The organism is Candidatus Scalindua japonica (genome assembly GCF_002443295.1).
Classification (GTDB): Bacteria; Planctomycetota; Brocadiia; order Brocadiales; family Scalinduaceae; genus Scalindua; species Scalindua japonica.
In genome coordinates, this window is the sequence record NZ_BAOS01000047.1 from 1 (window position 1) to 57,671 (window position 57,671).

Sequence of the window (57,671 nt, forward strand, 5' to 3'; positions counted from 1 at the left end):
CACCTTTTCAGTCTTTGAGGCTTCTTCTTTCTTTTTCTCAAGTTTTTCAGTTTTATGTACCGCTTTGAGAACTTCCTTTTCCGCCTTCTGCTCAAGTTTCTCTACCTTATGAGCAGCCTTGAGACCAGCCTCTTCTTTCTTTTGTTCGATCTTCTGAGTCACCTTTTCAGTCTTTGAGGCTTCTTCTTTCTTTTTCTCAAGTTTTTCAATTTTATGTACCGCTTTGAGAACTTCCTTTTCCGCCTTCTGCTCAAGTTTCTCTACCTTATGAACAGCCTTGAGACCAGCCTCTTCACTCTTTTGTTCGATCTTCTGAGTCACCTTTTCAGTCTTTGAGGCTTCTTCTTTCTTTTTCTCAAGTTTTTCAGTTTTATGTACCGCTTTGAGAACTTCCTCTTTCTGTTCCTTATGTTGTTTTTCAGCTACTTCTGGCTTTCCTGGTTGATCTGCGGCTGCAAAATTTGCAATTGGCAAAAAACTAAAAAAACATATCAGTACTATTATTGACATTTTCTTTATCATCATATTTCTGCTCCTTAAAAGAATATTGTGGTTGGAATCTACTCCAACAAGAATAACTTTGTTAAATTAAAAAATGATATAAAGGATTATTACATACCTTTGAATGTTCAATCGATACCAGTCATTTCACAAAAGTACGTTAACTAATCTTTCATTGATTGTCAATAAGTTAAGAAAATAGTACATTGAAATGAATAGCAGATAGACACATTGGATGGCATTTGTTATTATGAGTATGCGGCAATATCTTTCCTTAATTTTTTAATATTTCAAGAGGAGTGTTAAATGCCAACCCGTGAAAACCTGCTCATTGTCATGAAAAAATTTGTTGAGAATGACTATCGTACTGCGGCACGAATTTTGGGTGAAGTCGAAGAATCGCAGGCGGTTGATGTATTAACGACGCTTCCACCTAAACTTTCCATAAAAGTAATCTCTGGTTTGCAGCCGAATTATCTGGCCTCACTGTTAACAAAGCTTCCTGCTGATCATTTTGATGAAATTATCAGTAATCTTGATCCTCAGAAAATCAGTGATATCATCCTGGGCCTTCCAGAAGAAATTAGAAAAAATTTTCTAGACAAAACTCCTGAAAAAAGCAAGCGGCACATCCTGGAGCTTTTAACCTTTCCGGAGGATAGTGCCGGGCGTCTCATGTCAAAGGAATATATCGCCTTTCACTTTCATATGAAGGTTAAAGACGCTATCAACAAGATAAGGGCGATGACAGGAAGGAGTGTTTCTTCTTACACCTATGTAGTGGATGATGAGCATAAATTAGTAGGGGTACTGAGCATGTATAGTCTTATCCAGGCTCCCAGAGAGAACAGTTTAGAGTCAATCATGAAAAGGAATATTTATACAGTGGATTGTTTTACCGAGCGTGAAAAGATAGTTGACGAGCTGAAACAGCACAGATATTCTAACGCCCCGGTTGTTGACAGCCAGAACCGTATGCTGGGAATTATAAGGGCTGAAAGGCTGATCGGTCAGGGTCAGGAGAATGTCGCAGGAGATATACAAAAAATGGTTGGTGTAAGCGCTGATGAGCGAACATTTTCATCGATGTGGTTTTCTCTTCGTAAACGGTTACCATGGCTTCATGTAAATCTGGTTACCGCGTTTGCGGCTGCTGGAGTTGTGGCTTTATTTGAAAATACTATTCACCAGATTACTGCGCTGGCGATCTTTCTCCCCGTTGTGGCTGGCCAGGGTGGCAACGCGGGGGCGCAGACCCTCGCGGTGGTAATGAGAGGTCTGGTAATGCGGGAAATTCCTAAAGGAAGATTTAAAAAACTGATCATCAAGGAAGGTGTGGTGGGATCTATTAATGGTATCGTCACAGGAATCGTTACGGGATTGATAGCATGGCTCTGGCGGGGTAATCCCTATCTTGGCATTGTTATCGGCATGGGAATGATCGTAAATCTGATTGCAGCCGGTTTGTCAGGAGCAGCCATTCCCATTGCCATGAAAAAGCTTGGCGCTGACCCTGCTCAATCCTCAAGCATTATTTTAACAACAGTTACTGATGTAGTTGGCTTTTTCGCGTTTTTAAGCTTTGCCGTGTTGTTTCAAAAGTTTTTGATTTAATTTACTTTAAAGAGATGAATCTTATGGAGTCTCCAAAAGGCATTTTACCATGGTTATCTCCAATACCGTTAATTCAATGCTAGGCATTAGAGGACTTTTTCAATCTGTGAATAATGTAATATATTGCCGTATGAAGAATTTCAATCTTGTAGGGGCAATTCATGAATTGCCCCTACAGAATAATCGAAAGTTTTGCCGAAGGTCTGACTTCAAGCATTTAACTCTTGAGGGTTTTCTCCCTCATCGTTTGAATCAGCGCCTTGAAAGGTGACTTTAACAGGATACTGTTAAATTGACTTCGGTAATTGTTTACGAGACTGACTCCTTCAATATTAACATCATAAATCTGCAATTTTCCGTTGTTGTTTATCAGGCTGAAGTCAACGGCGATCTCTTTTGCTGTGCTTGTAATAAATCTGGTCTGAACTTTGTAGTATTCTTCGTCATGGCTCTCTTTTAAAAGTACTACCTTTTCTCCGGAATACGTATCTGTATTCTTTAAATACGTGTTTTTAACAAGCACAGTAAATAATTCCACATACTCCTTTCTTTCTTCAGGGGTACGCTCTTTCCAGTACTGGCCGAGAGCTCTTTTCGCCATCTCTTCCATATAAAAGATAGACCCGATCTCCTCCCATAATCTTTTCCTGCGTTCCAGAGTCTTATCCTTTCCCGTAAGCGCGGGGTCTTTCAGAGTTCTTAAGCCGTTGTCAATAGTCGTCATAACGAGATCTCCCGCTTCTCCGGCCCATAAGCAGGTTGAAGTGACAGACAGCATGATGAATACTGCGACAGTAATAGTAAATATTTTTTTCTTGTTCTTCATGTTTTTAATTCCTTTTTTTTAAATTATTTGAATTTTCATGATTCCTCGTTCCACGTCCATTTCCAATCTCGGATTTCCGGCATATCTATACCATATTTCGCAATGTATTGTTTATGCTCGATTATTTTATCCCGGATCAGCTGTTTTGTGTATGCTGCGATATATCCAAGTTTCGGGACTCGATCGATCACGTCCGCCACAAGGTGGAAACGATCAAGGTCATTGCGAACAACCATGTCAAACGGAGTTGAAGTTGTGCCTTCCTCCTTATACCCTCTGACATGGAGGTTCTTGTGATTTGTCCGCCGGTAAGTTAATCGGTGAATGAGCCATGGGTATCCGTGATATGCAAAGATAATAGGTTTATCCGTGGTAAATAGTACATCAAAATTCTTGTCTGATAGTCCATGGGGATGTTCTTCTTTCGGTTGAAGAGTCATGAGGTCTACAACATTAATTACCCGTATTTTCAAGTCAGGCACTTGCTGACGGAGCAGATCAACGGCAGCAAGAGTTTCCAGAGTAGGTATGTCACCGGCACATGCCATTACCACATCCGGCTCACTTCCCCTGTCATTGCTCGCCCATTCCCAGATACCGATTCCATAAGTACAATGTTTGATCGCGGCATCCATCTCAAGCCACTGCTGCTGCGGTTGTTTTCCCGCTACAATCACGTTGATAAAATCACGGCTACGCAGGCATTTGTCTGTTATATATAATAAGGTATTTGCATCAGGAGGAAGGTATACGCGAATGGTATCCGCTTTCTTGTTACAGACATGATCGATAAAGCCAGGGTCTTGATGGCTGAATCCATTATGGTCCTGACGCCAGACATGTGAAGTTAAAAGATAATTGAGTGACGCGATCGGGCGCCGCCAGGGGATCTCTTTTGAAGTTACTTTAAGCCACTTGGCATGCTGGTTAAACATGGAGTCTACAATGTGGATAAATGCTTCGTAGCAGGAGAACAGGCCATGACGTCCGGTAAGCAGATAACCTTCAAGCCAGCCCTGGCAAGTATGTTCACTGAGTATTTCCATAACCCGGCCGTCAGGAGCAAGGTGGTCATCTTCCGGTATGGTCCTTTCCATCCATGTACGGTCTGTTACATCAAAAACATCTCCAAGCCGGTTAGATGCCGTCTCATCCGGGCCGAAGATCCTGAAATTCCTGTCCTGCATGTTGCGTTTCATAATGTCCCTTAAAAAGCGGCCCATGATCCGTGTGGCCTCCGCCATAACCTGGCCCGGCTCAGGCACTTCCACAGCATGGTCCCTGAAGTCAGGCATTTTCAGGCTTTTGAGTAGAAGCCCTCCGTTGGCATGAGGATTAGCGCCCATGCGTCTTTCGCCACGGGGAGCCAGCTCTGCAAGTTCTGGTCTGAGTTGTCCGTTTTCGTCAAAGAGTTCTTCAGGTCTATAACTATTCATCCACTCTTCAAGGAGTTTTACATGATCCGGCCTGTTGATCATTTCAGAAAAAGGGACCTGATGTGATCTCCAGAAATCCTCTGTCTTTTTTCCGTCCACTTCTTTTGGCCCTGTCCAGCCTTTGGGTGATCGCAGTATGATCATCGGCCAATGGGGCCTTTTCATGACACCATTTGAACGGGCATGGGCCTGGATCGACTTTATATCATCAATAATATTATCCATGGTTGAAGCCATCAACTCATGCATCGCCTCCGGTTCGGAACCTTCGACAAAGTATGGTTTATACCCGTATCCGATAAACAGGTTTTCAAGCTCTTCCTTTCCGATCCTCGCAAGGATCGTCGGATTCGCTATTTTATAACCGTTCAAGTGCAGAATAGGCAGTACAGCACCGTCCTGAGCGGGGTTGAGGAACTTGTTTGAATGCCAGGCAGTGGCGAGAGGACCGGTCTCCGCTTCACCGTCACCGACAACACATGCAACGATCAGGCCTGGGTTATCAAAAGCTGCTCCGAATGCATGGGAAAGGGCATAACCAAGTTCTCCCCCTTCATGAATAGAACCGGGCGTTTCCGGCGCCACGTGACTGGAAATTCCACCCGGGAAGGAAAACTGTTTAAAGAGTTTCTTCATACCATCCTCATCCTGTGAAATGTTGGGATAGTTTTCGCTGTACGTGCCTTCAAGATAGGTATTTGCAACCATAGCGGGGCCGCCGTGACCTGGCCCCGCAATATAGATCATACTCAAATCCTGTTCCCTGATTATACGGTTCAGATGGACATAGATAAAATTAAGTCCTGGAGTTGTGCCCCAGTGTCCCAGAAGTCTGGGTTTGACATGTTCCTGTTTAAGAGGTTCTTTTAACAAAGGGTTGTCATAAAGATAGATTTGGCCAACGGAAAGATAATTCGCCGCACGCCAGTATGCATGGATAAGATTTAACTGATCATGAGAAAGTGGTTCCTTCATGGGACACTCCTTTTTAAAATTTAGATTCTATTCCATTCCAGCCATTAGTTGGGAGGGAGTAGTGCTTTCTCTCTGGATGACTATGAAGTAACTCTCATTTTAACAATTGTTCAGGTATCTTCTTTTTGCGTCGTTCCCTTTTCTGCAATATGAGTTTTTCAATCTCTACCAGCACGAATACAGAAAAGGTAATTATTGTTATGTAAATCCACTCAACCGGCTTGAGGCCTTTCACTCCGAAGAGATGTTGCATAAATGGTGTATAGGTAAAAAAGAGTTGTGCGATAATTACCGCGCCAATAGCGATATAAATATAACGATTTCCTGTGAATCCTTTTCTGGTGAAAACACTGGTTCTTAAAAACCGTGTATTCAGCAGATAAAATATTTCAAACATTACCAGGGTATTTACCGATACCGTACGGGCGTATTCTATAGACACGTTATGAAGCCTGTCCCATAAAAAAAGGCCAAAGGTGCCCATAACCATTATTGCTGATACAAAAAGAATTCTCCAGATTAAAAACGGAGAGAGGATTGGTTCTTTAGGATTTCGAGGCGATTGCTGCATTATCTTCGCCTCAGGAGGCTCAAATGCAAGTGACAACGCCAGGGTAACTGCAGTAATCATGTTTACCCAGAGTATTTGAACAGGCGTAATCGGGAGAAGACGGCCTGTCAAAACAGCTGCTATGATAATCCCCGCCTCACCTCCATTGGTCGGAAGGATAAAGGTAATAGACTTCTTGATATTGCTATACACCGTGCGCCCTTGTTCGACAGCATTAGTAATAGATGCGAAATTGTCGTCAGTCAGTACCATCTCAGCCGACTCCTTCGCAACATCGGTACCTTTAATACCCATGGCAATCCCTACATCGGCTCGCTTGAGAGCAGGTGCGTCATTTACCCCATCACCAGTCATTGCAACGACTTCTCCATTTGCCTGTAGTGATTGTACAAGCTTTAATTTGTGTTCAGGACTTACCCGTGCGAATATATCTGCTTTCTGAACAGCGAGACGGAACTGGTTGTCATCCATCACATCCAGCTCGGTTCCTGATATTGCCGTCTTTCCATCTCCGATTCCAATTTTTGCACCAATAGAGCGTGCTGTAGATATATGGTCTCCCGTAATCATCTTTACCCTGATTCCCGCTGATTTACAGAGCTGTACAGCTTTGATTGCTTCGGTTCTTGGAGGGTCAATTATACCAATAAAACCAAGAATACTAAGACCTCCATTCACATCAGAAAACTGAAGAGTTCGGTGATTAACATCAGTCGGCATGGAAGCTATTGCGAGAACCCGCTGTCCTCTGCCTGCTATTTCTTCGATATGGTTGTTCCAATATTTGATATTAATCGGCTCATTAACTCCTGAAGAGCGTTGTTTGTCGCACATCATGAGAACTTTTTCCGGCGCTCCCTTAACATAAATAAACCCATGTCCGGAATGGTCATGATGCAGAGTCGCCATGAAACGGTGTTCCGATTCAAAAGGAATCACATCTGTTCTCGGATACATTTCTTTCAGGTTTGCATGTTCCATTCCAGCCTTTATTCCCATAGACACAAGCGCTCCCTCAGTAGGATCACCATGCATCTGCCATTGATTTTCAACGGCATGGAGTTCCGCATCATTGCAGAGCAACGCGGCCTGTGCCAACTCTCTCAGTGTTGGATGCTCTGTTAATGTAATGTTTTTGCCATCAAGGGAAAATTCACCGTGTGGTTCATAGCCCACTCCGCTCACGTCGAAAAGATGACTCACAGTGGCTATAGTCTGAACAGTCATCTCGTTGCGCGTAAGAGTGCCTGTTTTATCAGAACATATTACCGTCACAGATCCGAGAGTTTCAACTGCAGGAAGACGGCGAATGATGGCATTTCGAGTTGCCATGCCCTTGACCCCGATTGCCAGAGTAATCGTAATTATTGCAGGCAGACCTTCAGGTATTGCCGCCACTGCCATACCGACAGCCGCAAGAAACATCTCTCCAAACTTGTATTGCCGTACCATAATACCAAAAACAAAAGTAAATATTGCCATTGCTCCGATTGCCATGGTCAGCAGATAGCCGAATTCCGCAATCTGCCTGAGCAACCGTGTGGTAAGCGGCTTAACGTTGGACAGCATCATATTGATACGTCCAATCTCTGTATCATCACCTGTGGATACCACAACGCCTGTTCCCTGGCCATATGTTACAAACGTTGCGGAAAAAGCCATACATTTCCTGTCTCCTATTACGGCAGTTTCTATCACCGGTACCACTGTTTTATCTACCGGCATTGATTCTCCTGTAAGCGCTGCTTCATCAATGCGCAACTCTTTGGTCTTAATCAAACGAATGTCTGCGGGAACCTTATCTCCGGATTGTAAAAAAACGATATCACCAGGAACAACACCGTCTGCAGGAATCATGACTTTTTTACCATCGCGAAGAACAAATGCCTGCTGGGAAAGTATGGATCGTATCGCATCCAATGCTTTTTCTGCTTTACCTTCCTGTATAAAACCAATAAGCGCATTTACAATTATTACGCCGAAAATCACACCCGCATCTACCCAGTGGCTGAGGAGTGCTGTTATTATGCCGGCGGCAAGCAGAACATAAATGAGTACATTATGGAACTGTAATAGAAATCGAATGACAGGACTCTGTTTTTTGGGCGGACGTAACTTGTTTTTACCATATCGGGACAGCCGCTTTTCTGCCTCTTCAATCGTTAGCCCCTCGGGCTCACTTTCAATCTGTTCTAAAACATCAGTTATTTCCGATGCATGCCAGGATGTATTAAAAGGTACTTTATTCATAGTATTTAAAATCGTAAGTCAGATAATTAAACGTATAGAAATTTCAAAATTAAAATTTACACCAGAGACAAATCTACCTCTGGCAATACACTCAGAATGACATCCAGAACTGTCATTCTGAATGTAGTGATGCGGAATGAAGAATCTAACACGAATGAGTAATTTATTCTAAGTAAGTCTCTGAAAACACACTCTGATGAAAACTCAAATGTCCAGAATAAAAAATTTGAAATATGCGTTAAAGTTACCAGAAAAAACATTAAGATAAAAGTAAAAAAGTTTTTTCTTTTGATGGTATTGGACAAATGGTATCATTTCTCAATAAAGCGTTTTTCGCAATCTATACAACAATCAGTGTTATTATTGATTATCCAGATAAATTGAGGATTAAATTATGAAAATTACCTTTGTTGGTGCAACAAGAATCGTTACCGGTTCATGTTTCCATATCCAGACAAAAAAAACACATCTCCTTATTGATTGTGGGCTGTTCCAGGGAACCAGGGAGCATGAACAGAAGAATGCGGAGCCATTCCCGTTCAAACCATCTGAAGTAGACTATCTCTTGTTGACCCATGCCCACCTGGATCATACAGGACTAATTCCAAAGCTGGTAAAGGAAGGTTTTCAGGGGAAAATACTCACGACAAAAGCAACTGTTGAACTGTGCAATGTCATGCTCCTCGATTCAGCGCACATACATGAGCGTGAGGCGGAATGGGAAAACAAAAAACGGATGAGGGCGGGGAAGCATCTCCTGCAACCATTATATACGACGGATGATGCCACTTACAGCCTTCAATTTTTTCAAGGGGTTGATTACAATGAAATAGTGGATTTAGAGAATAGTGTTAAAGTAAGATTTCAGGATGCCGGTCATATTCTGGGATCTGCGAGTCTTGAATTATGGATAAAGGAAGAGAATGAAGAAAAAAAACTCGTTTTCTCCGGAGACATCGGACAGAAGGATCTTCCGATTGTCAAAGACCCTACACCCATAGAGGAAGCAGATTATGTATTTACTGAATCTACATATGGGAACAGAAAGCACAAAAGTATTGATGAAACAGAAGAAGAGTTCAGAATCGCAGTGTCAGAAGCATTAAAACGAGGGGGGAATGTGATCATCCCAGCCTTTGCGGTTGGAAGAACTCAGAATATTCTCTATATACTGAAACAATTAACGAAAGAAGGAAAACTCAACAATCTCAAAGTCTTTGTTGATAGTCCTATGGCAATTCAGGCGACCAACATAACCTTAAATCATCCGGAATGCTTTGATGAAGAAACCCTGGAACTTGTCAGGGAGGGAAAACTTTCCGGAAGAGGACTTTTCTTAGTGTTTACTGAGACTGCGGATGAATCAAGGCAAATCAATAAAACAAAGTCAGGGGCAATTATTATTTCTGCGAGTGGTATGTGTAACGCCGGAAGGATACGTCATCATTTAAAGCATAATTTGTGGCGTCCGGAATGCAGCGTCATATTCGTGGGGTATCAGGCTCAGGGTACTTTAGGAAGAAGGATAATAGAGGGGGCAGAAGAAGTGAAAATTTTTGGAGAGGAGATTTCGGTAAAGGCGAAAATTTATACCATTGGTGGTTTTTCTGCCCACGCAGACCAGGAAGGACTTATCGACTGGCTCAGTAATTTTAAAAAGAAGCCTGAGCGTATCTTTGTAATGCATGGTGAAGAGGAAACAGCAGTTGGTTTTGCCGAAACGATTAAAAAACAGTTGCATGTTGACGCCTACGCGCCATTTTGTATGGAGGAGATGACGGTATAACCTTGTTTTAAATTAACATTTGTCACATATAAGTTATAATTTTATCTAAAGAAACGGAGGAATATTAACATGATTGCATTACCCGAATTACCATTTGCTAAAGACGCATTAGAACCGCATATCAGTTCAAAGACGCTGGATTTCCATTATGGAAAACATCATAACGCATATGTTGTAAATACCAATAAATTGCTGGAGAATCATGCGTTAAAAGACAAGACTCTGGAAGAGATCATAAAGGGTACTGCAGGTGATCCTGCACAGGTGGGGCTGTTCAACAATGCTGCACAGGTCTGGAACCATACTTTTTACTGGAACAGTATTAAGCCGGAAGCGGGCGGAAAACCATCAGGTAAAATAGCTGAAAGGATAAATGACGACCTGGGCGGATACGATAAATTTGTTGAAACTCTTCAAACTGCTGCAGTGGGTCAGTTTGGAAGCGGCTGGGCATGGCTGATTGAGAACAAAAACGGAAAACTTGAAGTAATGAAAACTTTCAATGCCGATACTCCTCTGGCACACGGATTGAAACCTGTGCTTAACCTGGATGTATGGGAACACGCGTACTATCTGGATTATCAGAACCGGAGGCCTGATTATGTTACAAGTATTATAGAAAATCTCTTAAATTGGGATTTTGCCAATTCAAATATTTAATCATTGCTGTTTTATAAGGTCATGAAAGGGAATTATTTTACTACTTCGACGGTATCAGATAAATGTGCATCCTGATATTTGATGACGATATACGCACTGTTCTCATAATGAGAATAGTGCGAGCAGAGATGGAGAAGCCATCCTGGTCATTATCAGTCAAATATAACGTGGCGTATTGCATGATCTGATAAAGCAGTTGTGTATAGATTATTATTTTTGAAACAGAATAACAGAGAAAAAACTATGTCGGTAAAAAAACAGAAGAACATTAAAATGAGCACAAATGAAATCTCAATTACTCCTGGACAGAGAATCACGAAGGTGATTGATGACAAAGATGAAAAGATATCATCCTGGCGGGTTTTTAAGATTATGGGTGAATTTGTCAGTGGTTATGATTTTTTGAACAATTATGATTTAGCGGTAAGCATTTTTGGCAGTGCCCGCCGTGGATTCAAAGATGAAATTTACAAAGAAGCACAAACACTTGGATACAAACTGGCCAAATTGGGTTTCGCAGTTATTACGGGGGGCGGGCCGGGAATTATGGAGGCTGCCAATAGAGGGGCGCACAAAGCCGGAGGAAAGTCTGTTGGAATCAATATACAATTGCCTGCCGAACAACAGGTAAATCCTTATGTCCGGGAAACCATTGGCTTTAGTTACTTCTTTGTCCGTAAGCTGATGTTATCGTTTGCTTCCGAAGTATATATTTTTTTCCCTGGCGGCTTTGGAACTCTCGATGAACTTTTTGAATTGTTAACACTGATTCAGACAAAAAAGAGTAAACGGATCCCAATTATTCTGGTAAACAGGGAGTATTGGACACCACTTTTAAACTGGATAAAGAATCAGGTATTTAAAAAGAATAATGCTATAAACAAAGAAGATATGGATATTTATAGTTTGGTGGATACAGCGGATGAGGCGTTTCTTTTGATTAAGAAATTGGCTGATAATAAGTAAAAACATGATCTTTCTGTGTAATTCGCTGATAATCAAAATTACGAATATTTCTGACCTTCTGGAAGGATGTCATTTCTGCCTGCCCGCCCCGGCAATCCAGACGGAAGGGTACCTGTTCGGGCAGGCATTCTTTTAGCGGGAATCCAGGATGAACTTACCTTTAGATACCCGATAAAGGCGTTCGGGTATCTAAAGCAGTATGCGCAAAAACTGATTCGTCCTACTGAGCTATTCTGAGAGTTTTGCCACTTCTGTAAAATATATAGTCTATTTTCTCTTTCCGACAGGAACATAGTTTCTTGGTTTATGACCTGTATACAGTTGACGTGGACGTCCAATTTTTTGTTTTGGATCTTCAATCATTTCTTTCCATTGGGCAACCCACCCGGCTGTTCTTGCAATTGCAAAGAGAACCGTATACAGATTTGAAGGTATACCCATTGCCTTGTATATTATACCTGAATAAAAGTCCACATTCGGATACAGTTTGCGTTTAATAAAGTATTTATCGGTCAATGCGATATCTTCCAATTTCATAGCAATTTTCAGTAATGAATTATTCTGCATGTCAAGCTCGGTGAGAACCTCATGACAGGTATCCTTCAGCACAGAGGCTCTTGGATCATAATTCTTATATACCCTGTGACCAAACCCCATAAGCCGAAAAGGATCATCCTTGTCCTTAGCCCTTTTAATAAATTTTGGAATATTTTTTATATCACCAATTTCCTCCAGCATATGGATTACGGCTTCATTCGCGCCACCATGAGCAGGTCCCCAAAGTGAAGCAATGCCTGCACTGATACAGGCAAACGGGTTTGCTCCGGAAGAGCCTGCGAGTCTTACCGTAGAGGTAGAAGCATTTTGTTCATGATCAGCGTGTAAAATAAAAATCGTATCCATTGCCTTTGCAAGAACTTTATTAACCTTATACTCTTCAGATGGTACCGCAAACAACATATGTAAAAAGTTAGCGGTATAATCAAGTTCGTTTTTTGGATATATAAATGGCTTTCCTCGCGAGTATTTATAGGCCATCGCTGCAAGTGTGGGAGTTTTTGCAATCATCCTTAGTGCCGCTATCCTTCTCTGTTCTTCATCATTAATATTCAAGGAGTCATGATAAAACGCTGAAAGAGAAGCAAATGCTCCACACATTATTGCCATAGGGTGTGAAAACCGTGGAAAACCTCTGTATAAAAACTGCAGCTGTTCATGAACAAGAGAGCGGTTCTTTATTTCTGAAACAAAAAGGTTAAATTCTTTTTTAGCCGGCAATTCCCCATGTAATAATAAGTAGCAAACTTCCATAAAGTTACTTTTCCTGGCAAGTTGTGCAATATCATAACCTCTATATCTCAGAACACCTTTTTCACCATCAACATATGTTATACTTGATTCACAGGATGCAGTTGACATGAAACCGGGATCATAGGTAAAAAAACCGGACTCTTTATACAATGATGTTATGTCGATTACCTCAGGGCCTTCAGAACCTTTATAAACAGGAAACTCTAAATTTTTCTTACTTTTTCCAACAGTTAGTGACGCATTTTTAGTATTCATTCTTATACCTTTTTTTTAATTTTATGAAAGAGACATTTACCAGGTTGTTTTCTTAAATGGATTACTGTTCATGCTAAAGGTTCCATTACCAGATCATTCCCATGCCTCGTATTTTTTGATCAAGTAAGGCTTGGTGTCTTCAAAAACCTGTGCCTGCTTTTCTACGACCTGTTCTGCCTGTTCAGAGTCTAATTCTGCAACCTCTTGACAATATGCTGCCGTCCTGCCGAAATATAGGGGAACCATAATACCGATAAGTCTTTTTCTATTGCGGTTCCATGACTGATAAGTAAAGGCAAAATCGTATAATATCTTCGCCCACAAATCGGCTGGAAAGATTAATTTCCCCGTTTTTTTCAATTTACGAACATTTTTAGCAAGTTGTTCGTAACTTTCCGGTTCGATAATCTGTTTGTAGAGTGGATCAAAGTGAGAGAAACCTTCTAATAATTCGATTTCAAGCTTATTAAAATTTACCGAGACGGGTTCTATCTTTGCGATTTTCTCTGGTTCACCCATCGTTTCAACCGGAGTGCTGCCTTTTACGTTTCTCCAGTTTATTTCGTATTTTCCCATAAGGTACATTAACGTGCTGACAACTTGTCTGAACATCGGACCTAAGTGCTCCGCCGGGTCTTTCGCGTCATGCACCTTTGTACCAAGTTGTGCCTGCACTATCTTAAGGCCAGTATTTATTGCTGTAGTACTCATCCATATGTCTATACCGAATCTGGCGACGTCGGTATCCCAGACATCCTCTTTGGTATAGAGTACTGCTAATTCACCGCTGAAACCAAAGTCGCCGCCTATTGGCTGCCTGATTCTCTGTCCATAGAGAGCCCTGGTAATCGGATAAATAATATTGTTGGTAATCGTGCCGTCATTTTTATGCCTGATATAAGACGGCGCCACAAATCCCGCATGTTTATTAAGAACCGGTTCGGCAAGTAATTTAATCCATTCGGGAGTAATACTTCTTAAATCCGAATCAACCACTACACAACAATCAGCTTTCAGGTGCATAGCCAGTTCGAATACAGCCCTGAATGAAGTACCCTTTCCCGGTGAGCCACGGTATATAGCAACCCTTCTCTGGAACTCTTCGGGTACCGGAGCCGCATATGCAACTTCTCGTGTGTCATCTGTAGAACCGCCATCAGAAACGAAGAGTGCGTACTTCTTATCGGGAAAATATTTTTTTAATCCTTCCGCCGCAGTTGATATTACATGAGATATAGTATCCTCATTGTTATAACAGGGAATACCAACGAGGATGTTTACATCCTTGACCTTTTTCGTCCATTCATACACATTATCTCGGACGGCGCTTGGATATTTTTTTGTTGTTTCCATTTTTTCACCTATCTCTACAAAATGTCGATAATATAAGTATCGTAAAAAAAAAATAGTATATTGATGTAGCAACACAGAATTCTTTACTAACGAATTATTTTAATCTGTGTAAGATGCCTTTATCATTGAATCTCAATATTTTTTGGGAAGTTGAGTAGATGATTAAGAATATTGATACAAATAATTGTACATTGTAAGATAAAAAATGTACAATTTCAATAACTTTTGCATGACTTTTGTATGATAAAGATCGGAAGAATTATAGTAAGTTTTATACTTCGAGTAATATATATTAAGTGAAATCGAAAAAAGTTACATCTTAAGGTTTCTTATATTATAATATTCATACGGGAACAAAAGCGGTTTTTATTGCCTAAGATCAGGTTAGGTAGCTATCACGACAAAAGACTATCCTTCGACTCCGCTCTCCTCTCCGCCGCGGTGGAGTATGACGTCACCATGAGCGGAATCAAAGGGTTTTCAACATTGAATTTCCTATACATATCAATAAAATCTAATTTAAAATTACTTTACTGGTATTGCTTTTTTTTCAAGGGGTACTTTTTACTATCGACATACAATAATTTTCTTTCTTGCATTTATATCATGGATTTTTTTTGCAATTTGAGAGGAACTCTAATTCGATTATCACTTAAAAAAAATTGTTATGGAAAAGATAGCAAAATCACCTCAGCCTGTTTTGAAAGATTTGCTACTGGTTGAGAAACCGCTCAAGGAATGAAACTATCAGTTACAAATCAAAAAAAAAGGAGTTTACATGACGATATTAAAACTCAGGCAGGATGCCAGTACTATTTTCAAAGCAGGTTTGAAAGCTGTGGATCCCAAAGTATCAGTAAAAAGTTATGTTAAGCGGGAGAACAAAACCCTAATTGTAGATAAGAGAAAATATGATCTTGATCAATTTGACAAAATATATGTTATCGGTGGTGGCAAAGCCGGGGCCTCTATGGCCGCCGCAATAGAAGAACTGATTGGTGATCACATCACAGAAGGTTTTGTTAACGTTAAATACGGTTATACGGCAAGATTGGAAAAGATCAAGATACATGAGGCAGACCATCCCGTGCCTGATGATGCGGGACGCGAGGGGGCTGAGAAAATCGTCAGGCTTGCAGAGAGTGCAGAAGAAAGAGATTTGATTATCTGTGTCATTTCCGGTGGAGGTTCCGCGCTTCTTCCTCTACCCGTACAAGGCATCTCTTTAAGTGAAAAGCAGGAGGTTACGAAGGAACTGTTAGCCTGCGGCGCCAGCATAAACGAAATAAACGCAGTGCGTAAGCACATGTCCCGATTCAAGGGTGGACAACTCGCCCGTTTTACCTATCCCGCAACATTAATTACACTCATTCTTTCAGATGTTATAGGCAGCTATCTGGATGTTATTGCCTCAGGACCTACTGTTCCGGACAGCTCAACATTCAGTGATGTACTAGAGATATTGAAGCGATATAAAATTTGGAATAAAATTCCGGATACCGTTAGGAATCACTTCGAAAAAGGAATAAAGGGAAACATACCGGAAACTCCAAAAGCGGGAGAAAGTATTTTTTCTAAAACACAAAATGTTATCGTAGGCAGTAATATACAGGCGGTGATGGCTGGAGCTGAAAAAGCCAGGGAAATTGGTTACCATTCAATGATTCTTTCTTCTTTTGTCGAAGGGGAAACGAAAGATGTGGCAAGGGTACATGCTGCCGTCGCAAAAGAGATTTTACAATCGGGAAACCCTGTTCCAGCTCCTGCCTGTGTGGTTTCAGGTGGAGAAACTACCGTAGCGATTCATGGAAAGGGAAAGGGTGGGAGAAATCAGGAATTTTGCCTCGCGTCATCTATAGACATTGCGGGCCTGGAATCGGTAGTGATCTTGAGCGGAGGCACTGATGGTACCGATGGTCCTACAGATGCGGCAGGTGCGATTTGTGATGGAGAAACGGTGGAACGTGCTGTAGAGAAAGGTATGAATGCGTCAAATTATTTATGCAACAATAATTCTTATGTTTTTTTTGAAAATTTAAATGACCTCTTAATAACCGGGCCCACAAATACAAATGTGATGGATTTACGGTTGGTTTTAGTTGGAACTTAATTACCTTATTTAAATAATTTACATTGACAAAAAATGCGCAGAACAAAAATTGTCTGTACTATTGGACCGGCAAGTGATTCAGAAGATCTGCTCGGAAAATTAATTGACGCGGGTATGAATGTAGCACGTCTCAATTTCTCGCATGGTACTCACGGAGAACACGGAGCGACAATAAGAAAGATTCGTTCTGTTTCAGAAAAAAAACAGGTTCCAATCGCTATTCTACAGGATCTGGCAGGTCCCAAAATCAGGGTTGGAAAAGTTAAAGATGGTTCAGTCTGTTTAGAGGCTGGACAGACGTTTATCTTGTCAAATGAAGACGTGCTGGGGGATGAAAACAAGACGTTCGTATCGTATCCAAAATTAACGGCAGAGGTAAAGGCTGGTAACCGGATACTCCTGGCTGATGGTAGTATTGAACTCTGCGTTGTAAAAACAGATGCCAAAAATGTGACCTGTAAAGTTCAGGTTGGAGGTGAACTTTCTTCCCATAAAGGCATTAATCTACCGGGAAGTTCTTTATCAGTCCAGGCGTTTACGGAAAAGGATCACAAAGATTTGAAATTTGGATTAGAGCAGGGGGTAGACTACGTTGCCATGTCCTTTGTTCGCAGTAAAGAAGATATTGTGCGGATGAAAGAATTTTTAAAAAACATCAACAGGCAAGTCCCGATAATAGCAAAAGTTGAGAAACATGAGGCTCTTGTAAAAATCGATGAAATCATAGATACGGTTGACGGAATAATGGTCGCACGGGGAGATTTGGCGGTAGAAACTCCTTTAGAGAAAGTTCCGATGGTACAGAAGATGTTAATCCTGAAAAGCAATCAAAAAGGAAAGCCGGTTATTACGGCTACTCAGATGTTAAAATCTATGGTAGAAAATCCCAGACCTACTCGTGCCGAGGCCAATGATGTGGCGAATGCCGTTTTAGATGGCACCGACGCTGTAATGCTTTCGGAGGAGACAACGGTTGGCAGATATCCAGTGGAAACAGTACGTACTATGGCTAAGATCATCGAAGCTACAGAGTCAAGCCGTGTATTAAAACATCAATATTATAGACCAGATGAGGAAAAACCCGAATCTATAGTCAGCGCTGTCTGCCATGCTACTTCAGAATTGTCTAACGATTTAAAAGCAATGGCTATTCTTACTCCAACTCAATTCGGTAGCACAGCCAGAATGGTTGCATCCAATCGTCCGAACCAGGTAATTATCGCTTTAAGTCCTGACCCTGTGGTAGTTCGCTGTCTCAATTTAGTTTGGGGGGTATATCCCATACTCTCAGATAGATATAAGAATACAGAAGAAATGATAGAACAGGCAAAAGAGCAGGCATTACAGTCCGGTTTAGTAAAAACCGGTGATGTGGTTGTTATTACCGCAGGTATTCTAACAGACGTTGCAGGTTCTACCAACTTGATCAAAGTTGAGATATTGAAATAAAAAGAAATATTTCCTTTTGCCATTCCTTTTATACTATTCTATTTGACTGGAGGTTATCCACAAGACCCCATTATTTTAACTACAGTTACAGATGTTTTTTTCTCTTTTTTTTCGGTTTGACATCTACTTTGTAAATAGCTAAAGAATCCTTTTTTGTAAGCCGTCCCTGACAGAATGACATAGAGGGATCCACTATGAGTAAACGCATTGCTTCACGCCCCAGTAACATACGGTAACTCATAAAATCCCGATTAGTAAGAGTAATAAAAATGTTTTGACGTAAACTTCCCATTTGAATATCACTACGGACAACATAACGACTCTCTTCCTGGCCATTTGAACTTTTTATCACCCGTTCGTCAGCCAGTTCTGCTGTACATTTTCTGATAATTTTATTGTTGTTTTGCAATGGATGGATATTGAATTGAACGTAATGTTTTCCGTGTTTATGAAATGCTTTTACATCAAACGCGTGCAGTGCGGAAGTCTTTGCACCAGTATCAATCTTTACTTTTATGGCAGGTATGCAAAGTTCTGGAAGATTTGCCCACTCTCTCCAGCCAACAACTATCTTGTTTATATTTTGTTTATACTTACTCTTTTTTTCTACCATCTGATTGATTCCACTCAACTCTATTTTTTCACATTTGGTATTACAATCCATAAAACTGGTTTATTTCTTTTCAAATCTATCAGATATTTTTAATCGTCTATTTCTAACGTTTCATCAAAAAATTCTACTTGTTCTTCAACAACTTTGGAATTTTCAAAGGTGGCAATATGGAATAGAGCGTCCCCGTTATTAACGAGTGGTAACATATTCATACCTATAACAATTCCGGTTTCTCTTGCTCTTACATTTATCCTGCCCTGCCCGAATGCATCAGAGATGACGCCAAGTATTTCATCTTTTTTTACCATGGTTCCTAACCTTTTCCTGATTCGTAGGCTCCCGCTGTGCGGTGCGCGTATCCAATGACTGGATCTGGCTACAAACACTTCTTTTTTACGTGGTCTGAGGTTGATTTTTTTCTGGTCAATCATACCAATGGTATTCATAATCGAAATGATCCCTCGCAGTGCAGAACGAATGACCTTTTCTTCATAGCGCAACGCTTCACCTCCTTCAAAGAGCAACATTGGTATATTTTTATCTGCGGCAGCCTGTCTTAACGATCCGTCACGCAAATTGGAATTCAGAACGACCGGAACACCAAAAGCAAGAGCGAGACGTTTCGTTTCAAAGTCATCAGTAGAAGCACGGATTTGTGGTAAGTTAGTACGATGCATGGAACCTGTATGCAAATCTATGCCGTGAGTGCATTTTTCTACAATTTCTTCCATGAAAATGTAAGCAATCTGTCCTCCAAGGGAACCGGACCTGGATCCAGGAAAACATCGGTTTAAATCACGTCTATCGGGCAAGTATCGTATTTTCTGATGAAAACCGAAAACGTTTATTATTGGAACCGCAATTAATGTTCCTCTAATTCCTGAAAGTATGCTTTTTCGTGCAAGTAAACGTTTAATTGTTTCTATACCATTGATTTCATCACCGTGAATGGCTGCTGATACAAACAAAACCGGACCGTCTTTTTTTCCACGCAAGACTTCTACGGGAATAGTCATTTCTGTATAATCATAGAGTTTTGCGACTTTAATCCCTACCCGTTTACGTGCACCCGGTGGAATGGAAATACCGCCGATGACTATGTCGTTCGTCATGGAGATTGACATATTATCATCCCTGTCCTTTCATTTTGTTCGGACCCTTTAACACATCTTTCTCGATATATTCTATTATGGCTCCCGCAACATCTTTTCCTGTTGCGGTTTCAATACCTTGTAGTCCCGGAGATGAATTGACTTCCAGTACCAGAGGTCCATGCGCTGAGCGAATAATATCCACACCAGCGACATCAAGGCCCATGACTTTAGCGGTGCGAACGGCCAATGCTCTTTCATCAGGTCTTAATTTCACAATGGTGGCAGTCCCTCCCAGATGCAGGTTTGAACGGTACTCTCCCTCTTTTGCCTGTCGCAGCATGGCGGCAATGACTTTATCACCGATAACGAAACAACGGATATCAGAACCGCTTGATTCTTTGATAAATTCCTGTACAAGAAAATCCGCATCCAGACCACGAAAAGCATTGATCACACTTTCTGCGGCTTTATTAGTTTCAGCCAGTACAACACCACCACCATGTGTACTTTGCAACACTTTAACAATCAATGGCGCTCCTCCCACAAATTCGATTAAATCTTCGGTAGCATTTGCGGAATGCGCGTAACTCGTCATCGGCATGCCAACTCCTTTGCGGGCAAGAAGCTGGTGAGCCCTTAATTTGTCGCGTGAACGGGAAATAGCCACTGACTCATTGACCGAATAAACACCACCAACCTCAAATTGACGTAACACAGCGGTACCATACGTAGTGACCGATGCTCCAATGCGAGGAATGACTGCATCAAATTTTAATCTTTCCTTCTTATCCTTTGACTTATAAAAGACAGTAGGTAGATTGGCCGTAATATTCATATAGCAGTTTAGCACGTCAACCACTTTTACATTATGTCCTCGTTTCTGCGCCGCTTCTACCAGGCGATTCGTGGAATAAAGTCGAGCATTACGGGATAAAATACCAATTTTCATTTTTTCTCCTTTTTAAAAATTATATTCGTGTATCATAGCCACCTCGCAGATAGTTGCAAGAAATATAATTCGTAACGTTGAGGATTTTATCGGTAGTTGAGTTGGAACAATTCTATGATACGGTATCACCGTCTCAATACGTTTTTCTGTAACCAGGTACAACTACGGGATAAAATCCTCAACGTTATCCCGTTTACCTTGTAAAATGTGATTTCCATACATCGCTATTTATTCTCTAATTTCTTAATCATCTGGCCCAATTCACCCATTCTCCTTAACGCGATGATGTCCTGACCTCCCACAGCCCCGGCATTTTTTCCAAAACGTTTTCTTCTTTTATCCGGATCCAGTACTTCATCGAGAGCCTTGATTCCTTTCTTCAATAATTCTATACTTTTTAGTCGCATTCCAAACTCTTTATAAAGATCGACCTTGTTTTTCTGTTGATAGACGTAAGGCAGGTATCCAATAGATTTATCAATCATTCGATCTAAAGCTTCAATAGCCTTTGACAGATACTCTTCCGCTCCTCCGGGATGTCCTAATACAATCAGTTCTCGGGCATGATAAGCATTTATTTCTGCCTCAAAAAGGAAGATACCCTGTTCCAGGTTATAGTCCAGTACGTTATGTTGTTCCTGTTGTATTTTCTCTCTCTGTTTCTCCTGGTGAATTATCTGTTCTTCAATGGTTAAACTGGTTGGGCGGACAAATTTTGTCTCTACCTCCACTAAAACATCATCTGCTTTCTGAAGTTGTTTCTTTGTTGGAATAAGAGCAGACAAAAACCGCATAATGAAATCATTTTCCAGGAGAATCGGAATTTCGAAAAGTTGTGAAATATTTGTGATCGTTCCAGTATCCTGCTTGTTCCGATACTCGATAAGCGTCTGAACCCTTTCTCCAGATAGCCCGTACCTGGCTTCATATTGGGAAGCAAGTGTTGGGATGTTAATCTGTCCTTCTCTTATCTGGTTATTTTTCTCCTCATTAATACTGGTAAGAAGATCAAGAAAGGCTTTAATCATTCCATTCCGTATTGATGGAGGTGATTCTCTAAAGACCGTAACCAGGAGATAACTCATCCAGATATCACCCTGGTTTTTATGTAGCTCCTTTTCGTATTCACTGATTATTCTTGTTTTCCGAAGTTTTACAAATACCTCATAGGCTTTTTTTAATCTGAACTGTAGTCTTAATTTTTCCTTCTTCGGGAACTTTTTTCTCTGCCACGTGCTGACAATCTCATCATGATAATTATGGATTATTTCCCAGAGATTAAGCTCGTTGTATCTTTCCATCAAACCAACCTCATTGCCGGTATATTTATACGCTTCCTTCCAGAATGTAAAGGATTCAGGGATATAATTGAGGGCCTTATTTTTTCCTTCGACTCCCTTTATCCAGAGATCCTCCGCTTTTTGAATGACCATATCCATTTTATCAAGAGCTATTCTTCTGAGGAAACGACGTATATGAAGAGAATCTTCATGGTCAATACCGTCCAATGCTTTTTGAAAAAACTCTGCAGCTTTTTTATTAGCGACTTTGGGGTTTCCCAGACCAAATGCTTCTAATCCTTTAATATATAACTGCGCGGCAGTTATTTTTTTCTTGAATTTTTTTAAATTGTTTTCTTCTGAATACTTTAACGCTTTTTGAATGGTTTGTGCGGCCTTCTTCCATTTTCCAAATTCCGCATAGGCAAGACTCAAGTGATAGAGGTCATCTGCATTTCTGTCATCTTGTCCGGATTCCCGAATCTTTGTCAGGTAATAAGAGATACTTGTCTCAAACTCTAACTCCAGATTAATGATCTTTTTCTCTTTGGAACCGAGCCATAACACATTCACCATCGTCTTCCCTGTCTCATCATCAGTCCGTACTCCTTGAATTTCTCCACCCAGGCAGGGATTATCTTTGATTATCCCTATAGCCATAACGCTTTCACGGAGATCACCTTTGAACAAGTCCTGGTGAGTACAGATTTTGTTTTGACCGGTAACAGCATCGATCAGATCAAGGTTGAATCGTTTCGCATTTGTTTGCTCGCGTGGTGAAAAATTATTAATAGTATCAAAATGAGTTCTCGCCTCACCCTGATAAAGATACTCTGTCGCGATAGGTATGCCGGAAAAATTACCTCCATATTTTGTGACAAGCCAGGCGCTGTTAAGGGCACCCGGCATCCTTCCGGAACCAATCAGCAGATCAATATCCCCGAGAGCTATCTCAATGCCCTGCGACCAGTCATCATGTAATACCCATTCAATATTTCCTTCAGTAAGTCTGCCTGAACCTTCTTTCAGTTCTCTGCCTATTTTAAAAAAATCTTTTTTACCCACATCAAAACCATTCATCTTGAATGCATTATAAAGATCCTCATGACGCTCTCTCCAGAGAATAGCAATCTTCACATCCCTACGGGTTTCCCCCTTTTCTCCTGCTATAGCATCGATTCCTTCACCAAGTAATGTTACCATGAGGTTAATATCCAGAGCATTACTCATTGATTGAAGGGCACATTCAAATATTTTCTTTAAATCAATATCCTTATATTCTTCACTGACAACAATCTTAAACATATAATCATCAGGAAGGTCCGGAAAGGCATATGGATGTCCTTCCCTGACAGCACCAAACAGCAGAGATATGAGTGTTCCTGATTTCTCAGGGAGAACAATACCCTGTTCAGATTCTAATATAGTCAAGACCAGATCAACTTCCCTCCCTTCAAAACAATATCCCAGTGTTTCTCCATGAATCAGGGAGGGTTTTTCAACCGAATTAATACCCTTTCGTGCGCACTCCGTACATTTGACAACGACAAATACATCCCGGGTATTTATCAATTCACGTAACCACCAGACCTGCATACCACGATATCGTAATATATTTATAGGATTCCCATTCGTAATTACATATTTGCCTGTATGGGCTGTTATCCTGCCTGCCATTATGGCTGCTCCCACTACGAGCTCTCCCAATGTACCGTTTAAATCCACCAATATTTCATCAGAATCAATTTTTCCCTGTCGATTTCCACTCATAAGACGATTGATATCTTTAACGTTAAGCCCATGAACATGAGGATCTCGTTTTGGTTCAAACGAAACCTCTATTGCCTCTTTTAAATTGAGTATATTTGGGTTATAGATTTTGCTAATGGTTTTTTTCTTACTATTTGTCATCTCTTTATATTCCAGTGTTACTTTTTTTCTACACCAACGCTTTCCATGAAAAATTTATTTTCCGGGAAAATAATAAAAATTTAAGCATTTTTAACATCACTTGTTTTAAACTCTCTCAAGAGCCGCAGAAATAATAAAGGACTGAGGCTCATGGCAGAAGAGATAATTACCATCCAGGCAAAACCGTGTCCCGGTTCCTGATACACTACTTCGCCATCAACATACTTTACAACCGCAAAAAAGTCAAAAATTCTCCCTCCTACCCACGCACCAGCCATTGAACCAATATTGCATAAACTCATCATAACCGCAAACACCGTCCCTTCAATCCCTTTCGGGCATGCCCGCACGGCAACTCTCATTGAACAGACAAACCCGATCATAGAAACGAAAGCACCAATTATAAAAATGAAAAGCAGTAAAGGATAGAAATAAACGGTCCAGACATATGTCAAGTTGATTCCCGCTCCAAGGAGAAGTGATAATTTCAGTATTCTTCTTATGTCCCCTTCTCGCATATATTCCCGGTAATAGCGTAATCCCAGAAATCCGCCAAAAGCGCCAATCGCACTTATTATCCCTCGCATAAAAGGGGAATAACCAAGTATCTTTCCCATAAAATACTGCAATGCGCTGGGGCTGAAAACGGGAGCCATATTCAAGATGAACAAAAAAATAGCCGCGGCAATCAAAAACTTTACTGAACCTTCATAAGATGATCTCTTGAATAGGTGGCCCCAGTCTTTTGTGGAATGAACATTTTTATCCTCTTCTTTCAAAGAACTGAAAGCGACAATACAGAGAGTCAGAGGGGCAAGTGACATCACCACAAAAGTGATTTTTTCTCCAAAGAAATTTATCAGAATTCCTCCTCCTATACCGCTTAGAAATGCTCCAAAACTCCTTGTCTCCCACATTATTGCCTGTATCATCCCCTCTTCACGGTTATCTTTTTTACACATATCAACACCATGCGCATCACATGCAACATCGGTAAAACCAAATCCAAAATTCAGGAAAAATGCGGCAAATACAAACATCCAATAGGATTGTACGATACTGCCTATGGCAATTGAGCTTAAAAATACGATAAAGCTGCAGATAATAACATACGGTATTCTGCGCCTACCGGATATTGGAATATGATCAGAAATAAAACCCCAGAATGGCTTTATAAACCATGGGAATTGCATCAATATTGTCATTGACACAAGCTCGCCCATTGTTAAATTAAATTGCCTTTGCAGATAGATCGGGAATGCAATGCCTGTTATTCCAAACACAAGTCCCTGGGCAAAGTAAGAAGCGGAAAAAATCCTGTACCGTGCTTCAAATAATTTCTTTGTTGAATGCCAACCCAGAAAATCTTTCGCCACAACAAATAACTTTTTCATACGCGTATTCCAGTCTGTTTAATCATGAATATTGTAATAAATATGGTGTTACACTATGTAGTTAGGCAAAGAGACGAAACACAACGCTATCTTTATGGAAAAGCTTAGTCAAGAAAAATCACAGGAAAAACCTTTTTGCTGATTTTGAATTGTCAGTTTGGGGTATTCTGTTATAATATTTGTTCAAAAATTACATAGATGTTTTTAGATACTCCCTTACCATCTCCCCTTCCGAAAGAGGTGGTGGGGATCCTGCTGAATCCCTACTCAACATCTTCAGGAGGGAATTGAAGGGTAACGCATTGAAATTCGTTTACATTTAATCAGGAGGTTACTTTAATTGCCCGATTTGCAATCCATCATGGTCCTTGTAGTGGTTGTTGCTGCAATGATCCTCTTTATAACAGAAAAATTACGGGTAGACTTGATAGCCCTCTGTGTATTGCTTGCTTTAATTATACTGGGATTAGTAGGCCACAATCAGGCACTCTATGGTTTTGCTAATCAGGCAACCGCGACTATCGTTGCCATGTTTGTTTTAAGTGCAGGGTTAGATCGTGCTGGCCTGGTCGAGTGGCTTGCGCGCCGGTTGGACCGCCTGGCAGGGAAAACCGAACCCCGGCTCATCATTGTTATCTGTATAGCTATAGCCTTCCTGTCGGCATTCATGATAAATACTGCCGCAGTAGCGGTATTTATTCCTATTACAATCGTACTCGCAAAATCGCGGAAGATTTCTGCGTCCAGGGTATTGATGCCGCTATCATTTGCAAGCCAGTTTGGTGGAGTATGTACATTGATTGGCACTTCTACCAATATCCTCGTTAACTCGATCGCCGTTGACAAAGGCATGGATGCTTTCACGTTTTTTGAGTTTGCACCATTGGGGCTGGCTATGACTGTTGTTGGCATAATCTATCTGATATCAGCTCGCGGGCTTCTCCCGAAGCGTAAGGCTGGAGAGCAGCAGGTGGACAGGTATCATCTTGCCGATTATCTTGCTGAACTGCAGGTAACAAAGAAATCATCGCTCATTGGTACAACCTGGATAAAGAGCAAGCTGAAACAGAATGAAAAAGTAAACCTTATTAAGTTCATACGAAATGATAAGGCAACAACAAAGCCCCCAAAGACCAAGATGAGAGAGGGTGACATTCTCCTGCTTCATGGGAATATGGATACACTGATTGCCATGCAGGATAAATATAAATTACGCTTACATGCGAAGGCAAAGATGGATGATAAAAAGATCAGTTCTGATGAAATTAAGCTGATTGAAGTCCTTATACCACCGCAATCAAAATTAGTAGATCATACATTACAAACATTTGAATTTTTTCGTCGTTTCGGCTGTATTGTCTTTGCAGTACAACGTCGTGGAAAGATTATACGAGATCGTGTGGCAGAGATAAATCTCAAAGATGGAGACACACTGCTCCTTGAGGCAGGTAAGGACGTTGTGTCCAGGCTCCTGAAATCCCGTGATCTTATCGTAACGAACGAATTAACGGAGTTGTATGTACGAAAAGATAAGGCGATCGTCGCATTGTTTGTGTTTCTTACCGTAATAACCTTAACCGTATTACATATTATTCCCATTCTGGTTGCTGCTTTGATAGGCGCTATTGGCATGGTCTTAGGCCGTTGTCTTACTCTTGAGGAGGCCTACGAAGCTATCGATTGGAAAATTATCTTTCTTCTTGGGGGTATTTTACCATTGGGGCTTGCTATGGAGCAGAGTGGAGCTGCTCTCTGGATGACAAATACAATCTTGAGTCCCTTTCTGAACCTGGGTCCTGTTGTGGTTCTGGCAGTTCTGTACATAATAACAGCTATACTTACTGAATCGATGTCAAACAGCGCAGCCGCAATAATACTTGCTCCTATAGGTCTGTCTGTTGCAACAACTATGAATGTAGATCCGAGACCGTTTCTGGTGGCGATAACCTTTGCTGCTTCTACCAGTTTTGCAACTCCGATTGGATATCAGACAAATACGATGGTTTATTCCCCCGGAGGTTATCGATTTACGGACTATACCCGTGTTGGCGCGCCGCTTAACCTGATATTCTGGGGATTGGCAGTACTACTCATACCATTGCTATGGCCATTTTAGGTACCAATATTTAACTCATCACTCCAGGCAAGGATAATATCATGGTCAATAACATCGTCTTCCGCGGATTTCGGCCTGACTCGCAATTGCAATATTAATCTCAAATCATCGTACATCTTTCCATATTATCATAAAATATCAAATCACTGACTTCTCTGAAATAACATTAATTAATACATTCTTTTTTATAAATGCACAAAAAATCATCATTTTGACGTATTTAAGTGAATAATATCTATTATCATGGCCATAATGACATAGCACTTTTACTCCAAATTATTGGTTTCAGAATAACAAATTACTATCACAAATACATAAGCCATTGGTATGCAATACTATAAAAAAATACTAAAATCTGGCATGCTGTTTGTTATATACAAATTTGAATGTAATAATTTTATCTTTTTAAGAAAGGTGGGAAAAATGAGAATATCATTCGTGAACTTAGTATTATCTATACTTTTTGTTTTTACAATTAGCATTTTTACTATAAGACCTTTATTCTCTTCGCCAGAAACAGAATATCAAGAAGAACTATCACGATTTGAACAACAGTTATCGTCTCTAGAAACATCAGTCTTCTTAGGTGATTATCAGGGCTATGATGGCGATGAGAATGAGGAAGAAGGCGAAGGTGAAGATGAAGATGATGAAAGTGAAGACGATAACGAAGGGAATGATGAAGAAAAAGAAAAGTAGAGATCTACAAAAGGCGCCCTGCTTATAGAGCAGGGCGCATGCGAAACGAATATTCAAAATCGGAGGATTAATATGAGAAGAACATTTAAAAAAAAGATTATCTGGAAAGAGAGAGAAACGAGAAAAAACTTAAAAAAAACAAAAAGCTTTCAGCCTATCGAGAGTACAGAGACGAATTTGATGGTCTACGGGTATACAAAAATATCTCTTAAAGGGTATTTATATAATTAGACCTGAAAAGAAAATATAAAAAATTTACTAAACGGCATGACGGGGTATACACGGGATTATATCCGTCTGGCTTTATTAATAAATCCCATAAGATGAAGGAGGTGTGTTATGTCATTAGTAAAATGAATCTTCCTCCAGGTTTATCTGATTATGATTGGCCAAAGGCACTGCTACTTCACAGTAGATCTTATTAACACGAACAGTTTATACGGACCAATCTAAAATACAGGAGATTAACTGATAAATGATGATTAAAAAACCCAAATCTAAAATCGGAAAACTACGAAACAATGGACTATAAAATCAATAGGCCCTGTTGAAAATCTTGAAAGCTATGTCAAGGCTGATTGGTGGAGAGAAATTTTCAATGCCAATTATTAAAGAACAGATGGTGATGTTGTAGAAGATAAAGCCGTGACAAAAACTGAAATAGATCTGTTCCTGGAAATATTGTCTCCCTCAACAGAGAGTGTGATTCTGGATTTATGCTGTGGACAGGGACGTCACACCCTGGAATTGGCAAGATGCGGATTCAAAAATGTCTTTGGGCTGGACCGTTCCCATTATCTGATTAATAGAGCAAGATAGATTCTGTTCCCGCAAATTTACCTGAAGAGACAGAGAGATTTCTGGTTGCAAGCTGTATTAAACTTTTCGAGAGACTTGAATGCCGTGATTATGCGAGATTTGACTGGCGTTTGGACGCAAATAGAACACCAAGGCTGCTTGAAGCAAATCCGAATCCGGGCTGGTGTTGGGATGGGCACCTGGCAAAAATGGCTAAATTTGCCGGGATTTCATACGGCGAAATGTAAGACCGTATTTTAAAGGCAAGTGAGGAGCGTTTTAACAAAGTGGACAAAAATATATAACCCATTTCAGATTATACCGAATGCCATTATAGGCATACCGGGGAAAACAACAGATGAATCAGAATGACCCAGGACAATGGCATCATTAATCGCCACAATCGTTTCCTGATGTTTTCCAAATGCATTTACAATCTTGGCAAATGGTTGACCTCTCCTCCTGGTTTGGCAATAAATCTGATAATACCGCTCTTGGAACTGTATGGCTTATCAAAATATCTGAGCAACCTTCCCGCTTTGTAAGCAGTTGGAGCGGGATAACTGAAACGCTCTTTCTCTGGAACCATCATACCCAGATGAGACAGGATGCTCGTTATTGAGTCCAATCCATATTTAACGTTTCTTTCGTTAATAAGATAGGGTTCGCACAGTTCAAACGTCAACGCAGGGATGTCGTTCAAGAGAAGGTTATAAGAAAGGGTATTGGTCAGTTTATCAGTATCCACGATAGAGACAAATCCTGATTGCCTGGCAAATATTTTTGTTTTGTCATATGCTGTTTTATGAGGATGCCCCGGATTATGGTCTATAAGCGCGTACGGAATAGATTTTGTCCAGTCATTATGGAGATCTATTACAAGGCTGGATAAAGTCATTATTTTCATGAAGGAATAGCTTACTTTCACAGGTACAATATTCTGTGATAGGTTATTTTGCATCATATTCATGCCATTTCTTCTGGTGTCTCCAGAAAACTTTTTATACCGTAAAACATATTACTATTTTCTCGATTGGATTACTATCCCTCTTAATAAGCGTCCAAGTATGTCTGCTCCGGTAATTACACGTTTTTCATCACTCCAGACAAGGATAACATCATGGTCAATAACATCGTCTTCCGCGGTTTTCGGCTTGACTCGCAATTGCAATATTACATTACCCAATTCAATATGAGGATCTTTTACAATAATAGGGCGATGGCAATAGGCATAGGGCTGAAAAGGTTTTATACTGAACAAGGCAGACCTGAGAAATCCGTCTGAATCAAGGATAAGATGAGGCTCATCTGACTCATCAGTTATTATGACCCATTTTTTACCGGAAGACTGAATCTGATGAAGAAAAGGGTCTGATGGATTTCTTTCAAACTCAGGGAAAACAGGGAAACCATTTGAAAGAGATAATTTAATGATACTTTTAGGATCAACAGGTTCACCCTCATGACTGACAAGAAGATCATCGATATCAAGAAAGTTCAGTGCTCCCAATCCTTCTAGCCTGTCGATATCAACATCACTGGCTTTCACATGTTTTTTTATTACTTCACGCAAGCCTCTTTCATGAAAATACTCTATGCCCTCCTGCCCAAGCCAGAGATCAAGAAGCTTTGCGAAAGGTTTTACAATTGGATAAAGAATTATTTGATATATTCGGAATATGGGCATGAGCAAAGAGGCCATCTTAAGGGCGTTTCGCGAAAAATAGGCCTGTGGTATGATTTCACCGCAAATCGTTATGATAAAAGTAGAAAAAAAGAATGCGCTTATACCGGATAGAACGGAACCGGAAAGAAGCGTCAACAGTACATTAACTCCTACATTACCCCATAACACAGTGGTTAATAAATAATTCGCATTTTTTCTAAGCGCGAGGAGTTTTTTAGCGCTTTTGTTGCCTGTTGAAGCCTCTACTTCCAGATTAAGTCTTGTAATACTGAAGAAAGCCAGGTTAAGCCCTGAAAACATCGCGGATTGAGAAATGCAGAAAGCGATGGCTGTCCATGTTAATATTTGCATTAGCAGAAGCCCCTCTTATTGGATTATTGTAAAATACTTTTAAATGAATGCCTGTTAATAAATCGCTACGTCAATCGCCAACCTGGACAAGAGAAAAATTTTTTTCACTTGTAGTCTTTTTACGCTATTTTGAACTGTTACTGACCACAAAAAATTTATATTTCAAACATTAACCGGCGGTTGAATCACTATCCTTACAGGTTTTACTATCTGTATCTCCGTCTTTAACTACTCTGACCTCGATAGGTTTATGACTATCAAGATGAACATCTCGCTGCGGAAATGCGATTACGATACCTACTTCACGAAAGAGATCGTCTATTTGATAGCGAAGTTCGCTTTCTATTCTCCGTCTATCAAACATGCGTTTCACGACTATCCAGAAGTGCACCTCAAATTGAAGAGAGTTGTCTCCAAAATCAGTAAAAAGCAGAACGGGTTCAGGTATTTTTAATACCATTTCATGCTCGTCTACGGCTTTATTGATGAGACGCTTGACCTCTCGCGTTGGCGATCCATAAACAACACCAACCTTAATGCTTGTTCTTATCAGATTATCAGAGAGAGTCCAGTTCAAAACATTATTTTGAAGGAAAGAGCTGTTAGGTACAATTATGTGTGTATTCTGGGAAGAACGTACTCGTGTACTTCTGGCTCCGATGTATTCTATTGTGCCATACAGCGTGTCAACTTCGACGATGTCTCCGATCTTTATCGGGCGTTCAGCCATCAGGATTAAACCGCTGACAAAATTGTTAATGATATTCTGCATCCCAAAACCAATTCCAATACCAAATGCACCAGCAAAAATAGAAAGGCTTCTCAGGGGTATTCCTGCCACGTTTAGCCCTATTAATGCGGCAATGCCGATTATAAGATACCTTATGCCGAATGAAATTGCATGCCGTGCTCCAGCGCCCAAAGCTTCCTTGTTTTCAAACCGTGTTTGCAGGACATTCTTTAAATACCTGGCGGATATAAAGGCCGCCACAAGGATTAATATACCAAAAAGTATTTTAAAAGGTGTTGTATATCTGCCTTCGGCAAGTACAAATTTATAAGCCAGACTGTTCTTTATAGAAATAAACACGTACAGTACGTTTTCATATATCTCTCGAAATAACCCCGGCGCGGCTGCTGAATTCACAACATCTTTAAAGGTATCATTCCATGTCACAAAAATGATAATTACAGCGATTATTACCGTTCCATAATCTAATATATGCTTATAAGCACTGAATCTGGACTTGATTATTTTTTCTTCAACTTCAGATTCTTTTGTTTCAAGCATCTTTAATTGTTGCAGCTTCTTTGTCTGTGAGAGAGATTGCCGCCTTAATATATATCGATATATAAGGTAAGCAATGATGGCGACAAACATGCTCTTTATCAGCGTTGCTATAAGGGTATATGTTAAAAGCACATAACCAAGACTGCGTATGGAAAAAAGCAGGATTATGAATGCAATAAATAATGGGTAAAGAAGATTAATTGTCTTATTAACGAGCTTACCTAGAGCGCTTTCAGGATACGGTAGTATTTTCAGTAGATACGACTTCTGACCAACAGCCAGCCATATGAGCAGGCATAGCATAACTATCCGGTAAACAAACCACAATAATTCTATAACGCTCTCTCTATAACTATGTACCTCTAAAACAAAAATTAATGTAATTACTATTGCGGAAAAGAGCAGCATTGCATTCAGGCCTTTGAAGCTATGCTTCGCAGAAGAGTAAGTAATCATTACCCATCGTTTCTTCCCCAGGTTTGGGCTTAATGACTGGACAATGAACCTCTTTAATAATTTGTAAACAGTGACTACCGCCAAACCATAAATGAGTGATCGGACGATGGGTGCATGAGAAGGGATAACAAGGGATATGGTGAGAGTTATAATAAATAGAAAGAAAACAGTCAATACGCCCTTCATGATACGCAACAAACCTGGTATGAGCTTATATGTGGAAAATGTCTGGGGTGTTATTGCGGTATATCTTGTTATCTCTTGTCTCGCCCATCTCTTAAGATAACGCCTGATAAAATAAACCAGAAACAAAACAATTATGATGATTAACAGTTTTACAACGAACACCGGTATATTCTTTTTATCTGATAAATAAACCCGCAGTTGCTTATAATTCTGCACAGACGCCTTATATAAATCAAAAGGTTTGTGCCAAATAACTCTTATGTCAGACAAACCCACTATCACGGTTTTTGTTGATATTCCGCTTTCCCTCCTTGCCCAGACATTTGCAGCCCGTATCTGCGAAATGGTTTTTTGGGATTCCGTTAGCCTCTCTAATAAAACTTTGTTTAATTCGAATCTCTCGTTCAGCCTTTCAATCTTTGTCTCTACCAGACTGTGTTGTTCTTCGATATGTTTAACACGTAGCCTTGCAAGTCTAATTAACTGCTCTCCCAGTGCCTTGTCTGAAAAACCTTCTGCCTCCTTCTCTATGCTTGATTTTTCTCCGGGTATCGTAGATATTAACTCAGTACTTGCACTCCTTAAACTTTCACTTATGATAGATTTCTGTTTTTCTACAGCAACCAACAGGCTTTTAACTGATTGTATCTTATCCTGTAGATTTTTTAATATAGTATTAACAACATTCAATTCTTCAGCAATTTCATGGGGGGTGTTTTCACCTCCAAGTATTTCTTCAATATCTCTTTGTATTCTTTTGAATTCTGAACGATCTTTGTGACTTTCATTGCTTGTAGTAATTAATTCATCCTTCATTGTCGCAATAAGTCCCTTTTGCTTATGGAGATCCGCCTCTACCGCCAGAACCCTTTTCTTTTCAGGGGACGTTTCTTCTAATTGTTTCTGTACCGCGACCTCTTCTTTCCTTAACGCTATATTCTTCTCTAGTTCTGCCCTTGCCTTTTCTTCTTCCGCTATCCTCCTTCTCTCTCCTTCAAGCTTCTTTGCCTCTTCTACTTCTTTTTCCCTCCTCTGAGTTTCCGATTCTTTAAATTTCTGTGATAAGAGGGAAACAATCTCGCTTTTCACATCAATTTCCAGTTGTGTATTTAGTTTCTGGATTTCGGCTGATTGCAGATTAAGCCTTGCCAGCCCGGTTTGTGCCAGTAACAAAGTAATTTTTTCGTCCTGTAATTTAATTTCATGTTCCAGACGACGTTTCCTGTTTTCACTTTGGTAAGAATCCTCTTGTGTTGATGGTTTTTGATTTGTGAGCGCTTTTAGTTTGTCAATGAGTCTCTTTTTTTCTTCTTCCGATTTCAATTTTAAGGCATCAATGGATGTTTTTGATGTTAACAGATATGCTTCCTTTTCTTTCACGGTTGCCTGGATTGCTTCCAAACGAATCTTAAGCAGCTCTGTTTCTTTTTGAATGCTTTCAAATTGAGATGCGGGTAATAAAGCGGCCTCTTCACTTGCCTTGTTTTTCTTATCAGTCAGAACTGGAAAAATTTTGAGTTCCTTTTCTAAAATACCGGCAACTCCTTTCATTTCCATCTTGATTCTTATCGTTTCATCTAATGTATCAATCCTGTTTTCAATAATGCTCTTTTGTTTTGTAACTAAATCTAAAACTTCTCCTTCTACCTTGTTTTCAATTAATTTGTCTTTTGTCTTTTTTAATGTCTTTATTTCTTCTTTAAGAATGTTTACGTTTGATTCAAGATTAGTTATATCTTGCCCGTTACGTCCAAGAATATCCTTTATATTTTCCTGGAACTCTGTTTGTTTTAACTTTATATCATTAAAATCAGCAGGTTGACTACAAAGTCCAGCTTTGGAAGTGTTAAATGACAGGTAAACGAAAATGATAATTATAGATGCAAATTTCCTCATGTTTCTTGACTCAATTATGGATGGTGAAAGGTATGTTATTTTGCAAATAAGGGAAATCGATTTTGTTGGATAACGTTAAATGCTTGGTAAACTTGATAATGTATTCCTCATGCCCATATGTTTTTTATTATTTATTTACGTACAAATTCCCCGGATTCTCCTTTACTGTTTTTATAAATATAGGTAAAATGTTTAAACCTTAAAAAGGCAGGCCGGTATTGAAAATATTAACCCGACAATTAAATACGCGAACCATACGAAAACGTAAAACTTTACATAAATGCTAGTTAAGAATAGATAAGCAGCAAGATAGTATACATATTTAATTGCCGGGTTAATATAATCCTGAAAAAATATCTCTATTCATATACATATCACATTAAACATTACCATAGCCTACAAAGAGCAAGCACCTCTTTTATAGGTATATTCTCATATATTTATAATTCATTATAAATTATACCAACTTTATTATATATTCCTAAAGTAAATATTAATCAAAAACTTTTAATAAACGAATATGATACAGTTTGATTATCTACTCTTTATAATAACGCAACAAACGATTAACAGGAGATGTCATGAGAAAAAAACGCATTGCTATCCTTACCGGTGGTGGTGATTGCCCCGGGATAAACGCGGTTATTAGAGCAGTCGTAAAGAAAGCTATAGTTGAACATGGCATGACAGTCATTGGCATTGAGGATGGATTTGAAGGGCTTATTCTTAACAAATATAAAACGCTCAGTTATGACGATGTTTCCGGAATTCTTACATTGGGAGGGACAATACTGGGGACATCAAACAGGGCTAACCCTTATAACTATCCGGTAATAAAAAGAGGTAAAACAGAATATAAAGATTTATCAAAATCGGTTAAACAAAACATTAAAAAACTCAACATTAACTGTTTGATTTGTGTGGGGGGAGATGGTACCTTGGGTATCGCCAACAATTTTTTTAAAGATGGCATACCGGTAATTGGTGTTCCCAAAACGATTGATAACGATATTAAAGGTACGGATATAACCTTTGGTTTTGACTCTGCAGTGCAAATCGTAACGGAAGGGATTGACAGGGTCCATACTACCGCTCAATCCCATCATAGAGTGATGATTGTTGAAGTTATGGGCCGGAGGGCTGGATGGATAGCACTCTATTCCGGAGTTGCCAGCGGGGGGGATATTATCCTGATTCCCGAAATACCTTATGATATAAATATTGTTGCAGAGAAAGTAAGGCAAAGAAATAAGAAGGGCAAGAGGTTCAGTATTGTCGTTATAGCTGAGGGAGCGAGGCCGCAGGGAGGAGATGTAATTGTACAGAGGATAGTAAAAGATAGTTCAGAGCCTGTTCGTCTTGGTGGAATAGGTTTTGTTCTTGGCGAAGAGCTGGAAAAAATTACTGATCTTGAAACACGTACTGTTGTGATGGGACATCTTCAGCGGGGTGGTGCTCCAACACCTTTTGACAGAATATTGGGATCGCAACTGGGCACAAAGACTATTGATTTAATAAATAATGAAGAATTTGGTAATATGGTAGGGGTAAAAGGGAGTAATTTTACTAAAGTATCTCTGGAACTCGTAGCAAAAGGAGTCAGACTGGTTCCTTCAAATCATATATTGGTCAGGTCCGCTCGATCAATGGGAACGTGCTTTGGAGATACTCTGTAGTCTTCACTTTCACTAACTAAAATTATCAACAAGAATTCAATAGACAAATATAATGGAAACCGTATTACCTTTTTTTGAACAGGTAAATCTCAATTTTGACAAGGCTGGAGGATATACAAACTATCCACCCGGCCTTCTGGAACAGATTAAGATTTGCAACAGTGTTTATCATATGACATTTCCCCTCAAAAGAGATGACGGCAAGATAGAGACTATACATGCGTGGAGGGCAGAACACAGCCATCATAAGTTACCAACAAAGGGTGGAATTCGTTACAGTACCCTGGTGAATGAAGATGAGATAATGGCGCTTGCCGCATTGATGACCTATAAGTGCGCTGTTATGGATGTGCCGTTTGGCGGAGCAAAAGGTGGTATTCAAATCAACCGCGAGATGTATTCGGTGAGTGAACTTGAGCGTATCACGCGACGTTATACATATGAACTTATTCGTAAGAACTTTATTGGTCCCGGGATAGACGTCCCTGCACCGGACTATGGTACGGGTGCACGTGAAATGGCGTTGATCCTCGATACATACAACGCGTTAACTCCTGATAAGCTTGACGCTCTTGCGTGTGTAACCGGTAAGCCGGTCGAACAGGGCGGAATGTACGGAAGGAAAGAAGCAACTGGCCTGGGTGTTTATTATGGTCTGCGTGAAGCGTGCAATTTTGGGGAAGACATGAAACTGCTTGGGATTTCACCCGGTTTGGAAGGAAAAACCGTTGTGGTTCAGGGATTTGGAAATGTCGGTTATCATGCTGCAAAATTCCTGCAGGAAGGCGGGGCCATCATCACAGGTATCGCAGAATATGCGGGCGCCATACATAATTCCAGAGGATTGGATGTAGAAAAAGTTGAATCATACCGTAACGAGAACGGTTCGATTCTTAATTTTGCTGGTGCTGCGACGATAAAGAACCCTGCAGACGCGCTTGAATTGGAATGCGATATTCTGGTTCCTGCCGCGCTTGAAAATCAGATTACGAGTGAGAATGTTCATCATATTAAAGCCAGAATAATCGCGGAAGCTGCAAATGGCCCAGTTACTCCGGCGGCGCATGATATTCTCAAGAAAAGAGGAGCTTTGATTATCCCGGATACATATTTGAATGCCGGCGGGGTCACTGTCTCATATTTTGAATGGCTTAATAACCTGTCTCATGTCCGTTTTGGTCGCGTGGGGAGGCGATTTGAGGAGAATAGCCGCAAGGATTTAATGATAGCCATCGAGAAGATTACCGGAAAAAGGTTTTCTGAAGAGGAAGTAACACAGCTGGTTCACGGCCCGGAAGAAAAGACATTAGTAAACTCCAGCCTTGAAGACACGATGAGTGTTGCATACAATGAAATCCGCGAGATCAGAAATCAACACATTGAAGGCGTTGACTTGAGAACAGCGTCCTTCATCAAAGCAATTCACAAGATTGCGATTTCTTATATGGAACTGGGCATTTTTCCATAAGATTCGTGATATGAACTCCCCGTGTGTCTTATAGAAGAATGGCGCTGTTCTCAGATAATGTGATGTGGATATCTTGAAACGACTGCAATGTAGACGGCGAAGTGCTCAATGTAACTAAAAAAATATATACTCTGATATTTATAAGGTTAACATTGTAAAAGGTCATGAGGTGTTGAAAGTGGTTGTCATATGCTTATTTAGATTAGTCTGTAGTATGAGCTTTTTTTATCAGAAAGTATCCTACTGCCAGGGCTATGATGATGGCCGCAATTCCAATAAGCGTAATGGGAGGGAGCTTTGTTATCTCTAGTGTTATGACCTTCCGTGCAACAGCGATTAAGGCGATTGTGAAAACCACTTCAACGTGTATCTTATCTTCGTTAATATATACCTTCAGTGATTCCAGAAGCTCAATTCCAATGAGGATCATCAGAAAGAAGCCGAAGATTACAAACAGCTGTTCTATGTTAAACATCAGAAATGGCGGTGCAATCATTTCTGTTATAAGCCACCAACCAAGCCTCACGGTTGAAACAAAAACAACTAACATCATCATGCCAATAAGAGCTATGATTATAACTCTTTCAAATTTTTTAAGCTTTTTCATCATATTGGTACTTACCTTTTTTATCAATGTTTTGTATACTCTAATTATTTTGCTGGCATAGATAGGAAAATGATATAAACAACTCCATAAAATTAACCACACAGTCTTCTCTAGTCAAGCTAATTTTTTACTTTTTATCGTTATTGGAAAATAGTATATTTTTTGTTACAAACTCTCTGGAATTATAGAAAATGATGTTGTTTTCAAAAAAAATATTTATGTAGAAGCCGGTGAATAGGAGATGAATTGAATGCCACGATTTAATAAAAAACGGTCAAAAAAAGCGGGTCTTCCACCAGGTACTCTTGTCCATGTAGGTAAAAAGAGGACAGAAAAGACAAGGATTACCATTCTTGATTATGATCAGACAGATTTCAGGGAAAGGGAGGTAAAATCAGTTGAAAAGTGCTTTCCTTTTAAAGATACATCTACTGTAACCTGGATAAATATCGATGGTATTCATCAGATTGAAATAATTGAGAAAATAGGAAAGCATTTTAATCTTCATCCCCTTGTGCTGGAAGACATCGTGAATACAGAGCAGCGTCCTAAACTGGACGATTTTGAAGGTTATATTTTTCTTGTCATGAAAATGCCATATTTTGACAAAGAAAACAATACAATAAAGTTAGAGCAGATTAGCCTGGTACTTGGTCCAAACTTTGTTATATCGTTTCAGGAATTGGAAGGAGATGCTTTGAACCCCGTCAGAGAAAGGATTAAAAACGGAAGGGTCCGCATTAGAAGATCCGGGACTGATTATCTTATCTATGCCTTAATAGATGCTATAGTTGATAACTATTTCACCATTCTGGAAAAAACAGGAGAACAGATTGCAAATATTGAAGAAAAGCTTTTGAATGAACCGGAAAAAGAGACCTTGCACGATATTCATGACCTGAAAAGGGAAATGTTATTGTTTCGTAAGGCCGTATGGCCTTTAAGAGAGTTAGTAAGTAGCCTGGAAAGAGGAGAATTGGAGTTAATTAATGAACCAACCAGGGTATTCCTGAGGGATGTATATGATCATACAATCCAGGTGATTGATACGATTGAGACGTTTCGGGACATGCTTACCGGTATGCTCGATCTTTACCTGTCAAGTATCAGTAACAAGACTAACGAAGTCATGAGGGTACTGACGATTATTGCCACAATATTCATACCCCTGACCTTTGTCGCCGGTCTCTATGGGATGAATTTTGAATATATGCCTGAACTTAAATGGAAATGGAGTTATCCATTAGTTTTGCTTGTAATATCAGTTACCGGCATATTCATGTTGTTTTATTTTAGAAGAAAGAAGTGGTTGTAATTGCTATTTCCCGATAATGAAAAAATTTTAAATTCCTTTCTTGCTTTAGTTAATATGTTATTATGAAACTACAAATGAAACATCATCTGCGGAAATATCTCATTGCCGGAATTCTATTTATTCTACCAATAGGAATTACTCTGTTTTTTCTGCGATTTTTAATGAAAATATCCGCAGGTAACATGGTAAAAATTACCTCACAGTATTGGGACCATGTTCATCCGATTCTGGCATGGGGAATATCGCTTGTATTATTTATCCTGTTAATATACGGATTAGGACTCTTTGCCACTCATATAATAGGACGTCGTTTAATAGCATTCGGGGAAAAAATAATAATGTGGGTCCCCTTCTTAAAAACAGTCTACGGCGTATCAAAACAGGTCGTAAATGCGTTTATCGACCCTAATCGAGTGGCATTCAAATCCGTAGTGCTGGTAGAATTCCCTCAACCAGGGATTAGAGTCATCGGTTTCATTACCGGTAAAATAGAGGATGCAAAGGGTAAAAACTGTTATAAGGTGTTTGTGCCGACCAGCCCGAACCCTACATCAGGGTTTTTTCTTATTGTCCGATTTGATGAAATACAGCATACGAACCTTTCTGTAGAAGATGGCATGAAAATGATTGTTTCGGGAGGACTTGTAGCTCCTTCTAAAATTCAAGAGGGATAATAAAACCAGATCATGAAAAACTCACGTATTTTTACAACAACTTAAGTGGAAATCGAGGAGCACTGTGTACAGGAACATCTTATTATTATTGCTATGTTTTCTTTTTAGTGGCTGTCTGTCTGCTTTTGGGCCGCGCTCCATAGAGAATGCACATCCTGCTTACAACCAGGCGATTGTTAACACGGTAGATGAGCAGATGTTACTGAATCTGGTTAGATTGAAATATCGTGACTCTCCATATTTCCTTGAAGTTGCAAGTGTAACGACGTCTTTGTCTGTTGAGACAAACGTGGGAATTGACGCAATAATTCCATTTAGTAAAGCCCATAACACATTAGAGCCCGGTTTAGGTTTTAAAGAATCCACAAAACCGACAATCACTTATACACCACTTCGTGGAGAAGATTTTCTGAAAAGTGTTCTCTCTCCGATATCGCTTGATGCTATCCTGCTCATGACACAGTCAGGTTGGAGTATTGAACGGGTTTTTGGTGTCTGCATTGAGCGAATCAACGATCTCAACAACGCGTCCAGAGCCTCAGGGCCAACACCTGAGAAAGCTCCGAAATATAAAGAATTCAGGGTTTTGCTGAAATTATTACGCCAGTTGCAACTTGAAGGATTAGTCGAAATGGGCCCTGGCTTAGACGTAAATACGAAGAATCTGATACTGCTTTTTAAGCAAGGCCACAATTGTGAAAATGAAATCATTGAGATCAAATCATTACTTAATGTTACACAGCAATCCAATCAGTTCTCTATCAGTACCAATTTTCTGTATACCAAAGAAAATCAGCTAAATATGCGGGCTCGTTCAATTATAAGCGTTCTCTTTTATCTTTCCCAGAATATAGATATTCCGGAAGAACACAAAAAAGCCGGATTGATTACCGTTACTAAAACACAAGGTGGGGAAGAATTCAATTGGGGTGAAACTCCCGGTGGTATGTTATTCAAGGTAAGGTTCAGTAAGCAGAAGCCACGTAATGCCTTTATTTCTGTGCCTTATCGTGGTGCCTGGTTTTACATCGCGGACAATGATCTCTGTTCAAAATCAACATTTTTACTTCTCAAGCAACTATTCAGCCTGCAGTCCGGCCAGAGAAAATACATAGGTCCATCTCTTACCTTGCCGGTAGGTGATTAGTTGATTTTATTAAATATTTCTGAATTTTCAGGTTGCCCGGTTCTTTGTCAGAGACATCCTGCAATTAACGCCATGGTGGTTACAATCCGGTCAGTATCAATTGAAAATTCGTAGACGGTAGGCAGTTTGAATAATAGTTCTATCTCAGAAAAAAGAACAACTTACGTCCATTTCTCAATCGGTAATTAAAAGTTGGGATTCTTCCAGCTTCTCTTCAGATGATATCTCCTTCAGAAAGTGTGTCGCAACTTCAGCAGGTAATGGGCGACAAAAATAAAAACCCTGCAAACTATCACACTGGTTTTCATGCAGAAAATTGACCTGCTCATTTGTCTCTACACCCTCTGCAACAGACTTTAACCCCAGACTTCTGGCCAGAGTGATTATTACCTTAATAATTTCTTCATCATTATTATCTTTACCAATGCCTTGCACAAAAGACATATCGATTTTTATGGCATCAATGGGTAATCGCCTAAGGTAGTACAGGGAAGAGTAGCCTGTTCCAAAATCATCTATTGTAATAAAAGGACCCATCTGGTGTATTTTATTAAGTAATGTAATCGTTGCTTGTGGATTATCCATGATAGAGTTCTCAGATAATTCTAACTCTAAACAATGAGGTTCCAGTTGCGTTAAAGATAGAGTTTCTTGTAATGTGTCCCAGAAAGAATCCTGTTTTAACTGTCTAAGAGAGACATTTACTGCAAGTTTCGCATTATTTGATAAGTAGTGGTTTTTCTGCCACTCACTTATTTGCGTACACGCAGTATGTAACACCCATTCACTGATTGGAGTGATTAAACCTGTTTTTTCTGCCATAGGTATAAACTTACTTGGACTTATCATGCCTAATGTATTGTGTTGCCAACGAATCAAGGCTTCCATTCCAACAACATTGCCACCCTTATCTACCTTGGGCTGGTAAAAGAGAACAAACTCCTTCTGGTCAAGAGCACGCCTGAGATCATTTTCTAGATGTATACGTTTCATTGTCTGTTCGTGCAATTTCTGTGAAAAGAACTGGAAGTTGTTTCTTCCCATTTTCTTTGCGAGGTACATTGCGGTATCTGCAGACTTACAGATAGTTTCAGGGTCTTCACCGGCATCAGGACACATTGCAATCCCAATACTGGAACTTACAAAGACTTCATTGTTATCTAACTTATGAAATGGAGCAAGAGCATCAAGAATACTCTGTGAAATATGTGCCGCATTGTCAGGGGTACAGTCGTCAATAAGTATGGCAAATTCATCTCCCCCCATGCGGGCAACTAGATCGTTTTCACGCACACGACGCTTTAATCTGTCGGCAACACTTTTCAGTAATAAATCTCCTACATCGTGACCCATAGTATCATTGATATCCTTAAAATGATCCAGATCCAGAAACATCAAAGCAAATGTTTTGTGATTACGACGTGTCTTAGCAAGTGCTCTTAACAGGCCTTCTCGTAATAGAGAACGATTAGCCAGGCCTGTTACATTATCATAACGCGCAAGCTTTACCAATTGTCCTTCTGCCTGTTTACGGACCTCTATTTCCTTTTTCAGCTGACGCAAGGCTCTATTATTACTTTCAAGGGCTGCCATAACATTTGTTTCATCCTGTATAGAAAAAAAAGCATAATATTCTCCATTTTCCTGTGCGGGAATGGAAGTAACAAATGTGCTTTGAATACGATATTTTCCTCCAGGCAGAGGTGATGGTATAAAATATTTATCAACTTGTGATGGGAATGTAATTGGTGCACTGCATTGAAATATACCTTTTATACGGCTAATGTACTTACCATCCTCAAGGTGTGAAAAGTGAGTTGCAAGGTCTGTTCCAACAATTTTATCCCTGAAAATACCGGACCAATCCTCCATACATTTATTCCAGAAAATAACTACTAAATCCTTCCTGAGAATAAAATGACCAATTGGGGAGTGGTCAAGAATGACAAATTGCTCGGATGCCTTTTTTATATCATCCATATTTATAGTGAGAATAAAGTATTGATTACAGACATTTCATAGATCATTAAAACTCAGATAATTCAAATTCAATAAATCAATTTAATAATGTAATATCTTAGACACCGCTATTTCGATGCCAAAGACTGGCTAAACAGAGGTAAATTAACTTTTTTTTCAAACATCTTAACTGCTGGAATTTCATATACTTATACAGTTGTTGTTGTTATAATTACTGCAAAGCTGCTATCGTTTTTTGTATGAAACAGACTTATTGTCTATTTTTGAAACTTATGTCTGTTTTTTTGTTTTGGAACGAACAAAAGGCATTTAATATGATTGCTCTCACTAAAGTTACGTTTGTTTTCCAAACAGCGCCTGAGACTTTATGTCTGGCAAGTTGCAAATGAACCTGGCTATTTCTGCCGCACCATTTGGCCCCTTTCGTTTTACTCTTGAAATCTCCATAATTTCCGGAAGAGAAGAGAGCCAGCTCCCTTCTTGAAATTGTGACTCAGAAATGGCAAAGCCATGCATTTGGCCCTTTACAAACTCCTCAAGTACATCCGATTCCTTAAAATTAGGTCGTGGAATATATCCATAAGGAACTTCGGAATGATAGATCTCTGCAAGAGTACTATAACCGAGCTTACCAACCACGGCATCGCATGCATTGACAATATCCGGATGAAAGAAATCAGAGTGATGGGGTAGCAGTGCTAAATTATCAACAAGCTGAACTGTTTGGTTACCGCCGGGGATAATGAAATAGTTATCGGTGTGGTATTTCAGTTTGTCTAAGAACATATATTTTTCAGGTATACCTCCCATTGTAATCAACACTACCTTTGCTCTATCGGGTATTCTCAGTCTTTGTCTGATTAGTCGTGAAGTAACTCTTACCTTACGACTGACAGGCATTGTACAGAGATCTGCATTCCGATAGGAGCATACAGGTTCTGTTTGAATGTGGTAATCTACAAAACTGTATATCCCCCTTAGATAATCAACAAATTTACCTGCGGGAAATTCTGTGCTCAAATAATTGTCATATACCCAGTCCCAGGTAAAGTTTTCAATCAATATAGAAGGTACATGAGACTCCCGTGCTACCTCAATCCCCATCGGAGAGATATCACAGATAATAAATCTGCAATTTGCCTTTTTTATTTCATCTGTTAAGCTGATAATCCGAGATGGGTCAAAAGGCAGGAAGTTATTAAGCCTGCGAAGAGTCTCAGGTAAATCTTCACGCAAAGGTGTTTTCTGAACAATGCCTATATCCGTCAACAAACTGTGATATCTGAAAATCCCTGAAATTGATTGTTCAAAGAACCACTGTGGAATTGTTGTATATATTTCAAATTTTATAGATGGATTAAGTTCATGCATGGCCGCCATTACGGCACAAGCCCGTGAGGCATGACCGTACCCATGAGGAGAGATAAAATATGCAATTGAAAGCGGACTCGAATTTATCATCTGTGAATCATAGAAAAAAATCAGCTCTTTTACGAAAGCATTACCAAAACACTCATCATGGCAGTTGACCAGAGAATATCTACTGGTAGATGATGTTCACAAGTAGAATCAAATAAAAAGTCCGCTCTGGGAGAAAACTCTTCATCGCCCTTCCATAATATTATTGTAACCGGGACCCTTGGTAAAGGAAATAGCCTCAGAGACACATCTCCGTAATTCAATATTTCACTTCCGATTTCCACACCTCTGTGTAAAAACCCTTCAATATCACTGCCGTATTTGTCAACAATTCTGCCAAGAGGAAGTACATGTGTTCCTTTTGAATATATATTTCCTCCTTTCAGGTTTTCCGGCCTTACCAGTTTTTTTGAAAAGGCAATATCCTTTGCATTTATAAGATACCAGAGAATTGATAACCTGGAATAGTCTCCAAGTTTATTAAGTAACAAATCACTTTCTTTTGAATCACTATCAATTGTTTTGCCTGCCATGGAAACAATTATAGCCTGACCAAATGAATTCAAAGTATATATATTGAAGGAGCTATCATAAGTCACTTTTGCCTTGCTGCATACATTTTGAGGGTCAAGGCCCCCAAGAATCTCCCAGGCTTTCGACTCACCTGTCTGTGTTTTTAAAGGAATAGCCATTTTTACAACGATTTAATTTCTTATCGAACCCTAAGCTAAAATCACAAATCAATAAACTTCATTCTTAATATCATGCAGACTGTTCTGGCAGACAACCTATAAACATCCCGTACTCCCAATCAAGTTGGAATTTTATAGAATTCGCTACAAAATGTAAAATAACACAAATGCAATAATTGTAAGAATCGCCACGATATAATACATTAATTTACTTTGCAATACAGATGTCTTTGTCCGCATATCTGGTTCATCAAATGTGGGAAGGTCCAGCCCGTCATACATAGTATCCTCAGACCATCCGGTTTTCTCATCTGAACCACAATCAGGACATGATTTTGCTTTTATCGGCACCTCTGCCCCGCAATTTGGACAATCAAAATAGTCTGGCATAATATTATCTCCTAACAGGTTAAAAGGATGTCATTTTAAATCATAAGGAATATTGTAAGATTTTAACTTATTATACAGGGTCTTTATAGATATGCCCAGGGTGTCGGCTACTCGCGTCTTGTTTCCATTCATTTTCGCCATGGTATTAATAATATGCTGCTTCTCAAGGTCAGAGAGGGATACGTCAGCATTACGAACATAATCTTCAGTCTCTATAAATCCTCTGATCTCTTCAGGCAGATCACAAACACCTATTTTATCATCATCAACAATAATATTCATCTTTTCTACAAAATTCTCTAGCTCTCTAATATTACCGGGCCAGGCATATCTCTTCATACATTCAAGCGCGTCAGGAGAAAACTTTTTTTCCGTATCACACGTTTTATGTGTTGAAAGAAAATGCTGTGCAAGTAACGGTATATCATCATCCCTTTCTCGCAATGGTGGCAGGGATACGCGAACTATATTAATCCTGAAAAACAGGTCTTCCCGAAAAGAGCCTCTTTTTACCAAAGATGCAAGGTCCTTATTTGTAGCGGTTATAATCCTGGTGTCTATAAAAATCACCTTGCTGTCTCCCAATCTGCGAATTTCACCGGACTCCAACACTCTCAGTAATTTCGCCTGAATATTTATTGGCAACTCACCAACCTCATCAAGAAACAGTGTCCCTTTGTCCGCAACCTCAAAAAGCCCCAGGCGTGTTTCATGGGCACCCGTAAACGCACCCTTTACATGGCCGAATAGCTCACTCTCAAGAAGTGTGTCCTGAAGGGTCGCGCAATTAACAGCAACAAATGGATATCTGTTTCGTTCACTTTTGTGATGAATATCCCTGGCAACAAGCTCCTTTCCCGTACCACTCTCGCCCTGAATAAGCACTGTAGATCCTGTAACCGCAACCTTGTTTATAAGATTGAAAAGCTGCTTCATTTTGTCACTCTGGCTTATCATGACTTTATCCCGTTCCCTGCTGCTTGCCAGTCTCTTCAAAGAAGCGTTTTCTTTAAAAATCTGTCTCTTTTCATAAGCTTTCTTCAAGAGCAAGTCTAATTCGTTAAGCCTGCAGGGTTTTGTAATATAATCATATGCGCCCATCTTCATCGACTCAACAGCGCTTTCAATAGTAGCTCTTCCGGTAAGCATTATTACCTCTACTTCAGGATCAATCTCTTTTACACGCCTGAGTGTCTGAAGACCACCAATACCCGGCATCTTAATATCGAGTATTATTACCTCAAAGTTTCGTGTTCTTAATGTGTCAATAGCAGCCTCACCACAATCGGAACAAACGACTGAGTGACCCAGGCGGGTTAATTCCTTCCTCATAACCTTACTGAATGTCTTATCATCATCCACAAAAAGAAGTTTAATTTTTTTCTTCATAATAGGTCTTTCAGCTATCTTTAATTATTACAATCCGGGCATTATATATTACATCCTTCTGTCCCTTCAATGATTATATTAATGAGGTCACTGTGATAAATATTTTTTTCTAAAGAATGTATCAGAGTCACCGATAATAAATAAAAAACAAAATAGGACATGTTAAGAGTCAAAAGATTATAAATATTGAAATTTACATATATATAAATGCATATACGAGGAAACATATGATCGACGAAGAAGATGTGCTTCACCTGTTTATCCAGTCTATTTTAGAGCAGATAGAATCTTTAGAGAATGCGGACGTGGACACCGCAACTATCGAAGAACTCAAACTACTCCTATCTGATAATCTTGATGAAGACGGAGTGATCCATGTCAGAAAATCTTTAATGAATAAGAGCTTTCATCTATCTTTCTCAAACTATAAAGATTTTATGAATAAATATGATAAAGAACATCTGCGGAATTAATTTGGAGTGCAGTAACCGTGTTACTGCTTTAATACGTATCATCACGGATGATACACTCCACATTTCTACATTATACCGGCAGAGATATCGTAAACACCGTACCTTTCCCTACTCCATTACTACTCACTGAAATCTTTCCTTTATGCTCTTCTATAATACCGTAACAAATGGATAATCCAAGTCCGGTACCTTTCCCTGTTGATTTAGTTGAAAAAAACGGTTCGAAAATCTTATCTAAATTCTCAGGAGCAATACCGCAACCTGCATCCTCAAAGATTATTTTGGCATAGTTATCAATCCTTGTTGTTGTTATCTTAATTTTTCCTCCGTCTGCTGTCGCATCAAACGCATTCAAGATCATATTCAGAAAAACCTGCTGGAGTTGATTTATATCTCCATAGATAATAGTAGGTTCGGGACTATAATTCAGTTCAACACTAATCTTTTCCCGCTCTTTTTGCCTTCCTATCAACTTAACGACATTGGCCACCAGTACATTCACATTTACCTTATCGAATACCGGCACCTGTCTTCTGGAAAAGTCCAGTAATTTGGAAATTATAGCCTTACACCTGTAAGTCTCATCATAAATTGTCTTCAAATAGTCAGGAAAAACCTCTTCATCATCCTTCGTCTTGAAATCTACATTATCTATACGGTCCATAAGACCCTCAGCACAACTTGCGACAGATGCCAGTGGGTTATTAATTTCATGCGCGACCCCTGCTGCCAGAGTCCCTATCCCGGCCAGTTTTTCAGACCTGCCCAGGCGTTTTTGTGTCTCCTGCAGTTTTTCGAACGTCTGCTTAATCTCATGTGTTCTCGCATCTACCTTCTCCTCCAGGTTGTCCCTCGCCTCTACAAGCTGGTCCGTCTTCAATTGAATCACATTAGACGCCTTCTTAATAATCAGAAGCAGTATAAGGAATAGTAACCCCATGCTCGCACCAGTTATTAGAACGGCCTTTTGGTGCGCACTTGATATCTGGATATCCAGTTCCTCCATATTCTGGTATATTTCCATGACTCCTGTCTGCTTCTCTCTATTAACTATCCCTTTGTTATATTCATAAACAGGATAATAACTCTCAAGCAGCAATTTATCCACAATTACACCTTTTGAATCTTTCATTCCCGGTTCCTGAAGCGCGGAAGCAGAAATACCCCTTATAGCTGAGTCCAGCTGTAAATTGTCGCCCATTTCCAGGACATAACCTATGTGTTCCGGAATATTACTGTAAACAATCTGCCCGTTTCTATCAAAGAGATATAACTTCTTCAGATTGAAACCGTAGATATTGCTCTTTATTACTTTGTCAAGGCTGTTAAACTGGTCCCGATTATTCTCAAGGTCTACATAACCATACTTACTCATTGTCGGAGCAAAGAATTCTTCATACATCTCAAGGTTAATATGATCAACGATATATCCCGCGTATTTCTCGCTCCTCTCTATCAAATCATTTTTCTCAATCCTTGAAAAAAACTCACCAACTACAAAACATACAATACCTATTACAATAAAACTCGTAGTGGAGTAATAAAGCATCAGGTGAAATTTTTCCGGGTGAAAGATAGAAAACCAGCGTTTGTTCTGATGGTTATTATTCATTTGAGTAAACTTAAATCATAAAGTGTAATCTCATGATATGAATTACTAATATAACGATTGTTCTTAAATTCAGCGACTACATTTGAACAGTTCGTTATAGAATTGATCCCATTAACCCTGGATGTCGATAATAATACTTCCGGCACAACCAGCGAGGCGCCCACATCGTACCGCAGATCATCAATATTTCTGACCCTCCTTATATCCAGTAAGGGAGCGTAATACTCAAATAACCTCTTCGTCTCCCAGCAATAAACACGTGTGGAGCTGACATTGTAATTACGTTGCACATAATTAAGCAGTTGTGTTTGAGCTGCAGGTTCTATCTTATGGGTATATACAAGCCTTGTTGATATGATACTCATGCTTACAATCAAAATACCAACAAATAAATTATAAGGAGATAGAAAGCTATACCTGAATTTATTCACATTTGAGTAATTGTGCAGAAAATGTTCAAACCGTTCAAGGCCTGCGGATATACAGATTATGGCAAGTGGAATTAAAGGTATGGCATGACGCGGTTTTTCCAGATTCTGTCCCAAAAATACCCACAGGAAATATGGCAGTACACATATTATTATAAATCTTGTTTTGAAACCATAGCCTGTGTGAATCAAATAAAAGATTATACCCGTCCCCATTATGATGGATGGTAACATACGAAAAGCAGATGTATCATAACACCAGAAACCAAGCCCGTTACAAAAGAGACACCACACAAAATCCTGAAATCTTGAAATAATGTTCTGAGAAGTTGCTATCGAACCTCCCCAGTCGCTGAAATGTCCGGATGTAAAGCCAAAGCCATTTACTATGAGTGGCTTGACCCCTGTATAACATGCCAGAGGGACCAACCATATACAAATTCCAATAATAAAAGCAGATACCCCGTAAACTATCGTCTTTTTCCTGTTACCAGATTTTGATAAAACAGACAATGTATAAAGCCACAGGATAGCAAACGGAAAATAACTTAGCCTTACACCGAGACAGGTCCCCAGCATCACACTGCCGAAAATAAGATATCGTAAAGCATTCTCCCCTGAAGTAGATGCATAAAAAAATAATTGGACTGACGCCATTGCAAAGAACAAACCGGCCGCATCCGATAGTGCCTTCTCCGATTGCAGCCAGCACAATGGATTGACAATGTATAGAAACACAGCAAGCCATGCTGTGTTTTCAGTAAACATCCTCCTTGTCAGAAAAAAAAACGGCACTAATGTAATGCTGCCCAATACAGCCCCCGGTACAGTTAAGGCAATCACATCATTGTCTACAAAAATATGGACCAGCCGGCAGAAAAACATATACACAGGATAGCCTGGAAAATGTGGCTGATAGTAAGCAATATCATAATCATGAAGACCAAGGGCAAAGTCAATACTGTCCCACCCTTCCAGATATGTTCCCATAAATAATAACCTTGTGACCATACTTATAACAACCAGAACCGCCAGTATTATTACTGTATTTTGATATGGGCCCTTCATTTTTGAGTGTTTTATTGACATCTTCTGTTTTCTGTTGTGCCGGTTTCCCGTGTCCGAACGGATTCATCAGGGTGAGCAAACGGGTTTGTTATTCTTCATTATGATAACAAGTGGGATCCGGATTCATTTTACACATTTCTGACAACATAAGAATAAAATTATCGTTGTATTGTTGTTTTTCGTCCGGGCAACTACTGGATTTTCCTCAATTTACTCCATTTAAAAAAAAATGTGTTCGCAAAAGAGTACCTCAATGTATGGACAGTAGCATGCCTGGAGAACATTGTTTTTTACGGAATTAGCTACTGTAGTTTGAATAGCGTTTCCGCTGATATGACGACGCCTGACATGTCCACTTCTTTTACTGTCAAAACAACAGGAAACTTTAGGCCTCGTTTTGCTCTTACTGTCTTTTCCAAACCTTTAACCTCAATATCAATACTATGTCTGTAGAGAAACAAAATATTAAAAAGGTAATACGAAATATGCAAGTATAAACATCTTTGTAACTGTTTTGCAACTTCTTCCTTCATATCAATTATGTTAAGTTCTCTGCTTGTTCAAGCCAAAACGTTGAGTGATAATGCTCCTGTAACGGCAGGATCCTTTCCTTGGTCTGTAACAGGATTTTCTTCTCGTCTCTGCTCCGTATCAGCCTCATTTTTGGGGTATGTTTCAGTATTCAATCCCATGGAAAGTTGTATTGCCCTGTCGCTGAACTCTACTGAGTCCATATAACTATTTTGTATAGTCGAAACCTCCTCGTTAACTTCTGTCTGATTGTCTATAGTAAGGGCTCCTAATGCTTCTTTAACTGAAATTGCCAATTGGTTCATACTTGCTAAACGCATTGTCCAGACTCCTTCTCATATGCTTAAATAATTTTATATCTTCACAACTCTATTGCTGTTTCTAACTCTCAGCGATAACAGTCAGACTCTTTCTTTGAGTATAGATAGCAACTATTATACCATTGTAAGATTAATTGCCTCTTCATCTTCCTGGAAGGCTGTAAATATCTTTGTCAAAATCAGTAATGCCTTCATTAGTTCCCTGTCTGCCAGTGTGTCAGGCAAGAGTCTCTAGGTCGGGATTGAGAATGTGTTATGCCGGGGTAGCTATAAAAAAAAATTAACTAAATTGGGTGATTTTTAACAAATTGTTCAAAAATATAACAAAAAGAGAGTGCATTTTATAAGTTGTTTATGTCTACTTGCCGAACAGGTATAGATAGATTCTTGATAAGCAACCGGTACTTAATATCGCGCGGAGTTCGGATCCTGGAGAGATTGGTGACCTGTCTCTACTTCTGTACTCCCTTGATAAGCTGGAGGTCCACAATCTGAATAGAAAGCACGGTTACGAGTTGATAACTCATTTTATTGAGAGTTACAGCCTTATAATTGATAAAAAGGATGATTTCAGAAAAGAGGTTTTCAGCTTATCAATTGGCAACGCATCGACAATTAAGGAAATCTGTCGGTATGCTGATAAAGATGAGTATAATGATAGAGATGATATAACCTCTCTTATTTCTTGACTTCAACAATATGTAGGTTTATATTTTACAGTGATATAAATGGATAAATGCTCAGTTGTGCAGAGCTTTATATAATAATCTGGTGTATATGAATATCATTACTATATTCGTATTATAGAAATCCAAAACATAAAGGCCGAGATAAAGGAAATTGAAAAGATGTTAGATGGGAATAAAATTGATATAATACAAAAATAAAATTGTTAATACCGTTTCACCGGAAGCAATCATGCTCTTCGGTTCTTACGCTAGAGGGGAGTATACGGAAGAGAGTGATCTGGATATTGCAGTAATTTGGGATTCTGATTTTAACCCGCACAAGAGAAGGCTTTTCTTGAGCAGGCTTTTTCCCGGTAGGGATTTTTCTCTGGATATTTTCGCCTTCACAAAAAGTGAAGCAGAAAAGTTAAAGAATGTAAAGAGTGCTATTCTGTATGAACCTTTCCATCATGGAAAGGTGATTTATGGAGAATGAAAAATTTTCAATAGTAAATTTCTGGTTTACAAAATCAGAAAGTGATTTTAAGACAATAGAGAATAATATGAAAAGTAATCACTCTCCCACGGATGCCATATGTTTTCATGCCCGACAGGCAATAGAAAAATATATGAAAGGTGCATTTGTCTAAATACTAAGATAATCAATAATCTAAAAGGAGTGTATTGAATGGATATATATAAATATGCAATGCAAATGGAACTAGACGGTAAACATTTTTACCATGATCTGGCTGAGAAAACAAATAATACGGGTATTAAGAGTATACTGACTATGATGGCTGAATCTGAGGCCAAACACTATAATGTAATCTTGAGTATGCAAAAAAATGATAAAATACAATATTCGGCGGATACTGAAGTATTAACAAATGTAAAAAATATTTTTATAAAAATGAAAGAAGAAAAAGAAATTGATGTTGATGTTTCACAAGTAGAATTTTATAAAAAGGCTTTGGCAGTTGAGACAGCTAGCGAAAAATTTTATCAGGAAAGAGCAGATGAGGAAAAAGACCCACATAAAAAGAAAATATTTTTAACATTAGCAAAGGAGGAAAAAAATCATTGTGTTCTACTCGAAAATATAAGCAACTTTGTATCACAACCTGATAATTGGCTTGAAAATTCTGAGTGGTATCATTTAGATGAGGATTGATGTATAAGTTGTGCAGACTGTCTGGTAATAAGCAAATGCATCGTTTTGTGTCATTATTTCGGATAATGACACAACCTTTGTAATTCTCACCAGACAAAACAACAATTTATAGAGACATTTCTTAAAATGCCTTTCTGAAATCTGTTTTAAAACAGTATGATCTTGTGCTAGACAAACACCTGCTAATGGGTTACTACATTATGGTGGGGAGAATCAAAACTCCTTGTTTTGATAATTTAGTTCACAATTGTCTAACGAATAAGGTTATATTGTGTGAGGGACGAACCACAATCTGAACCGTTTGTTGGACAAGCCCGTTGTTTGGGTGCTAAACATTGTATAAGAAAATATCTTATGAAGATTGCTTCTCTTTTTTACCGCAGAAGCTATGAAGCCAAAGAAGTGGATTTTTCAATTGCTGTCGTCATGCTTTAGGAGCTACAGAACATGGTTTTTCGGCCATTTTACCTCAAATTTGGGCAAACGGGGGCCATCTCGACCCGATAATGCCGTTTTTGCAAATCTTAGATGCATAGCGGATTCGATTACATAACCAGAACAGCCTCCTCTTTTGTTAACTTGTAGGGGAAAGACCTGGATTTGTGTGATGGAGGTATCATCGTTTTTATGATCTTCATTATTCCTCCACAGCATTTGCACGTAAGCTTTGGACGCTCTCTGAACCAGGCTGACGACTTATTCGGGTTGATACCGGTAAGGTACTGAAGCAATGCAATCAAGCGTTTGCTATTAGGGTGGAGGAAACCAAAGTTCCGTGTTCGCCTGAAACCTTTGGGTAGAACATGCTGGAGAATCAACCTGAGAAACTGCGGGCCGGGAAGTGTTCTTGTGAGCATTTTTTTGCTCTTACTATCCTGGTAACGAAAGGTCACCTGACCATCTTTGCACGTAATAATATCTTTCTCTTGAATGACCCCTTTGTAGAGATAACGACCAAGATAGACCAGTGCCTTTTCACCGTTGCCGACAAATTTGCAATCGACGACCCATGTTTTGGGATAATTAACTGGAAGCGTAAGAGCCGCTTTGTTCACGGCATCGAGCATTTTTGCTCGAAACACTTTAGCCAGCGCTTTGTGATTGAAAAGGTACCGCGTCTTTCCTTCGCTTTTTTTGAAGCTCCAAAGCGTTTTCTTCTGATTGATGGCCCCGGCTGGCATTACCAGATGGATATGCGGGTGGTAATCGAGAGAGCGAGAGTGGGTGTGCAAAACAGTGATGGCTCCAGCGTTTCCTTGTAATACGCTGTCATTTTGGACAAAGGTTTTTACGGTTTCCCAACAACACTGTATCATTATCGAGTAAAGCAAGCGTTGATGCTGCCATGCTAATGATCGAAGCTCTTTGGGTATAGTAAAGGTGAGCATAAAATAGTCAGCAGGCACTTCTTTTTTCAGTTGACGCTCCAACCACTGCTGACACTCATGACTCTGACAATGAGGACAATTGCGGTTACCGCAGGAGTGCGGTACAAAAACCTGTTTTTCACAGTCATTACATTGGACCAGCATGACGCGGCTTTGCGTAGTGCGACAATCCTTCATGGCTGCCAGGGCTTTGAATTGACTTGGCAGGATCGAACCATGATAAAGAGTGATAAAGTCAGCAATGAAGGTCTCAATTATAGAGGAGAGAGATATCATATAACATTCCCCCATTCTATGGAAAAACCATTCATCAAATCATTAATTAATTGCAAGGCATTACGATTTGTATGAGAGGTCAGGTGGGTATATTTGGCAGTGGTTAAAATACTGTGGTGGCCGAGGATTTTTTGTACTTCAAGCAGATCAACACCCGCCTCAATCAGATGGGTTGCGTAGCTGTGTCGCAGACTGTGTGGTGTAATTTTTTTTTAATTCCACACTCCCGGGCTACCTTACGCAGAGTGGCCTGAACGCCATTTCTATTCAGAGGTGTTTTTGCCAGGTGGGCTGATTTCAAGCCACCATGACGGCCTGGAAATAGAAAGACAGGATTGCGATGAACAAGCCAAAAACGGCGTAAGAGATTCAGGGTTACCTTTGGCAGGGGTACGAAACGGTCTTTATTGCCTTTGCTATCGCGGATATGCACCCGCATTCGCTGAGAATCGACATCGCTAACCTCAAGACGTAGTCCTTCACCCAGGCGGAGACCAAGACTGTAAAGAACAAAGTAGAAGGCCCGGTAACTGAGTTTTCTCGTCACCTGGAAAAGTTGGTGGGCTTCATTAATGGTGACAATATTGGTTCAGGAAAGAGCAGATGAGGAAAAAGACCCACATAAAAAGAAAATATTTTTAACATTAGCAAAGGAGGAAAAAAGTCATTGTGTTCTACTCGAAAATATAAGCAACTTTGTATCACAACCTGATAATTGGCTTGAAAATTCTGAGTGGTAGTCATTTAGATGAAGATTGATGTATAAGTTGTGCAGACTGTCTGGTAATAAGCAAATGCATCGTTTTGTGTCATTACTTCGGATAATGACACAACCTTTGTAACTCTCACCAGACAAAACAACAATTTATAGAGACATTTCTTAAAATGCCTTTCTGAAATCTGTTTTAAAACAGTATGATCTTGTGCTAGACAAACACCTGCTAATGGGTTACTACATTATGGTGGGGAGAATCAAAACTCCTTGTTTTGATAATTTAGTTCACAATTGTCTAACAACCACATCGCTCTCATTTACAAATAAAATGTTCATATAGCAAGAGTAATTTGGTAGTAAATTATGAGGTTTTATTTATTACTTTTTTCTTGATTATAAATGAATCATTGACAAAATTTATCAGGAAATTGTTAATTTTTGAAAACAATAGGGGGGGTGATTAGATTATGAGATATTGTTTATCTATTAGAAAATGAGGCAAGGCAAGATCGCGAATCGCCGGAAGAAACTCTCCCTCTTTTTATCGGTTATAAAGAATGGTATCAGGCTTTTAAGAGTGTGAATTGCCATGATCAGGATGTCCCTGACTATGTAGACAGAGCTTGCAAATTTAAGCGGAATATGGTAATCGACTATAATCGGAGCAAAGTAATTAAGGAAACAGATGATACAGATATCCCATATCTGGCTGCTAATATTACGCTCTTTTGGGAATCCCAGGAAAAGAGTATCTCTTATAAAGACCTTGATTCAAAGCCACCAATAAAAGTTATATATGAGAGAGTCATTACTTATCGATTCCTTAAATACAAAGATGACAATATTGTTGTATGTGACCAGATAAAAGGACTGAAAGGAAAAGTTCTTAAAGGGTTTCTCAGAATCCTTGGGAAAGCTCATGTGATGCAATATCGAACCTTAGCCGTAAAGGATGGACCGCTGTATGTGTTAGCGGGAGTAAGGAAATTTCGCTGGCTTTTCGGTCCGAAGACAGGTTTAACAATAACACCTGACGGGGTTACTCTGGAAGGTGTACCTGAAAAAGTAAAACAGAGACTTCGCCGCAAAATCAAAATTAAGTATGAACCCCTGAAGCCAGGTTAAACATTTTGATTCTATCAGTAATCGTTTTCTCGCCATACAAGGGATTATGGAGGTTTTATATACTGGAAATGAAAAATGAAAATAACTCATCTAAAATCTCTATTTCACACCTATTAATTGAAACTGAGGTATACAAAAAGTATACAGTCTGAACACATATCATTTTAAACACATCAAAACCGTCGACAACATTGGTGAAATTTAGTTTGTTGTTATTCCTCTTGAACCCCATTCGAAAAAGGGGCATTTTTTACATTATTCATAAGTGTCTAATCTTGTGTCTGTTATCCCGGCTTTCGCAATTCGAGGCATTTTGTCGGGCTAGTCCTGAAAAATTATTATGAATATAAGA

The 57,671-nt window shown here is 39.5% G+C and carries 48 protein-coding genes and 3 pseudogenes; 25 read left to right on the forward strand and 26 right to left on the reverse strand.

Annotated elements, in window-relative coordinates; all coding sequences use genetic code 11:
- A pseudogene (locus SCALIN_RS21180) lies at nucleotides 1–525 on the reverse strand (hypothetical protein); the annotation flags it as partial.
- A gap of 282 nt (nucleotides 526–807) precedes the next feature.
- Between SCALIN_RS21180 and mgtE the strand changes: the two are divergent.
- Complete coding sequence (gene mgtE, locus SCALIN_RS21185; RefSeq protein WP_096896428.1) at nucleotides 808–2,115, forward strand: magnesium transporter; 1,308 nt, start codon at nucleotides 808–810, stop codon at nucleotides 2,113–2,115.
- 217 nt (nucleotides 2,116–2,332) lie between these two features.
- On the opposite strand, the gene SCALIN_RS21190 is transcribed toward mgtE, so the two are convergent.
- The 3 genes from SCALIN_RS21190 to SCALIN_RS21200 all read right to left on the reverse strand — a co-directional run bounded on the left by SCALIN_RS21190 (nucleotide 2,333) and on the right by SCALIN_RS21200 (nucleotide 8,173).
- On the reverse strand, nucleotides 2,333–2,941 hold the full coding sequence (locus SCALIN_RS21190; RefSeq protein WP_096896429.1) for an MlaC/ttg2D family ABC transporter substrate-binding protein: 609 nt from the start codon (nucleotides 2,939–2,941) through the stop codon (nucleotides 2,333–2,335).
- Nucleotides 2,942–2,976: 35 nt separating this feature from the next.
- Nucleotides 2,977–5,352: a phosphoketolase family protein gene (locus tag SCALIN_RS21195; RefSeq protein ID WP_096896430.1), complete on the reverse strand. Its 2,376-nt coding sequence runs from the start codon at nucleotides 5,350–5,352 to the stop codon at nucleotides 2,977–2,979.
- Nucleotides 5,353–5,446: 94 nt separating this feature from the next.
- On the reverse strand, nucleotides 5,447–8,173 hold the full coding sequence (locus SCALIN_RS21200) for a cation-transporting P-type ATPase (RefSeq protein WP_096896431.1): 2,727 nt from the start codon (nucleotides 8,171–8,173) through the stop codon (nucleotides 5,447–5,449).
- A gap of 394 nt (nucleotides 8,174–8,567) precedes the next feature.
- On the opposite strand from SCALIN_RS21200, the gene SCALIN_RS21205 reads away from it, so the two are divergent.
- The 4 genes from SCALIN_RS21205 to SCALIN_RS22485 all read left to right on the forward strand — a co-directional run bounded on the left by SCALIN_RS21205 (nucleotide 8,568) and on the right by SCALIN_RS22485 (nucleotide 11,822).
- Nucleotides 8,568–9,959, forward strand: coding sequence for an MBL fold metallo-hydrolase RNA specificity domain-containing protein (locus SCALIN_RS21205; RefSeq protein WP_096896432.1), 1,392 nt, complete (start codon nucleotides 8,568–8,570; stop codon nucleotides 9,957–9,959).
- Between the two features lie 69 nt (nucleotides 9,960–10,028).
- Complete coding sequence (locus tag SCALIN_RS21210) at nucleotides 10,029–10,619, forward strand: superoxide dismutase (protein WP_096896433.1); 591 nt, start codon at nucleotides 10,029–10,031, stop codon at nucleotides 10,617–10,619.
- A gap of 273 nt (nucleotides 10,620–10,892) precedes the next feature.
- Entirely contained in the window at nucleotides 10,893–11,585 is a 693-nt protein-coding gene (locus SCALIN_RS21215) for an LOG family protein (RefSeq protein ID WP_230406678.1), read from the forward strand.
- Nucleotides 11,586–11,651: 66 nt separating this feature from the next.
- Nucleotides 11,652–11,822 carry a hypothetical protein gene (locus SCALIN_RS22485; protein ID WP_162532460.1) on the forward strand — a complete coding sequence of 57 codons (171 nt, stop codon included), beginning with the start codon at nucleotides 11,652–11,654 and terminating at the stop codon, nucleotides 11,820–11,822.
- Nucleotides 11,823–11,852: 30 nt separating this feature from the next.
- Here SCALIN_RS22485 and SCALIN_RS21220 read toward each other — a convergent pair whose 3' ends face one another.
- Together SCALIN_RS21220 and SCALIN_RS21225 are read right to left on the reverse strand one after the other, a co-directional pair.
- Nucleotides 11,853–13,151, reverse strand: a complete 1,299-nt coding sequence (locus tag SCALIN_RS21220; RefSeq protein WP_096896435.1) for a citrate synthase — start codon at nucleotides 13,149–13,151, stop codon at nucleotides 11,853–11,855.
- 93 nt (nucleotides 13,152–13,244) lie between these two features.
- Nucleotides 13,245–14,504 (reverse strand): glycosyltransferase, encoded by a 1,260-nt coding sequence (locus SCALIN_RS21225; RefSeq protein WP_096896436.1) that lies wholly within the window; start codon nucleotides 14,502–14,504, stop codon nucleotides 13,245–13,247.
- 778 nt (nucleotides 14,505–15,282) lie between these two features.
- Here SCALIN_RS21225 and SCALIN_RS21230 point away from each other — a divergent pair.
- Nucleotides 15,283–16,614, forward strand: coding sequence for a glycerate kinase type-2 family protein (locus SCALIN_RS21230; RefSeq protein ID WP_096896437.1), 1,332 nt, complete (start codon nucleotides 15,283–15,285; stop codon nucleotides 16,612–16,614).
- Between the two features lie 33 nt (nucleotides 16,615–16,647).
- Nucleotides 16,648–18,063, forward strand: coding sequence for a pyruvate kinase (gene pyk, locus SCALIN_RS21235; RefSeq protein WP_096896438.1), 1,416 nt, complete (start codon nucleotides 16,648–16,650; stop codon nucleotides 18,061–18,063).
- 85 nt (nucleotides 18,064–18,148) lie between these two features.
- Here pyk and SCALIN_RS21240 read toward each other — a convergent pair whose 3' ends face one another.
- From SCALIN_RS21240 to SCALIN_RS21260, 5 genes are all read right to left on the reverse strand, one after another.
- Nucleotides 18,149–18,727 carry an ATP-dependent zinc protease family protein gene (locus SCALIN_RS21240; protein WP_203415612.1) on the reverse strand — a complete coding sequence of 193 codons (579 nt, stop codon included), beginning with the start codon at nucleotides 18,725–18,727 and terminating at the stop codon, nucleotides 18,149–18,151.
- 38 nt (nucleotides 18,728–18,765) lie between these two features.
- The gene (locus SCALIN_RS21245) at nucleotides 18,766–19,800 is read right to left on the reverse strand and encodes a succinylglutamate desuccinylase/aspartoacylase family protein (RefSeq protein ID WP_096896439.1); all 1,035 of its coding nucleotides are present in this window, start codon (nucleotides 19,798–19,800) and stop codon (nucleotides 18,766–18,768) included.
- A gap of 4 nt (nucleotides 19,801–19,804) precedes the next feature.
- The gene (gene rimK / locus SCALIN_RS21250) at nucleotides 19,805–20,719 is read right to left on the reverse strand and encodes a 30S ribosomal protein S6--L-glutamate ligase (protein ID WP_096896440.1); all 915 of its coding nucleotides are present in this window, start codon (nucleotides 20,717–20,719) and stop codon (nucleotides 19,805–19,807) included.
- 224 nt (nucleotides 20,720–20,943) lie between these two features.
- The gene (locus tag SCALIN_RS21255; protein WP_096896441.1) at nucleotides 20,944–23,910 is read right to left on the reverse strand and encodes an FIG domain-containing protein; all 2,967 of its coding nucleotides are present in this window, start codon (nucleotides 23,908–23,910) and stop codon (nucleotides 20,944–20,946) included.
- Nucleotides 23,911–23,990: 80 nt separating this feature from the next.
- Complete coding sequence (locus SCALIN_RS21260; protein WP_096896442.1) at nucleotides 23,991–25,304, reverse strand: MFS transporter; 1,314 nt, start codon at nucleotides 25,302–25,304, stop codon at nucleotides 23,991–23,993.
- Between the two features lie 340 nt (nucleotides 25,305–25,644).
- On the opposite strand from SCALIN_RS21260, the gene SCALIN_RS21265 reads away from it, so the two are divergent.
- The 5 genes and pseudogenes from SCALIN_RS21265 to SCALIN_RS21280 all read left to right on the forward strand — a co-directional run.
- The gene (locus SCALIN_RS21265) at nucleotides 25,645–27,420 is read left to right on the forward strand and encodes an SLC13 family permease (protein ID WP_133112144.1); all 1,776 of its coding nucleotides are present in this window, start codon (nucleotides 25,645–25,647) and stop codon (nucleotides 27,418–27,420) included.
- Nucleotides 27,421–27,858: 438 nt separating this feature from the next.
- On the forward strand, nucleotides 27,859–28,119 hold the full coding sequence (locus SCALIN_RS21270; protein ID WP_162532461.1) for a hypothetical protein: 261 nt from the start codon (nucleotides 27,859–27,861) through the stop codon (nucleotides 28,117–28,119).
- A 72-nt stretch (nucleotides 28,120–28,191) separates the two neighbouring features.
- On the forward strand, nucleotides 28,192–28,350 hold the full coding sequence (locus SCALIN_RS22490) for a hypothetical protein (protein ID WP_162532462.1): 159 nt from the start codon (nucleotides 28,192–28,194) through the stop codon (nucleotides 28,348–28,350).
- A 471-nt stretch (nucleotides 28,351–28,821) separates the two neighbouring features.
- Nucleotides 28,822–28,938: a class I SAM-dependent methyltransferase gene (locus SCALIN_RS22955; RefSeq protein WP_420885453.1), complete on the forward strand. Its 117-nt coding sequence runs from the start codon at nucleotides 28,822–28,824 to the stop codon at nucleotides 28,936–28,938.
- Nucleotides 28,932–29,165: pseudogene (locus SCALIN_RS21280) on the forward strand (methyltransferase domain-containing protein); the annotation flags it as partial. The gene SCALIN_RS22955 and the pseudogene SCALIN_RS21280, both read left to right, overlap by 7 nt.
- Nucleotides 29,166–29,347: 182 nt before the next feature.
- Here the strand turns inward: SCALIN_RS21280 and SCALIN_RS21285 are convergent.
- The 3 genes from SCALIN_RS21285 to SCALIN_RS21295 form a co-directional block, all read right to left on the reverse strand.
- Entirely contained in the window at nucleotides 29,348–29,824 is a 477-nt protein-coding gene (locus SCALIN_RS21285) for a M14 family metallopeptidase (protein ID WP_162532463.1), read from the reverse strand.
- Between the two features lie 114 nt (nucleotides 29,825–29,938).
- Nucleotides 29,939–30,961, reverse strand: coding sequence for a DUF21 domain-containing protein (locus SCALIN_RS21290; RefSeq protein WP_096896447.1), 1,023 nt, complete (start codon nucleotides 30,959–30,961; stop codon nucleotides 29,939–29,941).
- A 163-nt stretch (nucleotides 30,962–31,124) separates the two neighbouring features.
- Complete coding sequence (locus SCALIN_RS21295; protein WP_096896448.1) at nucleotides 31,125–34,784, reverse strand: mechanosensitive ion channel domain-containing protein; 3,660 nt, start codon at nucleotides 34,782–34,784, stop codon at nucleotides 31,125–31,127.
- A 581-nt stretch (nucleotides 34,785–35,365) separates the two neighbouring features.
- On the opposite strand from SCALIN_RS21295, the gene SCALIN_RS21300 reads away from it, so the two are divergent.
- Both SCALIN_RS21300 and SCALIN_RS21305 read left to right on the forward strand, forming a co-directional pair.
- The gene (locus SCALIN_RS21300) at nucleotides 35,366–36,460 is read left to right on the forward strand and encodes a 6-phosphofructokinase (RefSeq protein WP_096896449.1); all 1,095 of its coding nucleotides are present in this window, start codon (nucleotides 35,366–35,368) and stop codon (nucleotides 36,458–36,460) included.
- Between the two features lie 52 nt (nucleotides 36,461–36,512).
- Nucleotides 36,513–37,928: a Glu/Leu/Phe/Val family dehydrogenase gene (locus tag SCALIN_RS21305; RefSeq protein WP_096896450.1), complete on the forward strand. Its 1,416-nt coding sequence runs from the start codon at nucleotides 36,513–36,515 to the stop codon at nucleotides 37,926–37,928.
- Nucleotides 37,929–38,130: 202 nt separating this feature from the next.
- Here SCALIN_RS21305 and SCALIN_RS21310 read toward each other — a convergent pair whose 3' ends face one another.
- Nucleotides 38,131–38,538, reverse strand: a complete 408-nt coding sequence (locus SCALIN_RS21310; protein ID WP_096896484.1) for a phosphate-starvation-inducible PsiE family protein — start codon at nucleotides 38,536–38,538, stop codon at nucleotides 38,131–38,133.
- 247 nt (nucleotides 38,539–38,785) lie between these two features.
- Here SCALIN_RS21310 and corA point away from each other — a divergent pair, with 247 nt between their 5' ends.
- The 3 genes from corA to SCALIN_RS21325 all read left to right on the forward strand — a co-directional run bounded on the left by corA (nucleotide 38,786) and on the right by SCALIN_RS21325 (nucleotide 41,671).
- Complete coding sequence (gene corA / locus SCALIN_RS21315; RefSeq protein WP_096896451.1) at nucleotides 38,786–39,850, forward strand: magnesium/cobalt transporter CorA; 1,065 nt, start codon at nucleotides 38,786–38,788, stop codon at nucleotides 39,848–39,850.
- 74 nt (nucleotides 39,851–39,924) lie between these two features.
- Nucleotides 39,925–40,524, forward strand: a complete 600-nt coding sequence (locus SCALIN_RS21320; protein WP_162532464.1) for a DUF502 domain-containing protein — start codon at nucleotides 39,925–39,927, stop codon at nucleotides 40,522–40,524.
- Nucleotides 40,525–40,588: 64 nt separating this feature from the next.
- Nucleotides 40,589–41,671, forward strand: coding sequence for a hypothetical protein (locus tag SCALIN_RS21325; protein ID WP_133112148.1), 1,083 nt, complete (start codon nucleotides 40,589–40,591; stop codon nucleotides 41,669–41,671).
- 174 nt (nucleotides 41,672–41,845) lie between these two features.
- Here the strand turns inward: SCALIN_RS21325 and SCALIN_RS21330 are convergent, their stop codons facing one another.
- The 5 genes from SCALIN_RS21330 to SCALIN_RS21350 form a co-directional block, all read right to left on the reverse strand.
- Entirely contained in the window at nucleotides 41,846–43,651 is a 1,806-nt protein-coding gene (locus SCALIN_RS21330) for a sensor domain-containing protein (RefSeq protein ID WP_096896454.1), read from the reverse strand.
- 333 nt (nucleotides 43,652–43,984) lie between these two features.
- Nucleotides 43,985–45,112, reverse strand: coding sequence for a glycosyltransferase family protein (locus SCALIN_RS21335; protein ID WP_096896455.1), 1,128 nt, complete (start codon nucleotides 45,110–45,112; stop codon nucleotides 43,985–43,987).
- 29 nt (nucleotides 45,113–45,141) lie between these two features.
- Nucleotides 45,142–45,762 carry a DUF3786 domain-containing protein gene (locus SCALIN_RS21340; protein WP_096896456.1) on the reverse strand — a complete coding sequence of 207 codons (621 nt, stop codon included), beginning with the start codon at nucleotides 45,760–45,762 and terminating at the stop codon, nucleotides 45,142–45,144.
- A 144-nt stretch (nucleotides 45,763–45,906) separates the two neighbouring features.
- Nucleotides 45,907–46,152 carry a zinc-ribbon domain-containing protein gene (locus SCALIN_RS21345; protein WP_096896457.1) on the reverse strand — a complete coding sequence of 82 codons (246 nt, stop codon included), beginning with the start codon at nucleotides 46,150–46,152 and terminating at the stop codon, nucleotides 45,907–45,909.
- A gap of 30 nt (nucleotides 46,153–46,182) precedes the next feature.
- Nucleotides 46,183–47,541, reverse strand: a complete 1,359-nt coding sequence (locus SCALIN_RS21350) for a sigma-54-dependent transcriptional regulator (protein ID WP_203415615.1) — start codon at nucleotides 47,539–47,541, stop codon at nucleotides 46,183–46,185.
- A 227-nt stretch (nucleotides 47,542–47,768) separates the two neighbouring features.
- On the opposite strand from SCALIN_RS21350, the gene SCALIN_RS21355 reads away from it, so the two are divergent.
- Nucleotides 47,769–48,014, forward strand: a complete 246-nt coding sequence (locus SCALIN_RS21355) for a hypothetical protein (protein ID WP_096896458.1) — start codon at nucleotides 47,769–47,771, stop codon at nucleotides 48,012–48,014.
- A 70-nt stretch (nucleotides 48,015–48,084) separates the two neighbouring features.
- Here SCALIN_RS21355 and SCALIN_RS21360 read toward each other — a convergent pair whose 3' ends face one another.
- The 4 genes from SCALIN_RS21360 to SCALIN_RS21375 form a co-directional block, all read right to left on the reverse strand.
- Nucleotides 48,085–49,626 carry a sensor histidine kinase gene (locus SCALIN_RS21360; protein ID WP_096896459.1) on the reverse strand — a complete coding sequence of 514 codons (1,542 nt, stop codon included), beginning with the start codon at nucleotides 49,624–49,626 and terminating at the stop codon, nucleotides 48,085–48,087.
- Nucleotides 49,623–51,143 (reverse strand): ArnT family glycosyltransferase, encoded by a 1,521-nt coding sequence (locus tag SCALIN_RS21365; RefSeq protein ID WP_096896460.1) that lies wholly within the window; start codon nucleotides 51,141–51,143, stop codon nucleotides 49,623–49,625. Before SCALIN_RS21365 ends, SCALIN_RS21360 begins: the two co-directional genes overlap by 4 nt.
- 281 nt (nucleotides 51,144–51,424) lie before the next feature.
- Complete coding sequence (locus SCALIN_RS21370) at nucleotides 51,425–51,655, reverse strand: hypothetical protein (RefSeq protein WP_096896461.1); 231 nt, start codon at nucleotides 51,653–51,655, stop codon at nucleotides 51,425–51,427.
- Between the two features lie 27 nt (nucleotides 51,656–51,682).
- Nucleotides 51,683–51,973: a hypothetical protein gene (locus SCALIN_RS21375; RefSeq protein ID WP_096896462.1), complete on the reverse strand. Its 291-nt coding sequence runs from the start codon at nucleotides 51,971–51,973 to the stop codon at nucleotides 51,683–51,685.
- A 515-nt stretch (nucleotides 51,974–52,488) separates the two neighbouring features.
- Here SCALIN_RS21375 and SCALIN_RS22495 point away from each other — a divergent pair.
- The 5 genes from SCALIN_RS22495 to SCALIN_RS22500 all read left to right on the forward strand — a co-directional run bounded on the left by SCALIN_RS22495 (nucleotide 52,489) and on the right by SCALIN_RS22500 (nucleotide 54,250).
- On the forward strand, nucleotides 52,489–52,662 hold the full coding sequence (locus SCALIN_RS22495) for a hypothetical protein (RefSeq protein WP_162532465.1): 174 nt from the start codon (nucleotides 52,489–52,491) through the stop codon (nucleotides 52,660–52,662).
- 199 nt (nucleotides 52,663–52,861) lie between these two features.
- On the forward strand, nucleotides 52,862–53,137 hold the full coding sequence (locus tag SCALIN_RS21380) for a nucleotidyltransferase domain-containing protein (RefSeq protein ID WP_420885454.1): 276 nt from the start codon (nucleotides 52,862–52,864) through the stop codon (nucleotides 53,135–53,137).
- Entirely contained in the window at nucleotides 53,127–53,291 is a 165-nt protein-coding gene (locus SCALIN_RS21385) for a HEPN domain-containing protein (protein ID WP_096896464.1), read from the forward strand. The genes SCALIN_RS21380 and SCALIN_RS21385 overlap by 11 nt, the downstream gene beginning before the upstream one ends.
- A gap of 38 nt (nucleotides 53,292–53,329) precedes the next feature.
- Nucleotides 53,330–53,815 (forward strand): ferritin-like domain-containing protein, encoded by a 486-nt coding sequence (locus SCALIN_RS21390; RefSeq protein WP_096896465.1) that lies wholly within the window; start codon nucleotides 53,330–53,332, stop codon nucleotides 53,813–53,815.
- Between the two features lie 273 nt (nucleotides 53,816–54,088).
- Entirely contained in the window at nucleotides 54,089–54,250 is a 162-nt protein-coding gene (locus SCALIN_RS22500) for a hypothetical protein (RefSeq protein WP_162532133.1), read from the forward strand.
- A gap of 110 nt (nucleotides 54,251–54,360) precedes the next feature.
- On the opposite strand, the gene SCALIN_RS21395 is transcribed toward SCALIN_RS22500, so the two are convergent.
- Both SCALIN_RS21395 and SCALIN_RS21405 read right to left on the reverse strand, forming a co-directional pair.
- Complete coding sequence (locus SCALIN_RS21395) at nucleotides 54,361–55,479, reverse strand: IS91 family transposase (protein ID WP_096896466.1); 1,119 nt, start codon at nucleotides 55,477–55,479, stop codon at nucleotides 54,361–54,363.
- Nucleotides 55,476–56,026 (reverse strand): annotated as a pseudogene (locus SCALIN_RS21405) (tyrosine-type recombinase/integrase). The gene SCALIN_RS21395 and the pseudogene SCALIN_RS21405 overlap by 4 nt, the downstream one beginning before the upstream one ends.
- Nucleotides 56,027–56,051: 25 nt before the next feature.
- On the opposite strand from SCALIN_RS21405, the gene SCALIN_RS22505 reads away from it, so the two are divergent.
- Together SCALIN_RS22505 and SCALIN_RS21410 are read left to right on the forward strand one after the other, a co-directional pair.
- A complete protein-coding gene (locus SCALIN_RS22505; protein ID WP_162532466.1) occupies nucleotides 56,052–56,219 on the forward strand; it encodes a ferritin family protein in 168 nt (55 codons plus the stop codon).
- 554 nt (nucleotides 56,220–56,773) lie between these two features.
- Nucleotides 56,774–57,319, forward strand: a complete 546-nt coding sequence (locus SCALIN_RS21410; RefSeq protein WP_096896468.1) for a hypothetical protein — start codon at nucleotides 56,774–56,776, stop codon at nucleotides 57,317–57,319.
- Nucleotides 57,320–57,671 lie beyond the last annotated feature (352 nt).

Coding starts and splice junctions, on each gene's coding strand:
- mgtE (WP_096896428.1), top strand. CDS start 808: ATGCCAACCCGTGAAAACCTGCTCATTGTCATGAAAAAATTTGTTGAG.
- SCALIN_RS21190 (WP_096896429.1), bottom strand. CDS start 2,941: ATGAAGAACAAGAAAAAAATATTTACTATTACTGTCGCAGTATTCATC.
- SCALIN_RS21195 (WP_096896430.1), bottom strand. CDS start 5,352: ATGAAGGAACCACTTTCTCATGATCAGTTAAATCTTATCCATGCATAC.
- SCALIN_RS21200 (WP_096896431.1), bottom strand. CDS start 8,173: ATGAATAAAGTACCTTTTAATACATCCTGGCATGCATCGGAAATAACT.
- SCALIN_RS21205 (WP_096896432.1), top strand. CDS start 8,568: ATGAAAATTACCTTTGTTGGTGCAACAAGAATCGTTACCGGTTCATGT.
- SCALIN_RS21210 (WP_096896433.1), top strand. CDS start 10,029: ATGATTGCATTACCCGAATTACCATTTGCTAAAGACGCATTAGAACCG.
- SCALIN_RS21215 (WP_230406678.1), top strand. CDS start 10,893: ATGAGCACAAATGAAATCTCAATTACTCCTGGACAGAGAATCACGAAG.
- SCALIN_RS22485 (WP_162532460.1), top strand. CDS start 11,652: ATGTCATTTCTGCCTGCCCGCCCCGGCAATCCAGACGGAAGGGTACCT.
- SCALIN_RS21220 (WP_096896435.1), bottom strand. CDS start 13,151: ATGAATACTAAAAATGCGTCACTAACTGTTGGAAAAAGTAAGAAAAAT.
- SCALIN_RS21225 (WP_096896436.1), bottom strand. CDS start 14,504: ATGGAAACAACAAAAAAATATCCAAGCGCCGTCCGAGATAATGTGTAT.
- SCALIN_RS21230 (WP_096896437.1), top strand. CDS start 15,283: ATGACGATATTAAAACTCAGGCAGGATGCCAGTACTATTTTCAAAGCA.
- pyk (WP_096896438.1), top strand. CDS start 16,648: ATGCGCAGAACAAAAATTGTCTGTACTATTGGACCGGCAAGTGATTCA.
- SCALIN_RS21240 (WP_203415612.1), bottom strand. CDS start 18,727: ATGGATTGTAATACCAAATGTGAAAAAATAGAGTTGAGTGGAATCAAT.
- SCALIN_RS21245 (WP_096896439.1), bottom strand. CDS start 19,800: ATGTCAATCTCCATGACGAACGACATAGTCATCGGCGGTATTTCCATT.
- rimK (WP_096896440.1), bottom strand. CDS start 20,719: ATGAAAATTGGTATTTTATCCCGTAATGCTCGACTTTATTCCACGAAT.
- SCALIN_RS21255 (WP_096896441.1), bottom strand. CDS start 23,910: ATGACAAATAGTAAGAAAAAAACCATTAGCAAAATCTATAACCCAAAT.
- SCALIN_RS21260 (WP_096896442.1), bottom strand. CDS start 25,304: ATGAAAAAGTTATTTGTTGTGGCGAAAGATTTTCTGGGTTGGCATTCA.
- SCALIN_RS22490 (WP_162532462.1), top strand. CDS start 28,192: ATGAGAAGAACATTTAAAAAAAAGATTATCTGGAAAGAGAGAGAAACG.
- SCALIN_RS21285 (WP_162532463.1), bottom strand. CDS start 29,824: ATGAAAATAATGACTTTATCCAGCCTTGTAATAGATCTCCATAATGAC.
- SCALIN_RS21295 (WP_096896448.1), bottom strand. CDS start 34,784: ATGAGGAAATTTGCATCTATAATTATCATTTTCGTTTACCTGTCATTT.
- SCALIN_RS21300 (WP_096896449.1), top strand. CDS start 35,366: ATGAGAAAAAAACGCATTGCTATCCTTACCGGTGGTGGTGATTGCCCC.
- SCALIN_RS21305 (WP_096896450.1), top strand. CDS start 36,513: ATGGAAACCGTATTACCTTTTTTTGAACAGGTAAATCTCAATTTTGAC.
- SCALIN_RS21310 (WP_096896484.1), bottom strand. CDS start 38,538: ATGATGAAAAAGCTTAAAAAATTTGAAAGAGTTATAATCATAGCTCTT.
- corA (WP_096896451.1), top strand. CDS start 38,786: ATGCCACGATTTAATAAAAAACGGTCAAAAAAAGCGGGTCTTCCACCA.
- SCALIN_RS21320 (WP_162532464.1), top strand. CDS start 39,925: ATGAAACATCATCTGCGGAAATATCTCATTGCCGGAATTCTATTTATT.
- SCALIN_RS21330 (WP_096896454.1), bottom strand. CDS start 43,651: ATGGATGATATAAAAAAGGCATCCGAGCAATTTGTCATTCTTGACCAC.
- SCALIN_RS21335 (WP_096896455.1), bottom strand. CDS start 45,112: ATGATAAATTCGAGTCCGCTTTCAATTGCATATTTTATCTCTCCTCAT.
- SCALIN_RS21340 (WP_096896456.1), bottom strand. CDS start 45,762: ATGGCTATTCCTTTAAAAACACAGACAGGTGAGTCGAAAGCCTGGGAG.
- SCALIN_RS21345 (WP_096896457.1), bottom strand. CDS start 46,152: ATGCCAGACTATTTTGATTGTCCAAATTGCGGGGCAGAGGTGCCGATA.
- SCALIN_RS21350 (WP_203415615.1), bottom strand. CDS start 47,541: ATGAAGAAAAAAATTAAACTTCTTTTTGTGGATGATGATAAGACATTC.
- SCALIN_RS21355 (WP_096896458.1), top strand. CDS start 47,769: ATGATCGACGAAGAAGATGTGCTTCACCTGTTTATCCAGTCTATTTTA.
- SCALIN_RS21360 (WP_096896459.1), bottom strand. CDS start 49,626: ATGAATAATAACCATCAGAACAAACGCTGGTTTTCTATCTTTCACCCG.
- SCALIN_RS21365 (WP_096896460.1), bottom strand. CDS start 51,143: ATGTCAATAAAACACTCAAAAATGAAGGGCCCATATCAAAATACAGTA.
- SCALIN_RS21370 (WP_096896461.1), bottom strand. CDS start 51,655: ATGAAGGAAGAAGTTGCAAAACAGTTACAAAGATGTTTATACTTGCAT.
- SCALIN_RS21375 (WP_096896462.1), bottom strand. CDS start 51,973: ATGCGTTTAGCAAGTATGAACCAATTGGCAATTTCAGTTAAAGAAGCA.
- SCALIN_RS21385 (WP_096896464.1), top strand. CDS start 53,127: ATGGAGAATGAAAAATTTTCAATAGTAAATTTCTGGTTTACAAAATCA.
- SCALIN_RS21390 (WP_096896465.1), top strand. CDS start 53,330: ATGGATATATATAAATATGCAATGCAAATGGAACTAGACGGTAAACAT.
- SCALIN_RS21395 (WP_096896466.1), bottom strand. CDS start 55,479: ATGATATCTCTCTCCTCTATAATTGAGACCTTCATTGCTGACTTTATC.
- SCALIN_RS22505 (WP_162532466.1), top strand. CDS start 56,052: ATGGTGACAATATTGGTTCAGGAAAGAGCAGATGAGGAAAAAGACCCA.